Annotated in this window: 48 protein-coding genes (2 of these 48 only partly in view); 23 read left to right on the forward strand and 25 right to left on the reverse strand. The window is 60.5% G+C overall.

The features are described from left to right. Both HW554_RS08520 and HW554_RS08525 read right to left on the reverse strand, forming a co-directional pair. On the reverse strand, positions 1-1,458 hold the 5' portion of the coding sequence (locus tag HW554_RS08520) for a TonB-dependent receptor (RefSeq protein ID WP_176908158.1). 795 nt of this gene lie to the left of the window's left edge; the window shows 1,458 of its 2,253 coding nt (coding positions 1-1,458); it begins with the start codon at positions 1,456-1,458; its stop codon lies off the left edge, out of view. A gap of 93 nt (positions 1,459-1,551) precedes the next feature. After that, positions 1,552-1,992 carry an HYC_CC_PP family protein gene (locus HW554_RS08525; RefSeq protein WP_176908159.1) on the reverse strand — a complete coding sequence of 147 codons (441 nt, stop codon included), beginning with the start codon at positions 1,990-1,992 and terminating at the stop codon, positions 1,552-1,554. 195 nt (positions 1,993-2,187) lie between these two features. On the opposite strand from HW554_RS08525, the gene rsmH reads away from it, so the two are divergent. The 12 genes from rsmH to ftsZ all read left to right on the forward strand — a co-directional run bounded on the left by rsmH (position 2,188) and on the right by ftsZ (position 18,551). Beyond that, entirely contained in the window at positions 2,188-3,117 is a 930-nt protein-coding gene (gene rsmH, locus HW554_RS08530) for a 16S rRNA (cytosine(1402)-N(4))-methyltransferase RsmH (protein ID WP_176908209.1), read from the forward strand. Between the two features lie 4 nt (positions 3,118-3,121). Further along, positions 3,122-3,862 carry an FtsL-like putative cell division protein gene (locus HW554_RS08535; protein ID WP_176908160.1) on the forward strand — a complete coding sequence of 247 codons (741 nt, stop codon included), beginning with the start codon at positions 3,122-3,124 and terminating at the stop codon, positions 3,860-3,862. Next, entirely contained in the window at positions 3,846-6,002 is a 2,157-nt protein-coding gene (locus tag HW554_RS08540; RefSeq protein WP_176908161.1) for a penicillin-binding protein, read from the forward strand. Before HW554_RS08535 ends, HW554_RS08540 begins: the two co-directional genes overlap by 17 nt. Before the next feature lie 161 nt (positions 6,003-6,163). After that, complete coding sequence (locus tag HW554_RS08545) at positions 6,164-7,630, forward strand: UDP-N-acetylmuramoyl-L-alanyl-D-glutamate--2,6-diaminopimelate ligase (RefSeq protein ID WP_176908162.1); 1,467 nt, start codon at positions 6,164-6,166, stop codon at positions 7,628-7,630. A gap of 184 nt (positions 7,631-7,814) precedes the next feature. Beyond that, on the forward strand, positions 7,815-9,035 hold the full coding sequence (gene mraY, locus HW554_RS08550) for a phospho-N-acetylmuramoyl-pentapeptide-transferase (RefSeq protein WP_176908163.1): 1,221 nt from the start codon (positions 7,815-7,817) through the stop codon (positions 9,033-9,035). Between the two features lie 61 nt (positions 9,036-9,096). Continuing rightward, the gene (gene murD, locus HW554_RS08555) at positions 9,097-10,461 is read left to right on the forward strand and encodes a UDP-N-acetylmuramoyl-L-alanine--D-glutamate ligase (protein WP_176908164.1); all 1,365 of its coding nucleotides are present in this window, start codon (positions 9,097-9,099) and stop codon (positions 10,459-10,461) included. A gap of 117 nt (positions 10,462-10,578) precedes the next feature. After that, positions 10,579-11,742: an FtsW/RodA/SpoVE family cell cycle protein gene (locus HW554_RS08560; protein WP_176908165.1), complete on the forward strand. Its 1,164-nt coding sequence runs from the start codon at positions 10,579-10,581 to the stop codon at positions 11,740-11,742. A 104-nt stretch (positions 11,743-11,846) separates the two neighbouring features. After that, positions 11,847-12,938, forward strand: coding sequence for an undecaprenyldiphospho-muramoylpentapeptide beta-N-acetylglucosaminyltransferase (gene murG / locus HW554_RS08565; RefSeq protein ID WP_176908166.1), 1,092 nt, complete (start codon positions 11,847-11,849; stop codon positions 12,936-12,938). Between the two features lie 112 nt (positions 12,939-13,050). Then, positions 13,051-14,637 carry a UDP-N-acetylmuramate--L-alanine ligase gene (locus tag HW554_RS08570; protein ID WP_176908167.1) on the forward strand — a complete coding sequence of 529 codons (1,587 nt, stop codon included), beginning with the start codon at positions 13,051-13,053 and terminating at the stop codon, positions 14,635-14,637. A 98-nt stretch (positions 14,638-14,735) separates the two neighbouring features. Continuing rightward, the gene (locus tag HW554_RS08575; protein WP_176908168.1) at positions 14,736-15,494 is read left to right on the forward strand and encodes a cell division protein FtsQ/DivIB; all 759 of its coding nucleotides are present in this window, start codon (positions 14,736-14,738) and stop codon (positions 15,492-15,494) included. Between the two features lie 84 nt (positions 15,495-15,578). After that, positions 15,579-16,961 (forward strand): cell division protein FtsA, encoded by a 1,383-nt coding sequence (gene ftsA, locus HW554_RS08580; RefSeq protein ID WP_176908169.1) that lies wholly within the window; start codon positions 15,579-15,581, stop codon positions 16,959-16,961. A 105-nt stretch (positions 16,962-17,066) separates the two neighbouring features. After that, on the forward strand, positions 17,067-18,551 hold the full coding sequence (gene ftsZ / locus HW554_RS08585; protein ID WP_176908170.1) for a cell division protein FtsZ: 1,485 nt from the start codon (positions 17,067-17,069) through the stop codon (positions 18,549-18,551). An 85-nt stretch (positions 18,552-18,636) separates the two neighbouring features. On the opposite strand, the gene HW554_RS08590 is transcribed toward ftsZ, so the two are convergent. The 5 genes from HW554_RS08590 to HW554_RS08610 all read right to left on the reverse strand — a co-directional run bounded on the left by HW554_RS08590 (position 18,637) and on the right by HW554_RS08610 (position 23,085). After that, positions 18,637-18,801 (reverse strand): hypothetical protein, encoded by a 165-nt coding sequence (locus tag HW554_RS08590; RefSeq protein ID WP_176908171.1) that lies wholly within the window; start codon positions 18,799-18,801, stop codon positions 18,637-18,639. Between the two features lie 131 nt (positions 18,802-18,932). Continuing rightward, positions 18,933-19,460 carry an NADPH-dependent FMN reductase gene (locus tag HW554_RS08595; protein ID WP_176908172.1) on the reverse strand — a complete coding sequence of 176 codons (528 nt, stop codon included), beginning with the start codon at positions 19,458-19,460 and terminating at the stop codon, positions 18,933-18,935. A 106-nt stretch (positions 19,461-19,566) separates the two neighbouring features. Next, entirely contained in the window at positions 19,567-20,322 is a 756-nt protein-coding gene (locus HW554_RS08600) for a succinate dehydrogenase/fumarate reductase iron-sulfur subunit (protein WP_176908173.1), read from the reverse strand. A 135-nt stretch (positions 20,323-20,457) separates the two neighbouring features. Further along, positions 20,458-22,392 (reverse strand): fumarate reductase/succinate dehydrogenase flavoprotein subunit, encoded by a 1,935-nt coding sequence (locus HW554_RS08605; RefSeq protein ID WP_176908174.1) that lies wholly within the window; start codon positions 22,390-22,392, stop codon positions 20,458-20,460. 18 nt (positions 22,393-22,410) lie between these two features. After that, a complete protein-coding gene (locus HW554_RS08610; RefSeq protein ID WP_176908175.1) occupies positions 22,411-23,085 on the reverse strand; it encodes a succinate dehydrogenase cytochrome b subunit in 675 nt (224 codons plus the stop codon). 239 nt (positions 23,086-23,324) lie between these two features. Between HW554_RS08610 and HW554_RS08615 the strand changes: the two genes are divergently transcribed. Together HW554_RS08615 and fabD are read left to right on the forward strand one after the other, a co-directional pair. Then, positions 23,325-26,171, forward strand: a complete 2,847-nt coding sequence (locus tag HW554_RS08615) for a T9SS type B sorting domain-containing protein (RefSeq protein WP_176908176.1) — start codon at positions 23,325-23,327, stop codon at positions 26,169-26,171. Between the two features lie 198 nt (positions 26,172-26,369). Beyond that, positions 26,370-27,257, forward strand: coding sequence for an ACP S-malonyltransferase (fabD, locus tag HW554_RS08620; protein ID WP_176908177.1), 888 nt, complete (start codon positions 26,370-26,372; stop codon positions 27,255-27,257). 85 nt (positions 27,258-27,342) lie between these two features. Here the strand turns inward: fabD and folK are convergent, their stop codons facing one another. From folK to HW554_RS08635, 3 genes are read right to left on the reverse strand one after another with little or no spacing between them, the layout of a single operon-like run. Next, positions 27,343-27,837: a 2-amino-4-hydroxy-6-hydroxymethyldihydropteridine diphosphokinase gene (gene folK, locus HW554_RS08625; RefSeq protein ID WP_176908178.1), complete on the reverse strand. Its 495-nt coding sequence runs from the start codon at positions 27,835-27,837 to the stop codon at positions 27,343-27,345. 4 nt (positions 27,838-27,841) lie between these two features. Further along, complete coding sequence (locus HW554_RS08630) at positions 27,842-28,435, reverse strand: hypothetical protein (protein WP_176908179.1); 594 nt, start codon at positions 28,433-28,435, stop codon at positions 27,842-27,844. Between the two features lie 11 nt (positions 28,436-28,446). Beyond that, positions 28,447-29,319, reverse strand: a complete 873-nt coding sequence (locus tag HW554_RS08635) for an alpha/beta hydrolase family protein (RefSeq protein WP_176908180.1) — start codon at positions 29,317-29,319, stop codon at positions 28,447-28,449. A gap of 167 nt (positions 29,320-29,486) precedes the next feature. Here HW554_RS08635 and HW554_RS08640 point away from each other — a divergent pair, with 167 nt between their 5' ends. Next, positions 29,487-30,467 (forward strand): polyprenyl synthetase family protein, encoded by a 981-nt coding sequence (locus HW554_RS08640; RefSeq protein ID WP_176908181.1) that lies wholly within the window; start codon positions 29,487-29,489, stop codon positions 30,465-30,467. A 95-nt stretch (positions 30,468-30,562) separates the two neighbouring features. Here HW554_RS08640 and HW554_RS08645 read toward each other — a convergent pair whose 3' ends face one another. The 3 genes from HW554_RS08645 to HW554_RS08655 form a co-directional block, all read right to left on the reverse strand. After that, entirely contained in the window at positions 30,563-30,859 is a 297-nt protein-coding gene (locus HW554_RS08645) for a hypothetical protein (RefSeq protein WP_176908182.1), read from the reverse strand. A gap of 173 nt (positions 30,860-31,032) precedes the next feature. After that, complete coding sequence (locus HW554_RS08650) at positions 31,033-31,899, reverse strand: universal stress protein (protein ID WP_176908183.1); 867 nt, start codon at positions 31,897-31,899, stop codon at positions 31,033-31,035. 113 nt (positions 31,900-32,012) lie between these two features. Beyond that, on the reverse strand, positions 32,013-33,311 hold the full coding sequence (locus HW554_RS08655) for a peroxiredoxin family protein (RefSeq protein WP_176908184.1): 1,299 nt from the start codon (positions 33,309-33,311) through the stop codon (positions 32,013-32,015). A 233-nt stretch (positions 33,312-33,544) separates the two neighbouring features. Here HW554_RS08655 and HW554_RS08660 point away from each other — a divergent pair, with 233 nt between their 5' ends. Continuing rightward, positions 33,545-35,842, forward strand: a complete 2,298-nt coding sequence (locus HW554_RS08660; protein ID WP_176908185.1) for an aconitate hydratase — start codon at positions 33,545-33,547, stop codon at positions 35,840-35,842. Between the two features lie 69 nt (positions 35,843-35,911). On the opposite strand, the gene HW554_RS08665 is transcribed toward HW554_RS08660, so the two are convergent. Then, a complete protein-coding gene (locus HW554_RS08665) occupies positions 35,912-36,925 on the reverse strand; it encodes an IS701 family transposase (RefSeq protein ID WP_218134653.1) in 1,014 nt (337 codons plus the stop codon). Between the two features lie 125 nt (positions 36,926-37,050). Here HW554_RS08665 and HW554_RS08670 point away from each other — a divergent pair, with 125 nt between their 5' ends. The 6 genes from HW554_RS08670 (at position 37,051) to HW554_RS08695 (ending at position 44,206) form a co-directional block, all read left to right on the forward strand. After that, the gene (locus tag HW554_RS08670) at positions 37,051-37,536 is read left to right on the forward strand and encodes a hypothetical protein (protein WP_176908186.1); all 486 of its coding nucleotides are present in this window, start codon (positions 37,051-37,053) and stop codon (positions 37,534-37,536) included. A gap of 322 nt (positions 37,537-37,858) precedes the next feature. After that, positions 37,859-39,163, forward strand: coding sequence for a YncE family protein (locus HW554_RS08675; protein ID WP_176908187.1), 1,305 nt, complete (start codon positions 37,859-37,861; stop codon positions 39,161-39,163). Between the two features lie 263 nt (positions 39,164-39,426). Further along, positions 39,427-39,567: a hypothetical protein gene (locus tag HW554_RS08680; protein WP_176908188.1), complete on the forward strand. Its 141-nt coding sequence runs from the start codon at positions 39,427-39,429 to the stop codon at positions 39,565-39,567. Between the two features lie 402 nt (positions 39,568-39,969). Further along, positions 39,970-40,479, forward strand: coding sequence for an exosortase K (xrtK, locus tag HW554_RS08685; protein WP_176908189.1), 510 nt, complete (start codon positions 39,970-39,972; stop codon positions 40,477-40,479). Between the two features lie 85 nt (positions 40,480-40,564). After that, positions 40,565-43,459: an MSEP-CTERM sorting domain-containing protein gene (locus HW554_RS08690; RefSeq protein WP_176908190.1), complete on the forward strand. Its 2,895-nt coding sequence runs from the start codon at positions 40,565-40,567 to the stop codon at positions 43,457-43,459. Positions 43,460-43,510: 51 nt separating this feature from the next. Beyond that, the gene (locus HW554_RS08695) at positions 43,511-44,206 is read left to right on the forward strand and encodes a TIGR02117 family protein (RefSeq protein ID WP_176908191.1); all 696 of its coding nucleotides are present in this window, start codon (positions 43,511-43,513) and stop codon (positions 44,204-44,206) included. Positions 44,207-44,314: 108 nt separating this feature from the next. Here the strand turns inward: HW554_RS08695 and HW554_RS08700 are convergent, their stop codons facing one another. Beyond that, positions 44,315-44,524, reverse strand: a complete 210-nt coding sequence (locus HW554_RS08700; RefSeq protein ID WP_176908192.1) for a hypothetical protein — start codon at positions 44,522-44,524, stop codon at positions 44,315-44,317. A gap of 320 nt (positions 44,525-44,844) precedes the next feature. Continuing rightward, positions 44,845-47,700: a S8 family peptidase gene (locus HW554_RS08705; RefSeq protein WP_176908193.1), complete on the reverse strand. Its 2,856-nt coding sequence runs from the start codon at positions 47,698-47,700 to the stop codon at positions 44,845-44,847. 293 nt (positions 47,701-47,993) lie between these two features. Here HW554_RS08705 and paaN point away from each other — a divergent pair, with 293 nt between their 5' ends. Next, on the forward strand, positions 47,994-49,673 hold the full coding sequence (gene paaN, locus HW554_RS08710; protein WP_176908194.1) for a phenylacetic acid degradation protein PaaN: 1,680 nt from the start codon (positions 47,994-47,996) through the stop codon (positions 49,671-49,673). Between the two features lie 136 nt (positions 49,674-49,809). On the opposite strand, the gene HW554_RS08715 is transcribed toward paaN, so the two are convergent. The 9 genes from HW554_RS08715 to HW554_RS08755 form a co-directional block, all read right to left on the reverse strand. Then, a complete protein-coding gene (locus HW554_RS08715) occupies positions 49,810-50,064 on the reverse strand; it encodes a hypothetical protein (protein WP_176908195.1) in 255 nt (84 codons plus the stop codon). Between the two features lie 148 nt (positions 50,065-50,212). Continuing rightward, entirely contained in the window at positions 50,213-50,962 is a 750-nt protein-coding gene (locus tag HW554_RS08720; RefSeq protein WP_176908196.1) for a LytR/AlgR family response regulator transcription factor, read from the reverse strand. Positions 50,963-51,085: 123 nt separating this feature from the next. Continuing rightward, complete coding sequence (locus HW554_RS08725; protein WP_176908197.1) at positions 51,086-52,225, reverse strand: sensor histidine kinase; 1,140 nt, start codon at positions 52,223-52,225, stop codon at positions 51,086-51,088. A gap of 11 nt (positions 52,226-52,236) precedes the next feature. Continuing rightward, complete coding sequence (locus HW554_RS08730; RefSeq protein ID WP_176908198.1) at positions 52,237-52,839, reverse strand: DUF7010 family protein; 603 nt, start codon at positions 52,837-52,839, stop codon at positions 52,237-52,239. A gap of 49 nt (positions 52,840-52,888) precedes the next feature. Then, on the reverse strand, positions 52,889-53,827 hold the full coding sequence (locus HW554_RS08735) for an alpha/beta fold hydrolase (RefSeq protein WP_176908199.1): 939 nt from the start codon (positions 53,825-53,827) through the stop codon (positions 52,889-52,891). 135 nt (positions 53,828-53,962) lie between these two features. Further along, positions 53,963-54,292 carry a hypothetical protein gene (locus tag HW554_RS08740; protein ID WP_176908200.1) on the reverse strand — a complete coding sequence of 110 codons (330 nt, stop codon included), beginning with the start codon at positions 54,290-54,292 and terminating at the stop codon, positions 53,963-53,965. Between the two features lie 89 nt (positions 54,293-54,381). Then, positions 54,382-54,933, reverse strand: coding sequence for a hypothetical protein (locus HW554_RS08745; RefSeq protein WP_176908201.1), 552 nt, complete (start codon positions 54,931-54,933; stop codon positions 54,382-54,384). Between the two features lie 91 nt (positions 54,934-55,024). After that, on the reverse strand, positions 55,025-55,732 hold the full coding sequence (locus HW554_RS08750) for a hypothetical protein (protein WP_176908202.1): 708 nt from the start codon (positions 55,730-55,732) through the stop codon (positions 55,025-55,027). A 201-nt stretch (positions 55,733-55,933) separates the two neighbouring features. Continuing rightward, a protein-coding gene (locus HW554_RS08755; RefSeq protein ID WP_176908203.1) for a cadherin-like domain-containing protein crosses the window boundary here: on the reverse strand, positions 55,934-57,671 show its 3' portion. The gene runs 2,228 nt beyond the window's last position; 1,738 of the gene's 3,966 nt are visible here — the last part of the coding sequence; its start codon lies off the right edge, out of view; its stop codon occupies positions 55,934-55,936.

The raw sequence follows: 57,671 nt of genomic DNA on the forward strand, positions 1-57,671 counted from the left end.
GCGGGGCGTAAGCAGCCAGCCGTACAGGTTGTGCCGGTCGAGGCGCAGGCCCCCGACCACCGTCAGGTTGCTGGCATTCTGGTAGGTGTACTCGCCAAACGCGCCCGGCACCTGCTCGCGGCGGTTGCGCGCCAGCAGTGCCGTGCTGGTTGTGCTCGGGTTGTAGGTTTCGCGGTAGTCATCGTACTGGAAGCTCAGGCCGGTGCGGTAGGTGTGGGCCGTGGTACCGATGATGCTCTGAAACAGCAGCGTAGCCAGGCCCGTGCGCTGGCTGCCGTCGTAGTCGCGGCGGCCATAACGGGAGGTGAAATCGTGGTCGGTGCCGCTCAGCAGCAGCCCCAGGCTCTGGTAGGGGCGGCCGGCCCAGGCGTAGCTGGCTTTGGCGTAGCCGGTGTAGCGGTTGGTTTCCTGCGTGATGCCGTAGTAGGGGCCGGGCGTGTTTTCGCGGAAGCCCAGCTGCCCGCCCTGGCGGGTTTCGCGAAGCGCCCCCAGACCGGCCTCCAGCACCACGCCGTCGCCCGAGTTATACTTCCACTTATTGAACGCGTTGAACTGGGTGGCCCGGGGCAAATCCAAAAAGCCGTCGTCGTTGCGGTCGATGCGGCCGCCCATATGGTCGGTGTGCAGCAGCAGGGCCGTACTAAGCTTGGGCGTGAGCCGGTGGGCCAAGTTCAGGTTCAGGTCGAATTTGCCCATGTCGTTAACGTAGGCGTTGAAGTGCAGGCGGTCGGTTTTAGCGGGGTCCTTGAGGTGAATGTTCACCTGGCCGGCAATGCTTTCGTAGCCGTTTACCACCGAGCCCATGCCCTTGATAATGTCGATGCCTTCAATCCAGGGGCCGGCAAGGTAGCCCAGGCGGTAGGGCGTGGCCAGCCCGCGTAGGGCCGGCAGGTTTTCCAGCGTCAGCAGCGTGTAGGCTCCATCGAGGCCCAGCAACTGAATCTGCTTGGCGCCCGAGGCCGCGTCGGTGGTCGATACTTCGACCGAGGCATTGGTTTCGAAGCTCTCGGCCAAGTTGCAGCAGGCCGATTTGGTGAGGTCGCGACTGGTGATGACCTGGGTGTTGGTAGGCGTGAGGCCCGAGTAAGCGAGGGCGCGGGCTTCTACCTTCACCTCGCCTAGCTCGGCAGAGCGGCGCAGCGGCACGCGCAGGTAGCGTGTGCCCTCGGCCCGCACGGTATCGGCCAGGTAACCCAGAAAGTTGATGATGAGCCGGTTGTCGGTGCCAGCGGGGCGCACCAGCGAGAAGGCGCCCTGGGCGTCGGTGGTGGCGGCCCCGGCGGGGTTGCTCAGCCAGCGGACGACTGCGCCGGGCACGGGCGAGTTGTTGGTGGCGTCGAGCACCTGCCCACGTACTGGGGCCACAGAAGGGTCGGGCGTTTGGGCCTGCGCGGCAGTGGCGGCCAGCACGAGGCCGGCTACCGCCAGCGCCCGGCTGTACCGGATAGAGGAATGCATAAGAAGCAGATGTTTAGCGTTTTCCGAGGTAAGCACCGGCCCAATCGGGCCCGGCGAAGCGGGCTGCCCAAACGGCAGCCTCCGGAAAAAACGCTAAACGACCAGCTCGCCCACCCGCGTGAGCAGCGCCCGCCCGCCCAGCGGCGGCGACGAATCGGCCGCGTACCAGCGCGGGGCCGGCTGATGCAGGCTGGCAGCCTTAAAGGCCGGGAACGGGGCAGCGGGCCAAGCCGGCAGCAAAGCCGGCACCGATACTTTCGCCCAGTTCAACTGAGCCGAAGCGGCATCGAGCTTGTGAAAATCAGCCCCAAACTCGCAGCACGACTTCAACAGGTGGCCTGCTTCGGCCTCGTGGGGCTCAGCGGCTACTTGAACTGGCGCACAGCCGTGGCTGGCCGGCTGGAAAATAACGTCGGTGCTGCTTTGGCCGCTTTGCAGGCACAGATGCTGCTGCACCGCCAGGCCCACCGAGGAGGTGAGCACCAGCAGGGCCAGCCAGACACTGAAGAGCCGATGGAGCAGTGGACGTTTCATAAGCAGCAGCCACAAAGATACGGAATACCACGCGGGGGCTGCGTGCGGAATTGCGAGGGGCGTGTTCAGTATTAGGGGTTTTAGAAAGCTGTGCCCCAAGAAAAACCGGTTTGCGGCCCCAGGCAGTTGGCGTTGCCCGTTGGATGCGTACTTTTGATTTTCGCCGATTTCAACGCGGAACCCGAATTACCTGCCGTGAACGACTACGCCAACGATACCGCCTACCACCGCCCGGTGATGCTGCGCGAGTGCCTCGAAGCCCTCGATTTGCAGCCCGGAGGCCGCTATGTGGATGTGACCTTCGGCGGCGGCGGCCACTCGGCCCGCATGCTGGAGCGCCTGCAAAGCCCCGGCCACCTCTACAGCTTCGACCAGGACGCCGACGCCGAGGCCGAAGCCGCCCAGCTTGCTCGCCCCGAGTTTACGTTCATCCGCGCCAACTTCCGCCACCTGTTTCAGGAGCTCGACCAGCGCGGCGTGCTGCCCGTCGATGGCCTGCTGGCCGATCTGGGGGTGTCGTCGCACCAGTTCGATACGCCGGAGCGCGGCTTCAGCACTCGTTTCGACGGGCCGCTGGACATGCGCATGGACCCTGACGGCCCCGACGCCTCGGCCGCCGACCTCATCAACGAGTACTCGGAGGCAGAGCTGCACCGAATTTTTGGCATGTACGGCGAGGTAACCAATGCCCGCACGCTGGCCGCCACCGTGGTTTCGGCGCGGCGCGGGCAGTCCATCACCACCATTGCGGCCCTCAAGAAAGCCATTGCGCCCTGCACGCCGCGGGGCAAGGAAAATAAGTACCTGGCCCAGGTTTTCCAGGCCCTGCGCATCGAGGCCAACGACGAAATGGCCGCCTTGCGCGAGATGCTGGAGCAAACCGTCCGGGTACTGCGCCCCGGCGGCCGGCTGGTGGTTATGAGCTACCACTCGCTCGAAGACCGACTGGTGAAGAATTTCCTGGCGAAAGGTAAATTCTTCGGCGAGGCCGATAAAGACCTATTCGGCCGCACCGATTTGCCCTTTGAGGTCGTTACCCGCAAGCCCATCGAGGCCACGGCCGATGAGGTTGCCCTCAACAGCCGCGCAAGAAGTGCGAAGCTGCGCATCGCAATCAAAAAGTAAAAAGATGTCCTCCAATACCGTTCGTCCTGCCAGCAACCCGCCCCGCGCCAACGTGCCCCGCGCCGTGGAGCCGGCACCGGTGCGCCCGCCGGAAGTGGCCGAACCAGAGCCGGAAGCCGCCCCCGAGCCGGCCCCCCGGCCAGTGCGGGCGGCCCGGCCGGCGGCCCCGAAGCGCAGCACCTGGAGCGTGTTTACGCTGCTGGAGCGGGCTACGCCCATGGACGGGCTGTTTCGGGAGGGTCTGCCGGTGCGGCTGCTGCCGCATTTGCTGTTCATCATGTTTCTGGTGCTGCTCTACATCGGCAACACGCACTATGCCACCCGCATGAACCGCAGCATTCAGAAGATGAAGACTGAAACTGAAGACCTGCGGGCCGATTATACCACGCTTAAGTCTGACTACATGGAGGCCAGCAAGCAAAGCGAAGTGGCCCGGCGCGTGGCTGCCTACGGGCTGGCCGAAAGCTCCTCGCCGCCTTTTCGTATTGCCGTGCCCGCCGGTGGCCTCGATGAGGCCAAGCTGGACATGATGCCTGGACTCACGGCCGACTCGGTGGCCGCCATGACAGCCCGCGCCCGCGTCGACTCGCTGCGCCGGGTGGTGGGCCCCGCCCTGGGCAGCGATTCGGTGGTGGAAGTAGGCGCGCCGCCCGTTCCTATTGGTACCGACCTCAACGGCGAGCCGGCTCCGGCCGCCGCTTCATCTAACCGAGCTGCAACCCGTCGCGATGAAAGGAAACGTTAAAAAAAGCATTGTTACCCGCGTACGGCTGGCCTTCCTGGGGGTCTGTCTGTTTTCGGCGGCCATTGTGTGGCGCATCACCCACGTGCAGTTTACCGAAGGTGCCAAATGGAGCGCCCTGGAGCAGGAACGGCGGGTGATTTACCAGCCGGTATTTGCCACCCGCGGCAATATTTACTCTGATAATGAGAGTATTATGGCTACCTCGCTGCCCTTTTACCGGGTGGCCTGGGACCCTAGTGTGGTGAATGATGCGCTGTTCAACCAGAAGGTAGATTCGCTGGCCGGGCTGCTGGCGGGCTTTTTTGGCGACCGAAGCAAGCAGGAGTACTACCGCAAGCTCAAGAACGCCCACGACCCCAAGAAGGGCGTGCGCTATATTCGCCTCAACTCGCGGCAAATCAATTATCAGGAGAAAAAGGAGCTGGCTTCGTGGCCCATTTTCCGGGAGGGAAAAAACCGGGGCGGGGTCATTTTTGAGAAGATTGACAAGCGCTTCCGGCCTTTTGGTGGGCTGGCTCAGCGCACGATTGGCTTCCTGAACGAGGACAAGAACGGGGCGGGCCTGGAGTTCACCTTCAACCGCCACCTGGCCGGCCGCGACGGCGAGGCCCTGTTCGAGCGCCTGCCCGGTGGCAACAAGCCCATTTACGATGGTACCGAGGTAAAGCCCCAACCAGGCTACGACGTGAAGACGACGCTCGATATCAACCTCCAGGACATGGCCGAAAGTGCCCTCTACAAGTCGCTGGTGCAGAATAACGCTCAGTACGGCACCGTCATTCTGATGGAAGTGGCCACCGGCCATATTAAAGCCGTAGCCAACCTGGGCCGGGTGGCCGACGGCGTGTACCGCGAAAATTACAACTACGCCATTGCCGATCAGGGCCGCACCGAGCCGGGCTCGACCTTCAAGCTGGCCTCGATGATGGCCGTATTTGAGGAAAACCCCGAATTGCAGCTAACCGACACGATTAACACCGGCCGCTCGGGGGCTATGCGCATCGGCGGGGCCGTGAAAACCGACTCGCACCCGTATGGTCGGATTTCCATCCAGCAGGTATTCGAGAAATCGTCGAACATCGGTGTGGCGCTGCTGACTGACCGCACCTTCAATAAGAACCCTGAGAAGTACACCGACCACCTGAAAAGCTTCGGGCTCGATAAGCCGCTGGGCTTCCAGATGGCCGGCGAGGCACGGCCTTATATTAAAGATCCAAACGACCGCAGCTGGAGCCGGACCTCGTTGAGTACCATGAGCATCGGCTATGAGCTGAAACTGGCCCCGCTCCAGACGCTGGCCTTTTACAACGCCGTGGCCAACGGCGGGGTGAAGGTGCAGCCGATGATTGTAAGCGAAATCAAGCAGGCCGACAAGGTGATTGAGCGGTTTGAGACGGTGGTGCTTAACCCCAAAATATGTTCCGAGGAAACCCTGCAGAAGGTACGCACCATGATGGAAGGCGTGGTGGAGCACGGCACGGCCCGCGGTATCCGCACCAGCGACTACCTGATTGCGGGTAAAACCGGCACGGCCTGGAAGTTCAAGAACGGCGCGTACACCCGCACCTATTCCACCAGCTTCTGCGGCTACTTCCCGGCCGACAAGCCCAAGTACAGCTGTATTGTAGTGGTCGATTCGCCCAAGAACGGCCGTATTTATGGCGGCGATGTGGCCGCACCCGTGTTTCGCGAGCTGGCCGATAAGGCCATGGCCCGCGACGCGGCTTCGGAGCGGCCGCTACTGGCCCGCGCCCCGGTGCGCCGCTCGCCGGTGCCGTTGGTGAAGGCCGGCCTGCAGGACGAGCTGACGATGATGTTCAGCCAGCTGGGGGTGCGCCACCAGGCCACGGCCCCCACCGAAGACTGGGTGCGCACCGCCCGCCCCGACTCGCAGGCCGCCGACGTGCAACTGCTGCCGCTGCCACTGCGCCCCGGCCGCGTGCCCAACGTAGAGGGCCTGACGCTGCGTGATGCGCTGTTTCTGCTCGAAAACCGCGGCCTGCGGGTGCGTACCAGCGGCTCGGGCCGCGTAACCAGCCAGTCGGTAGCGGCCGGTACGCCCGCCAAGCGTGGCACCACTGTGCAGCTTACTTTGGAGCCGATTGGCATGCAGCCCCGGCCGCTGGCAGTGATGCAGTAGGAAGCACGTAGCGGAGGAGGAACGTCATTCAGAGCGGAGCGAAGAATCTCGCGTGCTGACGTAACCGTGCCCATTAAATACAAGTGTTCACTCCTGCAATGTCAACACGCGAGATTCTTCGCTCCGCTCTGAATGACGTTCTTTCATCATCATTCTAAATCTTGAAAAATCTTCCCCAACTCCTGACCGCCATAACTGTGCGGGCCCAGCACGGCCCAACGGATGTTTCCATCAATTCCCTTACCCTGGACTCGCGGCAGGCAGGGCCGGGAACGGTATTTTTCGCGTTGCGCGGCACAGCGGCCGACGGCCATCAGTTCATTGCCAAAGCCGTGGAGCAGGGCGCGGCTGTGGTGGTGTGCGAGGAGTTGCCGGCTGCGCTGAACCCGGCCACCAGCTACGTTCAGGTAACCGATTCGGCGGAAGCCATGGCCCTGATGGCGGCCGAGTTTTATGGGCACCCGTCGCGGCAGCTGCAGCTGGTGGGCATTACGGGCACCAACGGCAAAACCACCTGCGCCACCATGCTGCACAAGCTGTTCCGCGAGCTGGGCTACCACTGTGGGCTGCTGAGCACGGTGCAGAACCAGATTGACGAGCAAGTAATTCTGAGCACCCATACCACGCCCGATGCTATCCGCCTGAACGAGCTGCTGGCCCAGATGCTGCGCGCCGGCTGCACCCACGTGTTTATCGAGGTCAGCTCGCACGCCGTGGTGCAGCACCGCGTTACGGGCCTGCACTTTGCGGGCGGTGTGTTCACCAACCTCAGCCACGACCACCTCGATTACCACGGCACCTTCGATGCCTATTTGAAGGCCAAAAAGGGCTTCTTTGACATGTTGCCGAAGTCGGGTTTTGCGCTCAGCAACGCCGATGACAAGCGTGGGGCCGTAATGCTGCAGAACGTGGCCGGCCGCCGTGAGCTGTACTCGCTCCGCGGCCACGGCGAGTTCCGGGCGCGGCTGCTGGAAAACGCGGTGCACGGCCTCCACCTCGAAATTGAGGGCCGTGAGGTGCAGTTCCGGCTCATTGGGGTGTTCAACGCCTACAACCTGCTGGCCATTTACGGTACGGCCGTGCTGCTGGGCGAAGACCCCACGGAGGTGCTCACAGTGCTGTCGGGCCTGACGTCGGCACCGGGCCGCTTCGAGCCGGTGGTATCAGGGAAGGCACGCATTACGGGCATCGTGGATTACGCCCACACGCCCGACGCGCTGGAAAACGTGCTCCAGACCCTGGCCGATATCCGCCAGCCCAGTCAGCAGATAATTACTGTAGTGGGCTGCGGCGGCAACCGCGACGAAGCCAAACGCCCCGAAATGGCCCGCCTGGCCGCCGTACTCTCCGAGCGCGCCGTACTGACTTCGGACAATCCCCGCTTCGAAGACCCCAACGATATCCTGACCCAGATGCAGGCCGGCGTACCAGTTACCGCGCTGGGCAAAGTTCTTACCATTGCCGACCGGCGCGAGGCCATTAAAACGGCTGTAGCCCTGGCTCAGCCCGGCGACATTGTGCTGGTAGCCGGCAAAGGCCACGAAACCTACCAGGAAATCAAGGGCATCAAAAACGACTTCGATGACAAGCAGGTGCTGAAGGAGATGTTTGAGCTGCTGGGGAAGTAGCGTTTAGCAGTTGTGGACTAATAATAAAAGAACGGTGTCATGCTGAGCGAAGGCGCCGCCGCCTTCGCTCAGCATGACGGGGCTTTTTTCACCCCTCCTAACTCAAAAACTCACTACTAACCGCTAATCCCTCCCCGCTAAAATCTACCTTTGCGCTTCAACCCGCCCGCCGAACACCGCGCCCATGCTGTATTACCTGTTCAATTATCTATATAAAGTACACCACATTCCGGGTACCGGCGTGATGCAGTACAGCTCGTTTCGGGCGGCGCTGGCCATTGTTTCGTCGCTGATTATTGCGCAGTACTTCGGGGCGCCGCTGATTCGGCTGCTGCAGCGCCAGCAGATTGGCGAAACCATCCGCGACTTGGGGTTGCAGGGGCAGGCCGAGAAGAAGGGCACCCCCACCATGGGCGGCCTGATTATTCTGCTGGCCATTCTGGTGCCGGTGCTGCTGTTTGCCAAGCTCGACAACATCTACATCATCCTGATGCTGCTCAGCACGGTTTGGCTGGGTTTGATTGGCTTCGTCGACGACTATATTAAAGTAGTAAAGAAGAACAAGGACGGGCTGGCCGGGCGCTTCAAGATTCTGGGCCAGGTGGGCCTGGGCCTCACGGTGGGCTGGGTGCTGTTCTTCAGCAACGACGTAACCGTGCGCCAGTACGTGCTGGCCGACGGCTCGTTTTCGGCCGTCGATGCCAGCACCATGTACCAAGACGTGAAGCTGATGATTACCACCGTGCCGTTTATCAAGAACAACGAGCTTAACTACGGCGACCTGTTCGCCACGGCTGGCGACTTTTTCAACGAGTACTACGCCTTCTTCTACATTCCCATCGTCATCCTTATCATCACCGCTGTCAGTAACGGAGCCAATCTCACCGATGGCCTCGACGGGCTGGCAGCGGGTACATCGGCCATTATTGGTACCACGCTGGCCGTTTTTGCCTTCGTGAGCGGCAACGCTTTGCTGGCCGATTACCTTGATATCATGTTTATCCCGAATTCGGGCGAGCTGGTTATCTTCTGCGCCGCTTTCGTAGGGGCCTGCGTAGGCTTTCTGTGGTACAATAGCTACCCGGCCCAGGTATTTATGGGCGACACCGGCTCGCTGGCTATCGGCGGCATTATTGCCGTGCTGGCTCTCATTGTGCGCAAAGAACTGCTCATTCCGGTGCTCTGCGGGGTGTTCCTGATTGAAAGTCTCTCGGTGATGGCGCAGGTAAGCTACTTCAAATACACCCGTCGCAAGTACGGCGAGGGCCGGCGGCTGCTGCGCATGTCGCCGTTACACCACCACTACCAGAAGCTGGGCTACCACGAGTCCAAAATCGTGTCGCGCTTCTGGATTGTGAGTATTATGCTGGCCGTGCTGACTTTGGTGACTTTGAAATTGCGCTAACGGAGGTTTCACGCAGTGTTCGTTCACTGCGAGACACTGCGTGAAACCCAAAAGAACAACTATGCACTACGTAATTCTGGGAGCCGGCGAGAGTGGGGTAGGGGCGGCGCTGCTGGCCCAGGCCAAGGGGCATACCGTGTTCGTGTCCGACCAAAGCCCGATTCAGCCCAAATACCAGCAGAAGCTGCGCAACGCCAATATCCGGTTCGAGGAAGGCAGGCACACGCTGGAAGAAATTCTGACGGCTGATGAGGTAGTAAAAAGCCCTGGCATCCCGGAAAAAGCGGCCGTCATTCAGTCGTTACGGAAGAAGGGCACGCCCATTATTTCTGAAATTGAGCTGGCCGGGCGTTATACCCGCGCCAGATGCATCGCCATTACGGGCACCAACGGCAAAACCACCACCACGCTGCTCACCTACCATCTGCTGAAGGAAGGCGGCCTGAACGTGGGGCTGGCCGGCAACGTGGGCTACTCGCTGGCCGAGCAGGTTATTGCCGACGAACATGATTACTACGTGCTGGAGCTGAGCTCCTTTCAGCTCGACGACACGTACGACTTCCAGCCCTGGGTTTCGGTGCTGCTCAACATCACCCCCGACCACCTCGACCGCTACGACTACTCGCTCGAACAGTACGCCAAGGCCAAGCTGCGCATCACTCAAAACCAGGACAGCAGCAACTTCTTCATCTACAACGCCGACGACGAAACCATCCAGCGCTACTTCCCCAGCGCGTTGCGGCCAATGCGCCAGCTGCCCTTCAGCCTGCACCAGCGCCCCGATTTCCAACTGGCGGGCTATTACCTGCAGGAGGAAGTAGTTTGCGTGGATTTGCAGCCCGGGCTTTACAGTGAGGCCGAGGAAATCAGCACGGCTACTTCGGCCCTCATTGGCCAGCACAACCGCCAGAACGCGCTGGCCGCCATTCTGTGCGCCCGGCTGGCCGGCCTGGATGCCCCCCGGATTGAGGCCGCCCTGGCCACGTTCCGCAACGCCGACCACCGCCTGCAGCTGGTAGGTGAGGTGGGTGGCGTCCGCTTCATCAACGACAGTAAGGCTACCAACGTGGAAGCTGCCTGGTACGCCCTCGACGGCATAAAGGCCCCGATTGTGTGGATTGGGGGGGGCACCGACAAGGGCAACGACTACAGCAGCCTGCAGCCACTGGCCGAAAACCGCGTAAAAGCCCTAATTTGCCTGGGCCTCGACAACGAAAAGCTCCGCGCCAGCTTCGGTAGCGTGGTACCGCACCTCGAAGAAACCCAAAGCATGGCTGCTGCCGTGCAGCGGGCCGCCACCCTCGCCGCCCCCGGCGACGTGGTGCTACTCTCGCCCGCCTGCGCCAGCTTCGACCTGTTCCAGAACTACGAAGACCGTGGCCGGCAATTTGCTGCCGCCGTGGCTTCGCTGGAAGCCGGAGAATAACTATTGAAAGAACGTCATGCTGAGCATTCTGCTTGATGCGCAGAATGCTCAGCATGACGCGTTCGTTGTCCCAATCGAACAAAAAAACAGTGTAATCAGCTCTAATCGTAAAAATCAGTGGTAAACAACTGGCTCCGCAAAAACCTCAAGGGCGACCCTATTCTGTGGGGTATCGTGCTGCTGTTTTCGCTGATTTCTATTGCCGTAGTGTACTCGGCGACGGGCACGCTGGCCTATAAGAGCCGCGGCGGCAACACCGAGTACTTCCTCTTCAAGCATACCAGCCTCATTGTGCTGGGTTTGCTGTTTATGTGGCTGGCGCACCGCATCGATTACCGCCACTACTCGCGCCTCTCGCTGTACGCGCTGCTGGCTTCGGTGCCACTGCTCGTCTTCACCTTCGTGATGGGCTCGACACTCAACGAAGCCTCGCGCTGGCTCACTATCCCGGTCATCAATCAAACCTTCCAGCCCTCCGATTTGGCCAAGCTGGCCCTCATTACGCATCTGGCCTCCATGCTCAGCCGCCGCCAGCAAAACGTGGGCGACTTCAAGACCACGTTGCTGCCGGTAATGATTTGGGTGGGTGTGATTTGCGGGCTTATCATCCTGTCCAACGCCTCCACGGCGTTGCTGCTGTTTGCCACCTGCATGCTGCTGATGTTTATTGGGCGGGTGCCGCTCAAGCAGATGGCCGTTATGGCGGCCATCGGCATTCTGATTGGCGGCGTGGGCCTGGTAGCCGGGCAGCGCTGGAAAACGGTGCAGTCGCGCATCGAGAGCTTCACCGACAAGAGTAAGCCGGTACCGTTTCAGCTAGAGCACGCCTACATTGCCGAGGCCACCGGCGGCCTGTTTGGCAAGGGGCCCGGCAAAAGCACCGAGCGCAACATCATGCCCCATCCGTACTCCGACTTCATCTACGCCATCATCATCGAAGAATACGGCCTGTTCGGGGGCGTAATCGTGCTGTTCCTCTACCTGGCCTTTCTTTATCGAGGGCTTAAAACGGTCATGAACAGCTACGGTGCCTTCGGGGGCCTGCTCTCGGCGGGCCTCACGTTTAGCTTAGTGTTGCAGGCCATGGTGAATATGGGCGTGGCCGTGGGCCTGGGCCCGATTACTGGTCTGCCGCTACCGCTGCTGAGCATGGGTGGCACCTCGCTCATCTTCACTGGTATCAGCATCGGCATTATCCTGGCCGTAAGCCGTGGCGAGCGGGAAATCCGCCCCATGAGCGACCAGCCCGCCGGTACGGCGCGCATTCCGAAAGTGGCTTAGCTTTGAGCCCTTAGCTGATGGCTGTTGGCTATTAGCTTCCGTTCAGAACGCAGTTGTCAGTCAAAAGCTAACAGCTCTCAGCTGCTAGCTAACAGCTAAAAATCATGAAACTTATCATCAGCGGCGGCGGCACCGGGGGGCACATTTTTCCGGCCGTGGCCATTGCCAACGAAGTACGCCGCCGGTTTCCGGCCGCCGAAATCCTGTTTGTGGGTGCCAATGGCCGTATGGAGATGACGCGGGTACCCGAGGCCGGCTACGACATCATCGGCCTCGACATTGCCGGTTTGCAGCGCAGCCTGACGCCCAAAAACCTGCTGTTCCCGATTAAGGTGATGCGGGCCGTGCGCAAAGCAGGCAAAATCATCGAGAAATTCCGGCCCGATGCGGTGGTGGGCGTAGGCGGCTACGCCTCTGCGCCGGTGCTGCTGGCAGCCACCTCGCGGGGCATTCCGGCCCTTATTCAGGAGCAGAACTCCTACGCCGGCCTCGTAAATAAGCTGCTGGCCAAGCGTGTGCAGCGTATCTGCGTGGCCTACGAGGGCATGGGCAAGTTCTTCCCCAACGACCGGCTGACATTGACCGGCAACCCCGTGCGCACCGAAATTGCCGCCGGTCAGCGCGCCGAGGCCCTGGCCTTCTTCGGGCTCGATGCCGCCCGCCCGGTGTTACTGGTTATTGGGGGGAGTCTGGGCGCGCGTACGCTCAACCAGGCCACTGCCGCAGCGCTACCCCGCCTGCAGGAGGCCGGCGTGCAGCTACTCTGGCAAACCGGCAAACTCTACTTTCCCGAGGCCGAAAAGCAGGCTGCCCCGTTTGCTGCCGCCGGTTTGCAGGCCCTGGAGTTCATCCGCCGCATGGATCTGGCCTACGCCGCCGCCGATGTAGTGGTGAGCCGGGCCGGGGCGCTGTCGGTATCGGAGTTGTGCCTGACGGGCAAGCCGAGCATCCTGGTGCCCTCGCCCAACGTGGCCGAAGACCACCAGACCAAAAACGCGCTGGCCCTTACAACCAAAGATGCTGCCCTGCTCGTGCACGACACTGAGGCCGCTGCCACACTTTACGACGAAGCCCTGGCGCTACTCCGCAACCCGAAGCACCAGCAGCAGCTAAGCGCCAACATCCTGCAGCTAGCCCGCCCCCAAGCCACGGCCACGATTGTGGACGAGCTGCTGAAACTGATTCCGAACGCGTAGGGGCGGGGCTTGTACCCGCCCGCCATTGAACGTTTGTCGTTGCAGTTGCGCGCACAGCGGGCGGCGACAAGCCCCCATCTACGACCACCATTCAAGCTCTGCACCCCTAAAAATGAAAACCAACGTCTTCTTCCTGGGTATCGGTGGCATCGGCATGTCGGCACTGGCGCGCTGGTTCCGGGCCAACGGGCACGTGGTGAGCGGCTACGACAAAACCCGCACGCCCCTGACTGACGCCCTGACGGCCGAGGGCATCACGATTCACTATGATGACGCGGTGGAGAGCATTCCGCTGGCCGTGCGTGAAAACCCTGCCGACACGCTGGTTGTGCTCACGCCCGCCATCCCAAAGGACCACCGCGAATGGGCCTGGCTACGAGAGCAGGGCTACGATATCCGCAAGCGTAGCCAGGTGCTTGGTGTGCTCACCGAAGGCCGCCCGACCATTGCGGTAGCCGGCACCCACGGCAAAACTACCACCAGCAGCATGGTAGCTCACTTGCTGCACCACGCCGGTGTGCCCTGCGCCGCTTTCTTAGGCGGAATCAGCGTAAACCTGGGCTCAAACTTACTGCTGCCGGAGTCAATTAAAAATAAAGGAGTAGGAATTAAAAATTCCGCAGCGGAAGTAAATACCACTGCGGATAATCAACCGCAAAAAGTAAATAACGAACAACCAAAAACGAGCAACAAGTACGACCCGGCATCTGACAATTCACAGCTAGCAACTAATGTCCCCGTCGTCGTTGAAGCCGATGAATACGACCGGAGCTTTCTGACGCTGTTTCCGACGGTGGCCATCGTGACGAGCACCGATGCCGACCACCTCGATATTTATGGGGACGCCGAGACGTTGCTGGAGTCGTTCCGGCAGTTTGTGGGGCAGATTCAGCCGGGCGGCACGCTCATCATCAACCACACGGCCGATGCCAGCGTGGCCGCCGCCGCCCCGGCCGGCGTGCGGGTGCTGCGCTACGGCCTGAACCCCGAACAGGGCCCTGAGTTGTACGCCGCCAATATCACCGCCGAGGGCCACCTGTTCCGCTTCGACATGCACGGCCCAGCCGAACCAGAAGCGGAACTAGAACAAAAAAAGCTAACAGCTCAAATAAAAAATCTGGAGCTGGCTGTGCCGGGTTTTCATAATGTGGAGAATATGCTGGCCGCCGCCTGCGTGGCTCGTCTTTACGGCCTTTCCGACGAGCAATTGCGGGCCGCTGTAGCCGCTTACCGGGGCGTGAAGCGTCGTTTCGAGTTCATCGTGACGGCCGGCACGCCTGCGCAGCCCAAGGTATATGTAGACGATTACGCCCACCATCCGCGCGAAATCGAGGCCTTCTTACAGTCTCTGCGGGCCCTGTACCCGGGGCGGCGGCTGCGGGTGGTTTTCCAGCCCCACCTCTACAGCCGCACCCGCGACTTTGCCCCCGGATTCGCTGAGAGTCTGAGCCTTGCCGACGAAGTGGTACTGCTCGACATCTACCCAGCGCGCGAGCAGCCACTGCCGGGCGTTACGTCGGAGTTGATTTTATCCCAAATCACGGCGCCGGTAAAATCTCTGCAAACCAAGGACGAAATTTTGCAAAATGCCGAAACCAATCCGAATTTTGACGTATTAGCCACTGTAGGCGCCGGCGACATCGACCAGTTAGTGCCTCAATTAAAGAATATTTTGAATATTCGCTGGCTGAATAGCTGAGTTGCCCGGCCGGCCGCTTGCCGGCAACCGGAAACGGCTCCTGCAGCAAGCCCCGCCCCGCTATTCATTTTTCCCCTGACCCCAGTACCAACCCCCGAATGAAGCGCGACGCTAAGAACCTGCTGATTGCCACCGTATGCCTGCTGCTGCTGCTGGGGCTGGGGGCATTTGCGGCCGTGCGGCAGGCCAACCGCAAGGTTGGGGGCGTTATTGTATCGGTCAGCAACGAGTTCAATAACTTTTTCATCGGCCAGCGCGAAGTAACCGGCCTGCTGACCCGCCAGGGACGCGATCGGCTAGAGGGCTCTGCGCCCTCCGACATCGACCTGAAAGCTCTCGAAGCGCGCCTCAAGGCCCACAGCTTCGTGAAGGAGGCCCAGGTGTACCGCGACCTGGCCGGCAACCTGCACGCCGACGTGCGCCAGAGCCGCCCCATTGCCCGCCTCGTACACGCCGACTCGCGCCAGGACAGCTACCTCGATGCCGATGGGCGTAAGCTGCCGCTTTCTTCGCTGTTCACGGCCCGGGTCGTGCCCATCTCACGAACTGGCGGCGTGCCGCTGGCCGCCTCCTTCTTTCAGGACAGCAGCGGCATACGCTACCTCGAATTCCTGCGTTACATCGACGAAAAACCGTTCTGGCGCGCACAGGTCGCCGAAATATTCGTGGCACCTAATGGAAAGATTTCATTTACCCAACAGGTGGGTGATCAGCGGGTCGAATTTGGCTTTCCTGATAATATTTCGGAAAAATTCGCGAAACTGATGGTATTTTACCGTCAAATTCCGCCGGTGCTTGGCTGGGACACGTACCACCGCGTCAACGTCGAATTCAAGGATCAGATCATCTGTGAATAAAATTATCCGTCTAAAACGCTACCTTAAAGCGGATTAAACGCCCTTTTACTGCCTGCACCTGCCAACCCCTCGCCCATCCTTCCCATGCAACACGATAAAATTGTAGTCGGCCTCGACATCGGTACCACCAAAATATGTGCTTTGGTTGGCCGCAAAAATGAATTCGGTAAGCTCGAAATTCTTGGTTTGGGCAAGGCCGTGTCGGAAGGCGTGGTACGGGGAATTGTGTCGAATATCGACAAGACGGTGGACGCCATTAAGAAGGCCATCAAGCAGGCAGAGGAGCAGTCGGGCATCAACATTGGCGTGGTGAACGTGGGCATTGCGGGCCAGCACATCAAGAGCCTGCAGCACAACGGCAGCATCACCCGCGCCTCGGCCGAAACCGAAATAACCCAGGCCGACGTGGAGCGCCTCACCAGCGACATGTATCGCCTGGTGACGCCGCCCGGCTCGCAGATCATCCACGTAATGCCCCAGGACTATAAGGTGGATTACGAGGAGGGCATTCTGGACCCGGTGGGCATGTCGGGTGTGCGGCTGGAGGGCAATTTCCACATCATCACGGCGCAAAGCACGGCCATCAACAACGTGTACAAGTGCGTTACGAAGGCCGGGCTGGAAATTGATAACCTGATCCTCGAGCCGCTGGCATCGAGCATGTCGGTGCTGAGCGACGAGGAGAAGGAGGCCGGTGTGGCGCTGGTTGACATTGGCGGCGGCACGACCGATCTGGCCATTTTCAAGGATGGTATCATCCGTCATGCGGCCGTATTGCCATTCGGCGGCAACATCATCACCACCGACATCAAGCAGGGCTGCCAGGTGATGCAGAACCAAGCCGAGCAGCTCAAGGTGAAATTTGGCAAGGCTATTGCCGAAGAAGCCTCGGAGTACGAAATCGTGAGCATCCCTGGCCTGCGCGACCGGGCACCCAAGGAAATCAGCCTGAAAAACCTGGCCTACATTATTGAGGCCCGGATGGAGGAAATTGTGGAGCTGGTGTACGCCGAAATCCAGCGCTTGGGCTTCCAAGACAAGCTGGCGGCCGGCATCGTGATGACCGGCGGCGGCTCGCAGCTCCAGAACCTGGTGCAGCTGGCCGAGTACGTAACCGGCCTCGACACGCGCATTGGCTACCCCAATGAGCACTTGGGTAAAAGCAAGATTGAAGCGGTAAAGTCGCCCATGTACGCCACCACGGTGGGCCTGGTGCTGGCTGGCTACCGCTCGCTCGACGACCGCCTGGCCCAGCGCGGCTACGAGGAGCCCGAGCAGGAGCAGAATTACTACGTGCCCACGCCCGAAGTGCGCCCGGCTACTACTGCTCCGCAGACTCCAGCAGCTCCGGCCACTCCGGCGGCCGAAAAGGCTACCAAAAAGCCGGGCGCCGGTGATTTCTTTCAACGAATTCTTAATCGCACAAAAGACCTGCTGATTAATGATTTCGATGACAAACAGTATTAATGTCAATTGAAAATTAAGAGTTAAAAATCAAGAATTGCTGCTCTGCCAAGACCGTCAATTCTTGATTTTTAATTTTTGACTTTTAATTCCTAATTGACCCTACGCATGAATTATACCTTCGACATACAGCCGCAATCGACCTCCATCATCAAAGTGATTGGTGTGGGCGGTGGTGGCTCCAATGCGGTCAAACACATGTATGCTCAGGGCATAAAAGACGTGGAGTTTGTAATCTGCAATACCGACAAGCAGGCCCTGGCATCGTCGCCCGTACCTAACCGCATGCAAATTGGCATCGACCTGACCGAAGGGCTAGGGGCGGGGGCAAACCCCGAGAGGGGCAAGCAGGCCGCCATCGAGAGCCGCGAGCAGATTCGCGAGTTGCTGAGCAACGGTACCCGCATGGTATTCATTACGGCAGGCATGGGCGGTGGCACCGGTACCGGGGCTGCGCCCGTAATTGCCAAGGTGGCTAAGGAGCTGGGCATTCTCACGGTAGGCATCGTAACGGCCCCGTTCATGTTTGAGGGCCGTAAAAAGCGCCAGCAGGCCGAGCAGGGCATCAAAGAGCTAAGCGAAGACTGCGACACAGTGTTGGTAATTCTCAACGACAAGATCCGCGAGATGTACGGCAACCTGCCCCTGAGCGCGGCCTTTGCCAAAGCAGATACTGTACTGACGACGGCTGCCAAGTCGATTGCCGAGATTATCACGGTAACCTCGGACGTGAACGTGGACTTTGAAGACGTGAAAACGGTGATGAAGGACTCGGGCGCAGCCGTAATGGGCAGCAGCGTAACGGAAGGCGAGAACCGCGCTGCCCGGGCCGCTGAGGAGGCCTTGGCCTCGCCGCTGCTCAACAACACCGATATTCACGGCGCCCAGCGTATTCTGCTCAGCATCATGTCGGGCGACCAGGCCGAGCTGGAGATGGACGAGCTGACCGAAATCACGGAGTACATCCAGGACAAGGCCGGCCAGAATGCCGAGGTTATTTTTGGTCACGGCATCGACCCTTCGCTGGGTCAGAGCATTCGCGTAACCGTAATTGCCACCGGTTTCGCCCGCGACGCCCACAACATTACGGCCGTAGTACCCCGCGACGATGCCCGTGCCGACCCTACGACCGGACCAGACCGGCAGGACGAGGAGCCCGCTACGGCCGCGCCGCTTGTGCCTACGTTTAGCAGCCCCGCGCCCATCGAGCCCCCGGTCGTAATCCGCGACCTTGATACTTCGCCCCCGCAACACAGCACCGCGCCGGTATCGGCCCCATCTATGCCGGCTCCTGAGCCGCAGTTGCAGCACCAGTACCCGCCGCAGCAGCCTGTGGCTACTATGCAGCAAAGCGTACCCCGTCCTTCCCTGGAAGCCCGTGCCGAGGACCGCCGCCAACGCCTGCAGGCCCTGAGCAACGGCCTGACCAATGACGCGCTGAAAGATCAGCTGGAAACCCCGGCCTATCTGCGCCGTCAGGTGAAGCTGGAAAACGTGGTGCCTTCTTCGGAGCAGAACGTGAGCCGCTTCAACCTCTCCGACGACAACGAGCTGCTGGGCGACAACCGCTTCCTGCACGACAACGTGGATTAGCTGACAGTTTTACCCGCTAACCCATAAAGCAACAGGCCGCCCCGACGAATTCGTCGGGGCGGCCTGTTGCTTTATGGGTTAGCTTTTATCGTAACGAATCGGGGCTCATAGGCTGGGTCGAGTCGCTCGGAAACTTACCCGGGTGCATCATTTCGCGCTCGGGGGCAAGCTGGCTGCTTTTACCCCGCCGTGGCGTGAGCGTACAGGAACTCAGGAGAGCGAAACCAGCGAGCAGCAGGATATATTTCATCGGCAGAAAACAGTTAATCGAAACAGCCCTTACGCAGATAACCGGCTTTCGGCCATCTGCTGGTCCGCTAACGAAACCGTTTCTGCCATATTGTTCCTGTTACTGGCCGCTGATGCCTACTGCAGGACTGCCTAAAACCGGAGCAAGTGGGGTATTTGTTCGCGGAGCAACATCTCGTAGAAGGGTTCCGTCAGTTCACCGTCATCGTTTAGGTGCTTGTCAATAAAAGGTAGGCGCACGCGCTGGGGTAGCACGGCCGTTCCCAGGTACATGAGTACATCGGTGAGATGGTTGAGGGCTAATAAGCCGCCCTGCCCACCGCTGCTCAGCCCCACCAGCGCCGCCTTTTTGTTACTTAACGCCGAAGGGTAGGGGAGGCCATCGATAAAAGCCTTCAGCACACCTGGAAACGAGCAGTTATACTCGGGAACGATAAATACCAGCTTGTCGGCGGCACTGGCCTGCTCAGCGAGGCGGTTGAAGCCGTCGTGGCTGCCAGCGTTGGCATAGAGGGCCGAAAACGTGAAATCGGCCGGGAGCTCCAGCAAATCCAGAATGGAGGCCTCCACGTCATGCTCAGCCAACAGGCAGGCGTACAAATCGGCTAAGCGGCGGGCGCGGGAATCGGGGCGGTTGGTGCCAACAACAATTGTGAGCATTCGGGTAGTTGGAAAGGAGACGAAAGGCAATAGTAGGTAACGAAAAAGGCGAAACGGAAGCCCGCTTCGCCTTTTCAGGGAATCCTGACAGAGTAACCGCTGAACCTTATGCCAGGTTATTAGAAGTGGCCTTGGCCAACAGGAATTCCTGGTTGAGAATGGCAATGTTTTCAAGCGAGATACCCACCGGGCACTCAGCAGCGCAGGAGCCGATGTTGGTGCAGGCACCAAAACCTTCCTTGTCCATCTGGGCCACCATATTCTCGACGCGGGTTTTGCGCTCGATATGTCCCTGGGGAAGCAAGGCCAGCTGGCTTACCTTGGCCGATACGAACAGCATAGCCGAAGCATTTTTGCAGGCTGCCACGCAAGCGCCGCAACCGATGCACGTAGCGGCCTCGAAAGCACGGTCAGCAATGTTCTTCGGAATCGGAATCTCGTTGGCATCGGGTGTGCCACCGGTATTGATGCTCACGTAACCACCCGCCTGAATGATGCGGTCGAAGGCCGAGCGGTCAACGCTTAGGTCTTTGTTGATGGGGAATGCGGCCGCACGCCAAGGCTCGATAGTAATGGTGTCGCCATCGGAGAACTTGCGCATGTGCAGCTGGCAGGTAGTGGTGCCCTGCTCGGGGCCGTGAGCCCGGCCATTGATGAACAGGTTGCACGAGCCACAGATACCTTCGCGGCAGTCGTGGTCGAAAGCCACCGGCTCCTGGCCCTGGCGCAACAGGTCCTCGTTGAGCACGTCGAGCATTTCGAGGAACGACATGTCGGGCGAGATGTCCTTCACCTTGTAATCGACGATGCCACCCTCGCTCACACGATTTTTCTGCCGCCACACCTTCAGGGTGAGGTTCATTGGTTTGGCATTGGGGTTACTTCCGGCCATGTTTTTGGCTATTAGCTGTTAGCTGATAGCTGTTAGCTTGTCGGGCTGAAGGGGCTGTTGGCACGAAGCTAACAGCTAACAGCTAAAGGCTAACAGCTGAAAAAATTACTTGTAGCTGCGCTGGGTGAGCTTCACGTTCTCGAACGTCAACTCCTCTTTGTTCAGCTTTTCGGGCTGGTTGTCGCCCATGTACTCCCAAGCGGCAACATAAGCATAGTCGTCGTCGTTGCGCAGTGCCTCGCCTTCGGGGGTCTGGTACTCCTCGCGGAAGTGACCACCGCAGCTTTCGTTGCGGTCCAGGGCATCGTCTACCATCAACTCGCCTAGCTCCAGGAAGTCGGCCACGCGGCCGGCCTTCTCCAGGGCCTGGTTCATCTCCAATTCAGTGCCGGCCAGCTTTAGGTCGCTCCAGAACTCCTGGCGCAGCTTGGCAATTTCCTGCTTGGCGAAGCGCAGGCCTTCGGCATTGCGCGACATGCCGCAGTACTCCCACATCAGGTGGCCGAGCTTCTTATGGAAGTCGTCGGGAGTGCGGGTGCCATTGATACTCATCAGCTGCTGCATCCGCGACTGTACGGCGGCCGTAGCCTCGGCAAAAGCGGGGTCTTCGGTAGTTACGGGCTTGGGCGGCGTAGAAGCCAGGTAATCACCAATCGTGTAAGGAATCACGAAATAGCCGTCGGCCAGGCCCTGCATGAGGGCCGAAGCGCCGAGACGGTTGGCACCGTGGTCGGAGAAGTTACACTCGCCGGTGGCGTAGAGGCCCTTCACCGTGGTCTGCAGGTTGTAATCAACCCAGAGGCCACCCATGGTATAGTGAACCGCCGGGTAGATGCGCATGGGCCGCTCGTAGGGGTTCTCTCCGGTGATTTTGGCGTACATGTCGAACAGGTTGCCATACTTCTGGCTAACTGCTTCGGCCGAGGTCCGCTGGATAACGTCGGCAAAATCGAGGTACACGGCCAGGCCGGTGCTGCCTACGCCACGACCTTCGTCGCACATCATCTTGGCGTTGCGCGAAGCCACATCGCGGGGCACCAGGTTACCGAAAGCCGGGTACTTGCGCTCCAGGAAGTAGTCACGGTCGGCCTCCGCAATGTCGTTCACATTGATTTCGCCCTTGCGCAGGCGCTCAGCCGTTTCTTTGGTAGCTGGTACCCACACGCGGCCGTCATTACGCAACGACTCCGACATAAGCGTCAGCTTCGACTGGTAATCGCCCGATACGGGGATACAGGTAGGGTGAATCTGGGTGAAGCAGGGGTTGGCGAAGTACGCACCCTTTTTGTGGGCCCGCCACGCCGCGGTGGCGTTGCAGTACATGGCGTTGGTGCTCAGGAAGAACACGTTGCCATAGCCGCCGGTGGCCAGCACCACGGCGTGGGCCGCATGCTGCTCAATCTCACCGGTGAGCAGGTTGCGGGTGATAATACCGCGAGCCTGTCCGTCTACCGTCACCAGGTCCAGCATTTCGGAGCGGGTATACAGCTTCACTTTGCCATACGCCACCTGCCGCGACAAAGCCGAGTAAGCACCCAGCAGCAACTGCTGGCCAGTCTGGCCGCGGGCATAGAACGTGCGGCTTACCTGTGCACCACCGAACGAGCGGTTGGCCAATAGCCCCCCGTATTCGCGGGCGAAGGGTACACCCTGGGCTACGCACTGGTCGATAATATTGACTGACACCTGGGCCAGGCGATACACGTTGGCCTCACGGGAACGGTAGTCACCACCTTTCACAGTGTCGTAGAACAGGCGGTACACCGAGTCGCCGTCGTTCTGGTAGTTTTTGGCGGCATTGATACCACCCTGAGCGGCGATGGAGTGCGCCCGACGAGGGGAGTCGTGAAAAGTGAAAGCCTTTACGTTGTAGCCCAGCTCAGCCAGCGAAGCTGCCGCCGAAGCGCCGGCCAGACCAGTGCCTACTACGATAATATCGTACTTCCGCTTATTAGACGGGTTAACGAGCTTAACGTTGAACTTATGCTTTTCCCACTTCTCGGCTATGGGACCTTCGGGGAGTTTGGAATCCGGAAACATCGGCGGCGAGTTTAGGACTTATTTGAAGAAATAGAAGTAAATCGGCATGGCAGCAAAAGCGGCACAAACCACAATTGAGAAGCCGTAACCCAGAAACTTAACGGCCGGCGTGTACTTAGGGTGTACCAAACCTAGGGTCTGGAAAGCACTGCTGAAACCGTGGAGCAAGTGATAAAGCAGGGCGAACTGCGCTGCAACATACAGGGCCACGTAAAGCGGGTTTTGAAAGGAATCGACCACGAGTGCATAGGCATTTTCGTTGCCGTTTACGTCCCGCGGTACATCACCAAAGCGCAACGAGCCGAAAAAGTTATAGAGGTGTACGACAAGGAAGAACAGCACGATAGAACCCAGCAGCGCCATGCTGCGCGAGTGCCAGGAGCTGTTTTGCTCGACGTGGTTCGACACGTAGCCCTGGCTGCCACGGGCTGCCCGGTTCTTAAGGGCCAAGCTTATGCCCTCATAGATATGGAAACCGAATCCCAATACCAGCACAATTTCCATTGTGCGAATGATTGGGTTGTGGCCCATGAACTCGGAGTACGCGTTGAAGGCGACACCATTGTCGTTGTTGAAAAGCTGGAGATTACCGACAAGGTGTACAACCAGAAACGAACAGAGAAACAGGCCGGTAACGGCCATGATGATTTTGCGGCCAATGCTGCTGGTAAGGGTTTGGGAAATCCAACTCATAGAGAGCTACTAAAGTAGGGGGTGGGGAAGTCGATTGTTATGGCCAAAGTTAGGTGCCCAGCTAGTAGGAAACAATCTGAATAGGCGGGGCTGCCTGGCCGGAATCAAACCAAAGCCAACTCCGTTAGTATCTTGCTTCGGTCTAACAACCTCCATCGTCCGACTTTTGTTAGGTTTCCGCCGGGTTTTTCCGGACCTTACTTCCTGCGGTTTATCTGCCCGCTTAGTTGCCTGATTCTATGCGTATCGCTTTACTTATCCGTCCATTGCAGCGTTGGCTGGCGGCGCTGTTGCTGCTGCTGGCCTTCCTGACAGCTGCGCCGGCTGCCCACGCTACCCACTTGGCTGCCGGCGACATTCAGGCGCGCACCGACCCGAATAACCCCCGGCGCATCTTTTTTACCCTCTCGCTCTACGTGCGTGTTCCGGGCCCCGATATAGCCGAGGAGCCTACGGTTATCATCTTTTTTGGCGACGGCACCTCCCAGCAGGATATTCCATTCGTATCGCAGACCCGCGCAGCACCGGAGTATTTGCTCAACGTGTACAAGTTTGAGCACATCTATAACTCTACCGGGGCTTATACGGTGGGCTACGCCAGCGTAAACCGGCCGGTAGGGGTGCTTAATATGGCTAATTCGGCCAATGAAAGCTTCTATATCTCGACCACCGTTCTTATAAATGCATTCATTCAGAATACTTCGCCCCAGCTGCTGGCACCAGCCATCGACAAGGGTAGCGTAGGCCAGGTATTTCTGCACAACCCCGCCGCTTTTGATGCCGAGGGCGACTCGCTGGCGTACGAGCTACAGCCCAGCCGAAGGGCCGGCGACCCGCGGGTGGCGCTTGCTACCGGCAACCGGCTCAACCCCGTACCTACCACCAACTTCACTTTCCCCAACAACCTGCCGGGCGTTGATGCCCGCCAGGTGGCCTATAGCGGGCCGCCCGTCGGAGTGCCCGGCAACGGGGCCATCTTCAGTATCGATGCCTTCACTGGCCAGGTAGTGTGGAACGCGCCGGCCCAGGTGGGTACGTATAATGTGGCCTTCGTAGTGAAGGAGTACCGCCGCACACCCGGCCGGCCCACCCAGCCCACGCTGCTGAGCGAGACAATCCGCGACATGCAGATTATCGTGCGGCCGCCCAATAACCTGCGCCCCCTCATTAATGTGCCGCCCGATGTGTGCGTGGTGGCCAATACACCGGTGCCCGGCGGCATTATAACCGCCACCGACCCCGATGGCAATCCGGTGCTGCTGGAAGCTTTTACCGGCCTGTTGCCCACGCCTGCCTCGTTCCAGCAGAGTACGAAAGGGCCGCCCGTGGCCCGTGCCCTGTTCCAATGGACACCGGCCTGCTCTTTCATCCGCCGCCAGCCCTACCAAGTGCTGTTTAAGGCCACCGATGAGCCCGGGGGCAATATTTCGCCCCTCATTGACCAGCGTATCTGGAACATTACGGTGGTGGGGCCGGCTCCGCAGAACCTGCAGGCCACGCCGCAGGGCAACAACATGCGCCTCGACTGGGACAGCTACAGCTGCCAGAATCCGGGGGCGCAGATTCTGATTTTCCGTCGTGAAAACTGTTTTGCCTTTACGCCCACTACTTGCCAGACGGGGCTGCCCGCCGGCTCGGGCTATGTACAGATTGGCAGTGTGGGCGTGGGTTCACGGACCTTCCTCGACGACAATGGCGGAGCCGGCCTGACCCGGGGCAAAACCTATTCGTACCGCATTTATGTGCGGTTTGCCCAGCCCGGTGGGGGCGAAAGCCTGGCTTCCAACGAGGCCTGCGTGAAGGTAGAGGGCCGTTCGCCCCGCCTCACCAACGTAACCGTAGACCGCACCGACGTGGCGGCGGGCCAGATTACCGTTCGCTGGAACCAGCCGGCTCCGCTGTCCAAGTTCGCCACGCCCCGTGGCTACCGCCTCTACCGCGCCACCGGCCTCAACCCCGCCGCGGCCGATTTCCGCAAGGTGTACACCACCACCAACCTGCGCGATACCACTTTCATCAATACCGGCCTCAATACGGAAGCCAACGCCTATACGTACCGGCTCGACTTCTTCAGCAACTCGGCCTTGGCGGCCGACTCGGTGGAGCGCACGCAGCCGGCCTCGAGCGTACGGCTGACGGCTACGCCCAACCCGCTGGCCAGTACCATAGGCGTTAGTTGGGTGTACAATGTGCCATGGGACAACAGCAAGCGGCCCAGTACCGTGTATCGGCGCGAGCCGGGTGGCACGTTCCGGCCCGTGGGTAAAGCTACCAGCACCGCTACCGGCGGCACTTTCGTGGACGACGGCAGGGTGCTGCCGCTGGTAAAAAACCGCACGTACTGCTACTACGTGAAGACTAACGGCACCTACGATATTGCCCTGCCCGATTCGCTCATCAACTGGAGCCAGGAGCAGTGCGCCCCGCTGCGGGCCGTGCCCTGCACGCCCATACTCACGCTCGAGCCCACCAACTGCGACAGTCTGGCCAGCCGCCTGTTCGATTTGCCAACTACGCCTACCTCGGGCATGCGTTTTACCAACTCGCTGAGATGGACGCTGAGCAACCTGCCTACGCAGGACTGTAGCCGCGACATCGTGCAGTACATCATCTACTTCGCACCTACGGCGGCCGATGAGTTAATTGAGCTGGCCCGAGTGCCCGGCACCCAGACCACCTATGAGCATACCAATCTGGCTTCGGCCCAGGGTTGCTACGCCATTCAGGCCGTTGATGGGAATGGCGCTGTGAGTGCGCTGAGCAACAAGGAGTGCAAGGACAACTGCCTGCTGTTCCTGATGCCTAACATCTTCACCCCCAACGGCGACTCGAAAAACGATACGTTCCGGCCCAAGGTGTTCAGCCCGATTGAGCGCACAGTTGTTAAGATTTACAACCGCTGGGGCACCAAGGTGTACGAGGGCAGCCAGGACCCGCTCATCAACTGGAACGGGGGCGGCACGGGCGAAGGCAACTCCAACGGCAAAGTGTCGGATGGCATGTACTTCTATCAGGCCGAGGTAACGTTCAAGGATGCCAACCGCACCACCCGTACTTTCAAAGGCTGGGTGCAGATCAACCGCTAGCCATTGTGCAAAGCCAAAAAAGCCGGATTCCCAGCGGGGAATCCGGCTTTTTTATGCGCAAAATATAGGTGTGTGGGGTGCTTGTGGGGTATTTGCACCGAGCAGTCCGACATTTTTATGCAGCTTGCGGCTGTATTCTTACCGCCCGCCCCGGCGGCGCTTCCTGCCGGAAACCGTCGTGGGGCTTATTCTGACCACATGAAAGCAGTTATCTTCCCCGGCCAGGGCAGCCAGTTCAGCGGCATGGGCCGCGAGCTGTACGAGCAGCATCCCGAAGCCAAACGCCTGATGGACCAGGCCAACGAAATCCTGGGCTTTTCGCTTACCGACGCCATGTTTGCAGGTTCCGATGAGGAGCTGCGCCGCACCGACGTGACCCAGCCGGCCATTTTCCTGCACTCGGTGGCGCTGGCCGCAGTGCTGCCCGATTTCCGTCCGGATATGGTAGCCGGTCACTCGCTGGGCGAGTTTTCGGCGCTGGTAGCCGCTAAAGTGCTGCGCTTTGAAGATGCCCTGCAGCTGGTAGCCCAGCGGGCCCGTGCCATGCAGGCCGCCTGCCAGGAGCAGCCCGGCACAATGGCCGCCATCCTGGCCCTCGACGACGATACCACGGCCCGCATCTGCCAGGAAATTACGGCGGGCGGCGACATTGTGGTAGCCGCTAACTACAACTGCCCCGGCCAATTGGTGGTGTCGGGCTCACAGCGCGGCATCGAGCTGGCCTGCGAGCAACTGAAGTCCGCCGGGGCCAAGCGCGCCCTGCCGCTGCCCGTAGGCGGGGCCTTCCACTCGCCACTGATGCAGTCGGCCGAAGCGGCACTGGCCGAAGCCATTGCCAAAACGAGCTTCGCAGCCGGTATCTGCCCCGTGTACCAGAACGTGGACGCCGCCCCGCACACCGACCCCGACGAAATCCGCGAGAACCTCGTGCGCCAGCTCACGGCCCCCGTCCGCTGGACCCAGAGCGTGCAGCGCATGGTGCTGGACGGTGCCACTGAGTTTGTGGAGTGCGGCCCCGGCAAGGTCCTGCAGGGCCTCGTCAAGAAGATTGCGCCAGAGGTTTTGGCTGGCTCAGCAGTACTGTAATTCGTTTCGATGCTACCGGAAAGGTCCTGCCAGTCAAAGGCAGGACTTTTTTTATGAGCCGAATTTCCCGTCTCACCCACCAGAATCAACGAGGCTCGCCAGTTACCCGCGTAACCGCAAGCTCGTCGGAACACTCTGCCAACAACTCGGCTACCGTACAACCGAGCCCCGGATGCACCGCGTTAGCCGCAATTTCGGCCAGAGGCAGCAAGGCAAAGCGGCGCTCTGGTAGGCGCGGGTGCGGTAGCTGGAGCGTGGGTGTATCGAGTACTAAGTCATCATAAAGCAATATATCTACGTCGAGGGTGCGGGAACCCCAGCGCACCAGCCGCTGCCGGCCCGCATGCTGCTCGGCGGCCAGGCAGGCGGCCAGTAACTGGGCGGGGGAGAGGCTGGTCTGCACTTCCAGCGCCTGATTTAGGAAGGCCGGCTGCTCGGTCAGGCCCCAGGCGGCTGTTTCATAGAGGCCCGAGGCGGCCGTTATGGGGCCGGCCGTGCGGCCCAGCTCGGCCACGGCGGCCTGCAGCGTGGCGGTCCGGTCGCCGAGGTTGGAGCCCAGCAGCAGGTAGGCAATCGGCATAAGCTTAGGCGGAAACAGCAGGCAGGTAAAAGCGCCGGTATACCAGCCACGCTATCAGCCAGAGGCCTGCCAGAATGAGGAACAGGATGGAAACTATCCCGTTTGGTGCGCGCGCTACCGTTGCCGATAGCAACAGCCCACCTATAAACATAGCCGTGGCAGCAAAGCCCGGCCGCTCAAAAAAGTCGAGCCCGCGGTAGAAGCCCAGGTAAAGCAGGGCGATGGTGAAGATTTGCGGAAGGTCGTATATCCGTCCGTCGCCCACGCCGTCCAGGAAGTTGCCGGGCAGCGCCAGCGTCAGGAGCAGCAGCAGAAACAGGGGAATGCGGGAGATGGAAAAGGTTTTGGACTGAATCAGCAGGTCGGTTTTGCTGGTGTTGCCTACGGCCATTTCGCCGGGACTCTGCCAGCTAAAGCGTGCCCGGAAAACCTGATAGGCAATGCACGCAAGCAACACGGTTACCACCAAGCCCACCCCGATTTCGGCCGAAACAGGGCCCTGCCAGAAGGTGTAGAGCGTTGCTGCCACGCCCCCAACGGCCGCGCTAAAATAAAAATTAACGGCCAGCACGAACAGGCTGGTAAGGAGCTTTCTCATGCGGTTCAAGCCTAAAAGCGGCGCTTAAAAAACTCGGCCGTAGCCTCTGCAGCCTGCCGGGCCTGTTCGGGCAGTTCGGGCGAGGGCCAGGGATGGGTGCCGCCGAAGTTGTGGGTGGTGCCGGGCAGCACCAGTAGCTCAGTAGTGGGTTGCCACGCGTGTAGCTGTTGGGCGCGGGCCAGCGGCACGGTTTCGTCCTGGTCGCCGTGCAGGATAAGTACGGGGCGGTCGTGGAGGCGCTGGCGCAGGTTCTGCTCGATGTCGAGGCGGGCCTGGTGCTTGTAGTAATTCTCGACGAGCTGGTAGCCGAGTGGCAGCTGCTGCTTGGTGCGCGAGTTCTCCACATATACCACGCCCTGCTGCTGCCAGTCGGCCATCTGCTGCTCCGTCCAGCCCGGGTTTACATTGCTGATGGCGGCCCAGCTAGCCACGGCCTGTACGCGGGAGTCTTCGGCCGCTTTCAGCAGTACCAGCCCGCCGCCGCGGCTGTGGCCGATGAGAGCGAGGCGTGAGAGGTCCATTTCGGGAGCCGGAATTTCTGTGGCGCCCGGCTGGTGCAGGGCATCGAGCAGGGCCCCCAGGTCATCGAGCTCTATGCTGAAATTGTTGCGGCCAAACGCCTCCAGGTCCTCCAGGTCGCCGGTGCCGCCTACTACCACGCCGTTGTGCGAGAGATTAATCTTCACAAACACGAAGCCCCGGCGGGCAAACCAGTCGGCCAGCACATGGAAGTGCCCCCAGTCTTTAAACCCCTTGAAGCCGTGCACAAACACCACCACCGGCTTGGCTTGGCCGTCGGGCACGAAGCGCGCATCGGCCGCAAACGGGCGGTTGTGGCCGGGGCCGGATAGCAAAAAATCGACAGAAACAGGCTGATTGGGCATAAAACGAAGGTAATAAGACAGGACTAAACTGTTATGCCTGCACACCAGGAACCCGGGTAGACCTCCGGGGTTTGCATGCGCTATTCCGAATCAAGTTTCCCCCTGGGCGGCATAACAGGTGGCCCCTGCGCCTTTTCCCGTATCATTGCATTGCCCAATTACGCCGCATGACCATTTCGCTGGACCAGATACAGGCTCCGATTGCCTTGGAGATGGTGGAATTCGAAAAGAAATTCCGCCAGTCGATGCAGACCAAACAGCTGCTGCTCGACAAAATCATGGGCTACATAGTGAAGCGCAAGGGCAAGCAGATCCGGCCGATGTTCGTGTTTTTCACGGCCAAAATCTGCGGGGGCGACCCGCTGCCCGAAGCCACTTTCCGCGGCGCGGCCCTGATTGAACTGCTGCATACGGCCACGCTTGTGCACGACGACGTGGTGGACGAAAGCAACTACCGGCGCGGCTTTTTTTCCATCAATGCGCTCTGGAAAAACAAGATAGCCGTGCTCGTAGGCGACTACCTGTTGAGTAAGGGCCTGCTGCTGAGTCTGGAAAACGACGATTACGCCCTGCTCAAGATTGTGAGCAACGCGGTGAAGGAGCTTAGCGAAGGCGAACTGCTGCAGATTGAAAAGGCCCGCCGCCTCGACATCACCGAGGACGTGTACTTCGATATCATCCGCCAGAAAACGGCCTCGCTCATTGCCTCCTGCTGCGCCGTGGGCGCTTCCTCGGCCGGTGCCGACCTCGAAACGGTAGAGCGCGCCCGGCTGTTTGGCGAGAAGGTGGGCATGGCTTTCCAGATAAAGGACGACCTATTCGACTACGGCACGGCCGAAATCGGCAAGCCGCTGGGCATCGATATCAAGGAGAAAAAGATGACCCTTCCGCTGATCTACGCCCTGCAAAAAGCCGACTGGCTTACCAAGCGCCGCGTAATTTTCAACGTAAAAAACAACGACGGCCGCCGCGACCGGGTGCAGCAGGTGATAGAGTTCGTGAAGCAGTCGGGCGGGCTTGACTATGCCATTGGGGTGATGGAGCGCTACCGCGACGAGGCGGTGACCGTGCTACGTACCTTCCCCGAGTCGGCCTCGCGCACCTCACTCGAACAGCTCATCAACTACACCATCGAGCGCGAAAAGTAGCCGCCTCGCGTTCCGAAGCCTGTCAGTTGAACAGCAGAACAGCCACTCCCGCTGGAAGTAGCTGTTCTGCTGTTCAACTGACAGGCTTCGGGATACTAGTGCTGTACCTGGTAATACACTTGGTCGGCTTTCACTTCCGATACTTCGAAGCGTACGCCCTTGGGGTTGCTGGTGACGGTGATTTCGTGGGTCATTTCGCAGCTGGGGCACTTCAACTGTTCGGTTTCGTACTGGCCATCATCGGGCATGGTGGCGAAGTGCTCGGCGGCGGGCACCCCGATGGAAGCCGTGAAAACATCCTGGTGGCACTTGTTGCACTCGAATTTGAGGCCCACGGTATGGCCCTGAAGTTCATCGACGGGGGCGGGGGTGTTTTTTTGCTGAATCCACATAAGAAGAAATGAGTTTGGTGAACAATAGATGGCAGTAACGGCGAGGCCTGTGGGCCTCAGTAGGTGTACGCACAAAAGCCAACGCGGGGTTGGGCCGGTACTGGACCAGCCCAACCCCGCGTTGGCTCTTGTGCACTTACCTGGTAATGGGAAAGTATCCCTGGTATAACTCCCTACAGGTGGAATGTCAGTACCGGCTGGGCCGCCTCGGTTGCCACTTTCTCGGCAATGCTGGCCTGGAAAAAGCGGCTGAACGCCGAGCGGGCGTGGGTGGGCACTACAATAAGGCCGGCACCCAGCTTTCGGGCCGCATCCTCAATGCCGCCTTCAATGCTGCCAGCCTCCATGAGCACGGCCTCGGCGTGGGTCAGTTGATGGCGGGCGATAAAGTCGTCTATCTGCTGGCGGGCCGGACCTGCCGCCTCATCCGTTACACGCAGCAGGTGCAGGCGGGCATCCGGAAATAGCTGGCGTACCTGCTGCAGACCGGGCACTGCCTGGTCGGCTTCGGCCGAAAAATCGGAGGCAAATACAATGTCGCGCACGGCATCGAGGTTGGTGGCGTGCTTGATGGCCAACACCGGGCAGGGGGCCAGGCGTACCAGCTGCTCGGTATTCGACGAGGCAAAGAAGCGCTCCAGCGCTTCGTGCTGCTGGGTGCCAAGTACCACCAGGTCGATGTGGCGCTGCTCAATCACCTTCAGAATAGCCTCATCGACCTCAACCTGGTCCAGTACCTCATGCACGGGAACATCGGGGGCCATTTGGGCTGCTTCGGCCAGCAGCTGCTGCATCCGCTGATGGGTCACTTCCATCAGCCTGACGACAAAAATTCGGTCGATGCCGTAGGCGTTGGGCAGCTCGGCGCCGTTGGTAGGCCCGCCAAAAGCGCTGAAGTTGGCCGACCCCTGGGCGTCGGGGATGGGCAGCACGTGCAGCAGCGTTACGTTGCCGCCCACGCGCTGGGCCAGCTGCAGGGCGGCCCGTAAGGCGTGGTGCGCCTCGGCCGAAAAATCGGTGGGAACCAGAATGTTTTTCATGAGCCGGAAGGAAAAAAAGTGGAACAAAAAACGTCGCCCGGGCAACACCAAGCCGGAGCAGGACATTGCCCGGGCGACGCTATGCTATACGTAGCCCAACTATAAAAGCGCCGCTACTCGGCTAGCAGCTGGTCAATTGTTTTGTTGAATTCGGCGTTCTGCTGCTCGTAATACTTGCCGGTGCCGGGGCCCGAAAAACCAGTATGAATCTTCCGGACTTCGCCCTTCTTATCAATGAAAATGGTGGTCGGGAAGGCCAGCACTTTCTGGATCTGGGGCAGCGACTTGCTGGCCATATCCTTGTCGGCCACGCCGGCCACGGCCAGGTCGTAGCCCACATTCATGCGTTCCTTCATCTTAAGCAGCTTGCGGGCTGCTACCTCCTGGTCAGGCGTGCGCTCGTAGCCCAGGCCAATAATTTCGACGCCGCGCTCCATGTTCTTCTCGTACCAGGGGGCCAGGAAGTTGGTTTCGTCCATGCAGTTGGGGCACCACGAGCCCAGCAGCTGCACTACCAGCACCTTGCCGCGGTACTTTGGGTCGGAGGGCGAGATGCTGCCGCCTGCGAGGATGTTAGGAAACTTGAACTCCAGCTTCTTCTGGCCGGGCTTCATGCCGGTCAGGGCGTTGGCATCGGGCAACTTGGCGTCGGGGTCCTTCACTGCAGTCCAGGTTTCGTGTCCGGTGAGGCCGGAGTAGAAGTCGCCTTCTATGCGCGTGGCATTATCGGGGGTGGTGCTTCCGGGCTGCTTGCCCGTAAACAAAAAACCGTGGCTTCCGTCGAAAGTGCTTAGCATAAGCGTATTGCCATCTGCCTGCCCCGAAAGGTAGCGGTAGTCGCCGGTGCTGGTAAGAAACGTGCCCGTAACGCCCGCCGGCGTTTGCGTGAATACGCCCACGGCCGGATAGGTCTTGCCGGTATCATCTTTGAAACTGACTTTCCAGGTGCCGTCGAAGGAGGTTACCTTCTGATCGGCCATCACCGGAAATAGCGGTTGCGCGCCCAGCTCGGCCGTAAATGGTACGCGGTAAGGCTTGTTGGCGTCGTACTTCACCCAGGCCCCCGTCAGCTTGCCTTCGCCAGCGGCCCGTACCACCAGCGCGGCATCAAACACGCCCAGCCTGATGGTGGTTGAGTCGCCGGCCGTCGTTATTTCGTCGAGCTTGAGGCGCTCCTCGCCGTTGCGGAGCGTTACGGTGGGCTGGCCACCGGCGGTGGCTACATCGAACAGAAACGGTATTTCCTGGCCCTGGGCCGAGAGTACGCCGCGCCAGATACCGGCCGTGAGCGGCGAAGTAGCCGCGCCGGCCGCAGTGGTTTCGGCGGTTTTAGAATCAGACTGGCAGGCTGTAGCGGCCAGCGCGAGGGTGACCCCAGCTATGGCCTTGCGCAAAGAGAAGGCAACGGGCATGGTTGAAAAAGAGTAAAAGTGAAACAGGGGCTAAACTACGGCACCGCCCGCATAGTTTGGGTGGGCCCGCGCCGGCGGGTGGCCGCAGCCGCCAGTCGGGTTCTTTTGAGAGCTTCTAAATAGGCCCTTAGCCGAACCCGTTGGCACTTATTTGACTTGCCGGACCCCGGCGCTTAACTATATTTGCATGTCTGCCCCGGCAGGCTCGTTCTCTCCACTTTTTCAACCTGATTATGGCATTCGATTTAGAGATGATTAAGGCCGTGTACGCTGGCATGGGCACCCGCATCGAGGCGGCCCGGTCGGCGGTTGGCCGTCCGCTCACCCTGACGGAAAAAATTCTGTACGCCCACCTATACGGCGGTACTGTTTCGCAGGCGTATGAGCGGGGCGTTTCCTACGTCGATTTCGCGCCCGACCGCGTGGCCATGCAGGATGCCACTGCCCAGATGGCCCTGTTGCAGTTCATGCAGGCCGGTAAGGCTACGGCCGCCGTGCCCAGCACCGTGCATTGCGACCACCTCATCCAGGCCAAAGTAGGCGCCGACGCCGATTTGGCCACTGCCAACTCCGAGAACAAGGAGGTGTACGACTTCCTGGCTTCGGTTTCGAACAAGTACGGCCTCGGTTTCTGGAAGCCCGGCGCTGGTATCATTCACCAGGTAGTGCTCGAAAACTACGCCTTCCCCGGCGGCATGATGATTGGCACCGACTCGCACACGCCCAACGCGGGTGGCCTGGGCATGATTGCCATTGGTGTAGGCGGCGCCGATGCCGTGGACGTAATGGCCGGCATGGCCTGGGAGCTGAAGTTCCCTAAAGTAATTGGCGTGAAGCTGACTGGTAAGCTTTCGGGCTGGACATCGGCCAAGGACGTGATTCTAAAAGTAGCCGGTATCCTGACCGTGAAGGGTGGCACCGGTGCTATCGTAGAGTACTTCGGCGAAGGTGCCGAGAACCTCTCGGCTACCGGCAAAGGCACCATCTGCAACATGGGCGCCGAAATTGGCGCTACCACTTCGGTGTTCAGCTTCGATGAGAAAATGGCCGTGTACCTGCGCGGCACCGGCCGGGCCGAAGTGGCCGAGCTGGCCGCCGGCGTGCGCCAGCACCTGCGCGCCGACGACGAGGTGTACGCCAACCCCGAAAACTTCTACGACCAGCTCATCGAAATCGACCTGAACACGCTGGAGCCCTACGTGAACGGTCCGTTCACGCCGGATGCCGCCTGGCCGATTTCGGAGTTTGCCGCTGCCGTTAAGGAGCATGGCTGGCCCGCGAAGCTGGAAGTGGGCCTGATTGGCTCGTGCACCAACTCCAGCTACGAAGACATTACCCGCGCCGCCAGCATCGCCAAGCAGGCCGCCGATAAGGGCCTGACCGTGCAGGCCGAGTATACCGTAACCCCCGGCTCGGAGCTGGTGCGCTACACCGTGGAGCGCGACGGCCTGCTCGACACGTTTGCCCAGATGGGTGGCGTGGTGCTGGCCAACGCCTGCGGTCCGTGCATCGGCCAGTGGGCCCGCCACACCGACGACCCCAAGCGCCGCAACTCGATTATCACGAGCTTTAACCGCAACTTCGCCAAGCGCAACGACGGCAACCCCAACACCCACGCGTTTGTGGCTTCGCCCGAAATCGTGACGGCCTTCGCCATTGCCGGCGACCTGACCTTCAACCCGCTCACCGACTCGCTGACCACTAAAACCGGCGAGCAGGTGAAGTTTGACGAGCCTGTGGGTATCGAGATGCCGCCCCGCGGCTTCGCCGTGGAGGATGCCGGCTACCAGCAGCCCGCCGCCGATGGCTCGGGTGTGAACGTAATGGTGTCGTCTGAATCGGACCGCCTGCAGCTGTTGGAGCCTTTCAAGCCTTGGAACGGCACCGACCTGCTGGGTCTGCGCCTGCTCATTAAGGCCAAAGGCAAGTGCACCACCGACCACATTTCGATGGCCGGCCCATGGCTGAAGTACCGTGGCCACCTCGACAACATCTCCAACAACATGCTCATCGGGGCTATCAACGCCTTCAACGAGCAGCCCAATGCTGTCAAGGATGCCCTCACGCAGGGTACGCCATACTCGCCCGTACCTACGGTAGCCCGTAACTACAAGGCTCAGGGTATCGGCTCGGTGGTAGTTGGCGATGAGAACTACGGTGAAGGCAGCTCGCGCGAGCACGCCGCCATGGAGCCCCGCCACCTCGGCGTGCGCGCCGTGCTGGTGAAATCCTTCGCCCGGATCCACGAAACCAACCTCAAGAAGCAGGGTATGCTGGGTCTGACCTTCGACAACAAGGCCGATTACGACCTGATTGAGGAGGACGATACCATCGACATCCTCGGCCTGACCGAGTTTGCCCCCGGTAAGCCCCTGCAGGTGCGCCTGCACCACTCCGACGGCGACACGGACCTCATCACGGTGAACCACACCTACAACGAGGGCCAGATTGCCTGGTTTAAGGCCGGCTCGGCCCTGAACCTGATCCGGCAGATGCAGAGCGGCGACGCGCAGCTTTCGGAGCGCATCTAACTGATTACCCCCATGTGAAAACGGCCGCCTTCCCGTATAGGGGAGGCGGCCGTTTCTTTGAATTAGGACTTACGCACTTACGGGTAGCAGTGCGGGAATGAGCGGCTGAGCCAGTAGCTGGCGCAAGTAGGGCGCCCACTGCTGTTGGTGAGCCTGATAGATGGTTTGTGCCGTTTGGCGGGCAAATTGGCGCAACGACACCCACGCCAGATAGCAGCAGGCCAAGTGGTTGCGCTGGGCCTGCGCCCGGCGACACTGGCACTTCTCGGCCCCGGTAAGCTGTTTGAAGCTACGGTGAAACTCTTCCACCTGCCAGCGTACGCGCGTGGTGGCCTCGACCAGTTGCTGATTCAACGTGAAGGCAAAGTTGTTGGTCACGACCCATTCAATGTCGCCGTTCGAGGCGACCAGCTTGAATAAGCGCACCGCAAACGGCACCTTGTGTAAGCGCACTTCCAGGCCCGTGGTCCAGCCACCCGGCGGCGGGGCCACGTCGAGCAGGGCCTGAAAGCCCGTTTCTTTGCGCACACTCACTAACCGGTTGCTCTTCAGGGTCGTGAAAAACGTCCAACCGGCGCGGTGAATGAGTTTGAGATTGTCGCTGCCACTATACCAGGCATCAAACAGCAGGGTCCGGGCCTTGATTTTATCCTCGGCCAGGACGTGGGCGAACATGGCCCGGAAGTGCTCGTTTTTGCTCACCCCGTCGAGTTCGGGGGCATAGACCCGGTAGTCGAGGGGCAGAAAGTCGCCCGCCTCGCCGCTGCTATGCACCAGATTGACCAGGCAAATACCCGTAACCAGGCCGTGCTCATTGCCCGAGTACTGGTGCTTGGCCACTTCAATAAAGCGGCTGTAGCGTTTGTCCTGCACGCTGTCATCGAGCAGCAGAAAGGCGTCGGGCGAATCGATGAACAGGGGCTGCACTAGCTCCCGCAACTGACTGGATGAAAAGCAGCTGCGCCGCAGAAACCGATTCACCTGGTCATGGCTCACGTGCGACAGATGCTCCGCCAGATGGGTGCAGGTGTAATTGCGGGGCGTACTAAGCAGGTACTCGATGTAGGTAGCTTGCGTAACCATCGGACAAGGATTTGCTTCAAGATACCACCAAGTGCGTAAGTCCTATGAATATAGCGTGCAACTATTTCTTGCGAATAAAGCTCTGGTAGGTAGTCAACTTCCTTCCACCTTTCACTTTATTGCACATGAAATCAGTGCTTACCTTATTGGGCGGCCTGCTGCTGACGCTGGCTATGAGTAGCTGTGCTACCCGCGAGGGCGAAGTCGAAAATCTGCAACCCTGCCAGTCGGGGCCGGTAGCCGTTACCAGCCTGGATAAAGAGTACGGCTGCACGTCTAGTCGCTGGATAAATCTGAGCGCAGGACCGGCACCGGTTATTATCCGCAGTCAGGCACAGTTCGATCAGCAGGCTACGGGCGAGTGTCATCCGCAGATTGACTTTGCCAAATACGATTTGGTTATCGGGCAGCAGCTGCAGATGAATGGCGGGGCCAGCGCCAGTGCCACCTACGACTACCAGCTGAACTGCTCCGACGCGAGCCGGGTGCTCCGGGTACTACTGAAGCCCGGCGTTACGCTCGACCTCAGAACCTATACCTACCATGCGCTGGTGCCGAAGCTAGGGCCCGCCGAAACAGTGAAAGTAGAGGTGCAAGTGCTGCCTCAATAAGGTAAGTTGCGCAAGACGGCCGCCTCCCTGAACAGGAGAGGCGGCCGTCTTGCGTTCAGGCGCGTAGCGCCGATGCTGAACCTAAGGAGTTGGTCTGAATTGCTGGAAAGCGGGGACACGTAGCCTTCGCAGGAGTAATATCGGCTTCGGCTGACAAGTAACAGCGGCCGCTTCCGGATAGGGAGGCGGCCGTTTTGTATGCGGCCGGATGCCGGGTCGTGTTTTATTTCCGGCTTTGCGCCCAGGCTCAGCGCGTGCCGGCCCGTAGCCGCTATATTTACCGGTCAATCATTTGCCAGCTACTATTTAACGCCTACCACTTGTGAAAACCAGAAATATGCTGCCGCGCACGGCGAATCCGCTTGTATCCTTTCTGCTCGGCTTGCTGCTGCTCGCGGCCTGTAAAAAGGAGACGGAAGAGCCGGCCGCGCCCACGAGCTACCCGGACAAAATTGTGCTCCGCGAAGTGCAGGCGGCCGGCGACTCGGTGAATCTGACTTGGACTCAGCTGGACAACAGCGCCTTCGTCAGCTACACCATACAGCGCAAAACGGCCGATGAAACCCTGCCAACGGGTATTCACCAGCAGTTCACGCCCACTGCCGTGTCATACGTAGACATTACGGTGCCATACGTAGCCGCTGTTTCGTATCAGGTTGTGGCCCAGCTTAACAATGGGCAAAGCATTTACAGCAACATCGTCAGCTACGAACGGGCTAACATTAAGAGCCTGGCCATTGCGCCGTTTGATGTGCAATTTCAGCCGGCCGGCCGGCAGCTGTATTTCTTTGAGCAGAGTGGCAAAATCTATAAGTACGACTTGGCAACCGAGCGGATTGTGGCAACCGTGGCAACCAGTGCTACCATTGGCTACAGTGATTTTGCGATTTACGGCGGCCGCGAGGAGCTGTATGTGCCGCGCAACGACGGCTGGGTTTTTATCTATGATGCCGCCACGCTCACCAAGATAGACCAGCTTAGTGTGGGCTCTGCCGCTACCTGCGTGGTGGCCAACAACGGCCTTCTTTTCGTGTCGAACTCGGCCTGGACAAACCGGCCGCTGAAGGTGTATAACCGCGCTACTAAGCAGCTGGTAGCCGAAACGGGGGACTTCGACCGTACCCGCTTTAAGCGGATTCCGGGTTCCAATACGGAGCTGCTGGAAATCAGCCTCTATATTGGCCCCACCGACCAAGACTACTACAGCTTCAGCTCGGCCGGCGTGTTCCAGACGCACCGCAACGACACCTACCACGGCGACTACCCCCTGGACGCCACCATCTTCGAGTTCTTTCCCAACGCCGACCGGTATATCACGTCGTCTGCGGGGGCCATCTACCGGCGCGACATGACCTATGAAACCACGTTGCCGCGCGGCAACAAGGAGTTTACGACGTTCGGTTTCGATGCCGCGGCGCAACTGCTGTACGCCGGCACCCGCACCCGCAGCGTGGAAGTGTACACGATGAACGGCTACAACCACAGCCGCACTATTGCCACCAAAGCGTATCCGTTCCGGCTCTTCAAGGATCCGGCGGCGGCTGGGTTCATCTGTGTGAGTTCCGTGACGCCTACTGCGCAGTACGGTCCCATTTCTACCGGCATTACCATCGAGCAGGTCAGATAACTCCTAGGACCCGCTGCCAGGAACCGGACTCTTTGCTTAGGGTCCGGTTCCTTTTTGGCCTAAAATCGGGTACGAACTGCACGAAAGAGCCATTTTCGTGGTGTCATTCCGCCACCGGGCGCCTTCCAAGGCCTGACTGGCTGCTCAACAGTACCGGACGACCAGAGCGAAACCACCCGCCCGGGCCGACTTTCGCGGAGCTTCTGCACAAGGTAGTAGCAGAGCAGAATCACGAGGCCCATCAGGAATGGCAGCAACGCCAGATGCTTTCCGATAAGGTTGCCCCAGATGCGCACTTCATCGAACCCAAAAACTCGCTGCTCATTCAGTACGAGTTGGCCGAAATCCAGAACACGATGGCCGGATTGTGCGCCAGCTCGGCGGCTATGTGGCGGGAGCACTAGGTAATGATGCGGGCAATGGTCAGGGTCGGGAAAATCATGCTGATGCCCAGCAGCTTCCAGAGCATGCACCACCCGATGGCCTTGGGCAGCCAGAAAAGAATGTGCATGTTTTCCATACGGCGGTACGGGGCCGGAAATCTGGTAAATCTGCTCATCGTTGTTGGCAACGACTGGTGCGACTAGGGCAGCGGGAGCGGAAGTAGAGGCCGGTGAGTGGGCCGGGTCCGGGTTGGCCGTAGGGGAGACTGTGAGCACGAGGTGCTTAAAGTGGAGGCGAAAGATTGAGTCTGAGCGAGGCGCAGGCAATGCCCCAGAGCAGCATAGAGCTGCCTTTTTCAATAAATACTTTGAATCACAAAGTTCTTTGAATTATGTTTGTGTTGTTTGCAAATCCCCAATCCTATGTCTCGCATAGTTTACCTGCTTCCCTACCTGCTGCTGCTGGCGGCCTACCTCATCGCCAAGCTGTGCTACGCGGCTGCCGACACCGCCGATGTGCGCTGGCTGCTGGCCCCCAACAACGCGCTGGTTGAGGTGCTACTCAGCTCAGGCTCCGAGTTTGTGCCAGGCCGGGGCTATGTACATCCGGGCCTGGGTATTGTCATCGATAAATCGTGTGCGGGCGGCAACTTTGGGCTGCTCAGTGTGCTGGTGCTGACGACTACTTACCTGTGGCAGCGGGGGCCGCGTCCGGCCCTGGTGCTTCCGGCTCTGCTGCTGCTGAGCTACCCCCTGACGCTGTTCGTGAATGCGGCCCGCATTGCCGGGGCCGTGCGGCTGGGTCAGCTGCTGCCCCCGGCGCTGGCCCCCGGTTGGCTGCACGAGGCGCAGGGGGCGCTGGTATACCTGTTTTTCCTGGTAGCGGCCTACGTAGCCCTGCGGCAACTCCTGCCCAAAACGGCTAGCCATTAGCGCCCTGCCGATGTGGAGCGTGCTCAACATGCTGCCCGATAGTCAGCCAGATTCTCAAAACCCCAGTCATTCAAACCATACTTCTATGCGCTCCTTATTAAATCCGCGGTGGCTCTGGCTGCTCAATACGCTGCCGGTGGCGCTGCTGCTGCTCTTTTTTGGGGCCGAGTACAAGGTAATTCGCAGCCTGCTGGAGCCGGCGAGCCGGCTGGCCTGGCAGTGGCTGGGCGCGGTGCTGCTGGGGCTGGTGCTGGCCCACGCGGCCTACGCGGGGTGGCTGGCGGCGCGGCGGCGGCAATTACCGATTGGTTATGCGCTGGCGGCTTTGGGCCTTTACATTGGGCTGCTATACAGCTACGGAACGCAGGTCGACCGGCTCTTTCCTTTTAGCGTGCCCCGCTGGATGGTGCCCGCCGACCTGCCGCTTTATGCCGGCACTTTCCTGATGCCCACGCTGGCCCACGCTGCGGCCGTGCTGGTGTTGCGCCTCACGCCCGAAAACCGCGAATTTAAAGCTCTGCCCAACTTCGGGGCCGCGCTGGCCGTGCCGACGGTCGGGTACCTGTTTGCCCAACTGGTGCTGCCCCTGTGGCACTATGGCTCGGGTCCGGTAACCCAGCACGTGTTGGTAGTGCTGCTGATTACCGGCACGCTGCTGTTTCTGCTGGCGCTGAGCCGGGGCGTGTACATTCTGGCCCGGAGGCGGACGGCTAACAAAACCTTCCGCTGGGTTGGGCTGCTGCTGGTCGCCGGAGTGCTGCCATTGGTAGGCCTGGCCGTAAACAACGGCGAACTGGGCGTTTTGGGCCGGGGGCAGAGTGCAGTCGGCATATTCGGCGACTTCTCCGACCCCTGGTGGTACGGGCTGGCGGGGCTCAATGCGCTGCTGTTGCTTTGGTCCAACCCGGTCGGTTTCCGGTGGCGGCTGGTGCTTTTGCTGGGGCGGGCGGCATTATTTGGCTACACGCTGTATTTCTTTCTGGTGTTTTTGCCCTTCCTCCCGCTGTCGGTGGTGGCCGTGTTGCTGCTGGGGTCGGGCTTTTTGTTGCTGGCGCCGTTGGTGCTGTTTATCGTACACGTGCGGGTGCTGAGCGAAGACTACGCCGCATTACGGCTCTACTTCGGGCGGCGTGGGTTGCTGGCGGGGCTGCTGGCCGCTGGGTCTGTACTGCCGCTGGCCGTAGCCGGGCAGTACGCCTGGCACCGCGCCACGCTGCACCGGGCCCTCAATTACGTGTACCAGCCCGATTATTTCCGCCCAGTGGCCCCCGTTGATACTACTGTGCTGCGGGCCGTGCTGGGCACCGTGCGACACCATAAAAACACCCGCAGCGCGTCCATCACCGGTGCCCGGCTGCCCTACCTCTCCTCGTTCTACAATTGGGTGGTACTCGACAACCTGACCCTGCCGGAAAGTAAAATGGAGCTGCTGGAACAGGTGTTTCTAGCCGAAGAACCAGTCAACCAACCCCAGTCAGAAACGGAAACTGCCGATGAAATAGTGAAGGATGTAGCCCGGGATACCGGCAGCCCGCCCGCGGCCCCAACCGCGCCGCGCCTCACGCAACTGGCAGCCCGCAGCCGCTACGTTGCCCGCCAGCGCATCTGGGTCAGCTGGGTCGACCTCACCATCATCAATCCCGACTCCAACGCCAACTTCGCCGAATACACCACCCGACTGCCGTTGCCGGCGGGCTGCTTCGTGAGCAACTATTACCTCGATATGGCCGGCCGCCGCGAGTATGGTATTCTGGCCGAAAAGCGGGCCGCCACCTGGGTATACCGTCAGATCCGTGCCGAAAACCGCGACCCGGGCCTGCTGAGCTACCGGCACGGCAACGAGTTGGATTTGCGCGTTTTCCCGCTGGCCGCCGGCGAAGTACGCCGCACCGGCCTGGAGCTGCTGCATCCTGAACCGCTCACGCTGCAGCTCGATGGCCAGTCGGTGCAGCTTGGCGAAGCTCGCCCCGGTACCGCCCTGCCCCCCGAAACCGGACTGGCCGGCGGCGCAACTTACGTGAGTGCCGCCCAAAAAGCCGCGCTGCCCTTGGTCCGGCGGCAGCCGTACTACCACTTTCTGGTGGATAATTCGATCGGCCGGCAAGGCTCCTGGGCTGCCTATCGGCAAATGATGGTGGCGGTTGTCCGACCAGCCGGGCCAAGTGATGAAAGGTCTGAGTACAGCTTGGTAGGCAGCCGCACCACTCCCTTCAGGCGGCCGGAAGCAAGCAGAACCGCAAAAACCAATCTGCCCGTCGAGGGCGGCTTCTACCTCGACCGGGCCATCCGGCAGACGCTGGTCCGGGCCGCCGAAACGCCTGCGTCGCGCTACCCGGTGCTGGTGGTGGTGTCGGCCGATTTCCGGCGGGCCATCCTTCCGGCCAACTTCGCCGACCTGCGCCACACCTTTCCAGAATCGGCGTTTTTCTACGAGCTGCTGCCCGATGGCCGGCTCGTATCCCACTCGCTGCTGCACGACCCTGCCGCTCCGCTCGACACCCTAATGGCTCCCGACCCGGCCAGCCCCGTAGTAGCCTGGCCCAACCCTGAAAATGCCACCGCCTACCTGCCCGCCAATGGCCAGCCCGAACTGGTGCTGGACAGCTCGCCGGTTTCACCCCAGCAACTAACGGCCCTAGCTCCTCATAATTGGCACTCGGGCCTGGTGCTGCAGGCCAGCTGGCGCCACCAGCTGCACCACCCCGAAACAGGCGAAGCGGCCGGACGCCAACTGGTCGAGGCCAGTTTCCGCACGGGGCTGCTAACCCCGCTCACGGCATACCTGGCCCTCGAAAATGATGCTCAGAAAGCGGCCCTACGGCGCAAGCAGGCGGAAATGCTCAACGGCCACGCAGCCCTGGAAGCCGAGGAAGACCAGCGCATGTCGGAGCCCGGCGACTGGTTGCTGTTGCTACTGGGCGCGGCGCTGGCCGCACATGGCTGGTGGCGCCACCGCCGACCGGGGCCAGTAGCGGCATAACTGACTTTTTGAAGCGAGCCGCGTATAGGCAAACGTCTCACTTTCTCTCTCATGAAAAAAACAAACCCACTTTACCCAGTAGCCGCTGCTGTTGCCTACACCGGGGCCGGCATTATCGGGCTGGTTGCCCTGTATGTAGCTGCCTCATTGGTGCTGTCGGCCGTTCCGGTGGCCGGCGAGAAGGCCACGCCCGCTCCCAGCGAAGCCGTGGAGGTATACCTGCTCTCCAACGGCGTGCACACCGACCTGGTGCTGCCCGTGCGCAATGTCCAGCAGGACTGGACCCGGTCCATTGCTTACGCCGATACGCCCGCCAACGACACCAGCCAGGAGTTCGTGGGCTTCGGCTGGGGCGACCGGGGCTTCTACCTCGATACGCCTACCTGGGCCGAGCTCAAGCTCAGCACCGGCCTGGAAGCCATGTTCTGGATGGGTACCACGGCCATGCACACCACCTTCCACCACCGCCCCGAAGTAGGCCCCAAGTGTGTGCTGCTCACGCTCACGCCGGCCGAGTACGCCCGGCTTGTCCGCTTCATTGAAACCAAGTTCGATTTGGATGCCCAGGGCCGCCCCCAGCAGATTAAGGGCCATAGCTACGGCCAGAACGATGCTTTCTACGTCGCCAACGGCACCTACAACCTCTTCGATACCTGCAACAGCTGGACCAACCGCGGCCTGAAAACTGCCGGCCAGCGCGCCGCCCTCTGGACACCCTTCGACTTCGGTATGTTCTGGCACTACTAGATTTTCATGTGGACTGCTAGCCTTTGTGTAGGAAGGTCTGCTTCATTGCATAAAAAAGGCGCCGCACTTAACCGAGTGCGGCGCCTTTACGTTTTTTCAGCTAACAGTTCAGTTGAGCCAGACCTGGGCCACGAACTCGAAGCGGTGGCGGGCAAAGGAGCCGTAGGGGCGCTCGGCATAGAAGCCCAGCACCTGCCATTCGTCGCTGTAGGCATTGCGCCGTAGGTGGACAGGATAAACCTGCCCGCATGCCGGCCAGTCACCAATGTAGTCAGTCGGACGGTTACGGGCATTCACGCACCGCGCGTATTGCTGCACTGGAAGGGGGACGGGAAGCTTCGTTTTCGACATATGCAAATATAAGAATATTTGTTGATAAAGCTAAGTATTTTAGCCAAAAATTTCATAAATTTTCGGATGATGATCCTGCTCTAAGTGCCGATTATCCGTTCTTAAGCCGGTATGTAGCTCGCTGATTCTATATTTTTTTTAAATATATTTAAAAATTTATATTAGGAATAGATTGCTAATTAATTTGGGTGCAATTGGTGGATAAGTCAGTTTTCATACGCGCTGATAATCGACCCATGTCCCGCCTTTACAGCGTGCCGATACTATTACGCTGCCACCTGAGTTTGCTACGGACGCTTCAGTACCCGGTAAGTACCAACTCCGGCCGCCGTATCTATCCGTAGCAGGTACACTCCGGCCGGGTAGTCCGACAGGTCGAGGGCGGCGGTGGTTTGTCGGAAAGTGTATGCTGCCAGCTGTTGCCCGAGCACCGATAGTATCCGTACCGTAGCCAAGTCGCTAGTGGGCAGCTCCAGGCGCACAGCGCCCGAAGTAGGGTTGGGGTAAAGCCGGACGCCAGCCAGCATGCGGGGCTTCGATGCGGTAGGCACTTGCTGGTAACCGATAGCTGCAGCGTCGGCTGCAGCCTGCAGCTCGGCCAGCGAAGGCGCAGCCAGCACCGCGAAGGCCACCGTTACCGAGTCGGCGGGGGCCAGGTAGGGCAGGGCCGCGCCCACCACCTGGGCGGCATCGGAGCCGGTGGCCGGGCCAGCGGTGGCGTAGGTAGTGCCGCTGCTCAACGTCAGCCACTTCTCGGCCCGACTGAACCCGTCGTTTAGGCGCACAGGGCCGGCAGGAGTAGGTGAGCTGTTATCGAGGCTGAATACGCTGGGCTGGCCACCGGCCAAGTGCTGCACGCCGGCATATATAGTCTGGCCGGGCGTGTCGTGCACGTAACCCAGGCGGCGGGCCGCGTCCCAGCCGGTTCCGTTGCGGGTGGGGTCGTCGGGTAGGTCCCAATCCATAAACAGGCCCAGGTGTAGTGGCCGGAGCGTGTCGGTGGTAAGGTTGGTAAGCTGGTATTCGAGCAGCACGTAGTTGTGGTGCGGGGCTGCTGCCCGGGCGGTGGCCCGCTGGCGCAGGGCCACGCCCATAGCCAGTGGGCCAGTGGCAGATAGTTGCCCCTCGCGCAGTCGGCCCTCGGCTCGTTGGTTGGCTGCCCCGCTGGCGGCGGGCATATAATGCACCTGCCCTACGGCTTCAAAGTCGGCGTCTCTGCCGCGCTTGTCGTTGCGCACGTTGTTGGCCAGGCGTGTGGCCGAGGTAGCCAGCAGCAGCCCGCCTTCGGCCAGTAGCGGTGGGCTCTGGCGGTAGCTGATGCCTTCACCGAGGCTGGGGTTGGTGCCATCGTAGCCCAGGTTGCCGCGGCTGGTGAGTGTGAGGCGCAGGTTGTTGGCATCAAGCACCACATAATCGGCGTTCAGCAGCAGGGTTTCATACTGGTATTCGGTGTAGCCGCTGCCTTCGTGGTGCAGACGGTAGCGCAGTACTGCCTTGGTGTTGAGTGGCACGCCCGTAGCCGCCACGGCCAGCCGGAACGGTGCGGCGTCATTATCGGCCCTGGCCAGGCTGGCCAACGGGCCGGTGCTGAACTCGCCCTGACGAACCGTAACGTAAGGAGAAAGCGAAGTGAGCGTTACTGTAAGGCCCGGCAGTTCGCGTAGCAGGTTCTGTACCCGAACCGTGAGGCGCAGCGTGTCGGCAGGTGCATAGTAGTTGCGGGCCGGAGCGGCCGTGCGGGCCACCACCCGAGCCGAGTACGGCTGTTCCGTTACGGCCCGAAACACGTTCAGGCGGCCCGAGCCCAGCCGGCCGGCGTAGGCCACGTTGCCGGGCAGGTTATCGATAAAATCGGTGGTGCGCCGCAGCTGGGCCGCCACCTGGGCTGCATTGTAGCCCGGAAACCGGCTGCGTACCAGCGCCGCCGCCCCTGCCACCTGGGGTGAGGCAAACGACGAGCCGCCCGTGTTGGTGTAATCGGTATCGGTAACGCCGAACGTGGTAATAATCTGTTCCCCGGGGGCCGATAAATCAATTCGGTAGCTGAAGGTGCCGGCCAGGCTTCGCTCGTCGGTGCGGGTCGTCTGGGCCACCGACACCACATGCTCGTAGCTGGCCGGGTAAAAGTCCAGGTCGCGGGGCGTGTTGCCGGCGGCGGCTACTACCAGCACATCGTGGTTGAGGGCCGCGTAGCTGATAATTTCCTGCTCGAAGCGCGAAGGTGCGCCCACGCCACCCCAGGAAAGGTTGATAACCCGGCAGCCATGGTCGGCGGCGTATACAATGGCCTCGTAGCCCCCAAACGAGCCCAGGGGCGTGGAGGGGTAGATTTTCAGGGGCATAAACCGCGAGTGGTAACCCACGCCGGCAATGCCGCGGCCGTTATTGGTGGCCCCAGCCGCTACGCCGGTCACCATCACACCGTGGGCCAGGTCGGTGTTGTTGCGGGTGCGCTCGGGGTCGTTGTCGTGGTCGGCAAAATCCCAGCCGTAGTAGTTGTCTATGTAGCCGTCGCCATCATTGTCAATACCGTCGATGGGGTCGAGGCGGTTGAGCTGGTTCTTACCCCCAATGTCCTCGTGGGTGAAGCGAGTTCCGGCATCCACGATACCGATGACGATGCTGGTGTCGCCCTTGGTAACGTCCCAGGCCTGATAGGCGCGGATATTTTTAAGGTGATACTGCCCGTCGGCGCGGGTCGAGTCGGCCAGCGGGTCGTTGGGCTGCTGCAGGGGCTGGTAGTCGTAGAGCGGTTCGGCATACTCCACCAGGCCGGTTTTAAGCAGCCGTTGCTGCATCTGCGTCGGCGAGGTATCGGCAGGCAGCGTCAGCTCATAGAGCAGCCCTAAGTCCACAGCTCCGGTCTGGGCGCGGGCGGCAGTGGGCGCGGCGGCCTTTGGGAACTTGGGCCGGGCCGTTGCGCCGAAGGCCTGGAAGGCAGTAGTGAGGGACGCCGGCAGCGCGGCCGGACCCGGCCGGCGCGGCTGGGTGGCGTCAGCAGAAGCCGCTTTCAAGCGGAAAACCAGCACGCCCGGCCGCACCGTGCGGGTAGGTGTAGCCGTCGCGGCCGATTGGGCCACGGTCGCGACGGTACTGCCCAGCAGCAGCGCGGCGCAGCAAAACCAACGTAGAGTTATAAGCATAGAACCAGAGAGATAGGGTAGAAGCGCGCGGTGGTTGGGTACTCAGGCTAACGAAACTGCAGCCCCCGTGGATTGGTTCGGGCGGGTTCGGGGCCGATTCCGTAAATTTAGCCACTCCAAAGCAGCCGGCCCCTACTTTTAGCCGAAGCCCCGGCCCCGCTGGGCCAGCGGCGAGGCCCGGCGGACCAGCGGGGCCGGGGCCGCTGGCAGGAAGCCATTTGCTGCGGCCCGCGGTTTACGTTACGGCCATTAGCGCGGCGCATAATTCTACTTTCCCACCCTTACTTTTCTACATGAGCACCAGCACCACCGACACCACCCAGAAGCACCAGGCGACCCTCGACGCGGCCGTGGAGGCCCTGCACGGCCGCACGTTCTTTGCCGCCTTCCCCGAAAATCCCTCGCCCGAAATCTATGGTGCCGACGCCGACAAGGAAGGCCGCGCCAGCTTCAAAGCCCACCGCGACCAGCGCTTCACCGAGCTGCAGCAGGGCGAATCCGCCGGCTGGGCCGGCCAGGAAGAGTCGCCCTACGAGCAGGCTTCGCTGGGCATCGAATACCCGTACTATAAGCCCGAAACGCTGGTGCAGAACGCCCAGGAGGTGTTCGGGCAGTGGCGCAAGCTGAAGCCGGCCGACCGCGCCGCGCTGCTGACGGAGACGCTGGAGGGCATGAAGGACCGGTTCTTCGAAATTGCCTATGCCACCATGCACACCACCGGCCAGGCTTACATGATGTCGTTTCAGGCCAGCGGCCCGCACGCTGCCGACCGCGCCCTGGAAGCCATTGCCGCCGGCTACGAAGAGCAGACCCGTTTCCCGGAGGAAACCCGCTGGGAAAAGCCCATGGGCAAGTACAACATCACGCTGCACAAAACCTGGCGCGCCGTGCCCAAAGGCGTGGCCCTGGTAATCGGCTGCTCCACGTTCCCGACCTGGAACACGGTGCCCGGCATGTACGCCTCGCTGGTAACCGGCAATCCGGTCATCATCAAGCCCCACCCCAAGGCCGTGCTGCCCATCGCCATTGTGGTGGCCGAAGTGCAGAAGGTGCTGGTGGCCCACGGCCTCGACCCGCGCATCTGCCAACTGGCCGTGGATGCCAACGACCACCTGATTGCCAAGGAGCTGGCCGAAAACCCCGCTGTCAAGCTCATCGACTACACCGGCGGCTCGGCCTTTGGCGAGTACATTGAGGGGCTGAAAGGTAAGACGGTGTTCACCGAGAAAACCGGCGTCAACTCCATCATCCTCGACTCCTGCGACGACCTCGACAAGGTGGCCCAGAACCTGGCCTTCTCGGTGAGCCTGTACTCCGGCCAGATGTGTACCGCGCCCCAGAACTTCTTCATTCCGGAAGGTGGCGTGAAAGTCGCCGGCGAGCTGGTGCCCTACGAAGATGTGGTGCAGAAGCTGGCTGCCGCGGTAACCAGCCTGGCCCAGAACCCCAAGGCCGGCCCGCACGTGCTGGGGGCCATTCAGAGCGCCACTACCCAGGAGCGCGTGCGCGACCTGGCCCTGGAAGGCAGCCGCTCGGTGCTGGCCCATGGCACCGTCGATAACCCTGTTTTCCAGAACGCGCGCACCTGTTCCACGAGCATTCACGAAGTAGAGTCAAGCCGCGTCGAGCAGTTCAGCCAAGAGTTGTTCGGCCCGATTATGCTCGTCATCAAAACCCGCGACACCCAGGAAAGCATCCGTCTGGCGGCTGACCTGGCCCGCGAGCATGGGGCTATTTCGTGCGGTGCCTACACCACCGATTCGGCCGTTAAGGAGCAGATTATGGACGAGATGAGCCTGGCTGGCACGCCCGTCAGCTTCAACCTGACCGGCGGCATTTACGTGAATCAGAACGCGGGCTTCTCCGACTTCCACGTAACGGGTGGCAACCCGGCCGGCAACGCCAGCTTCACCAACCCCGAGTTCGTCATCAAGCGCTTTACCTGGGTCGGCTTCCGTGAGCCGATTGCCTAAGCTCTGAGCTGCGGGCTTCCGTTTAACAAACCTGAACCGCTTGCACAAAACAAGGCCCCGTGCTCAACCGAGCGCGGGGCCTTGTTCGTTTTTTTGCTAACAGCTAACAGCTAACAGCTAACAGCTAAAAACGAAGCTACTGTCGGGGCTTCTTGTATTTGTACTTCTTGGGCGCGTCCACCATTCGGAATTTCTGGGGGTCGTTTGCTTTCAAATCGATGCCCAGGCCGATAGGACTGCGGTTTTTGAAGGAGCGCGAATTGTCGTTGGAGCGCTTGACGGAGGTGGTATTGAAGCGGGTTGGACGCTCCATCATTTTATCTTCGCTGGAACAGGAGGCGGAGCCTACCAGCAGTAAGCCCAGTGCAAAGTTGAGTAGCAGAATTTTCATGGTGGGTGGTGCAGAGTGACAATTGATAACCGGCGCATCTACAACAGTTTGCTGCAGTTGCTCAGTTACTTGTTTGGCCTTTGTACCTCATCCCGCCTCAAAAGGATACAGTTGTCGCCGAATAATACCAGAAGTTCTTTTGCAAGGCTTAAAGGCTCAGCAATTCGCGGAAGCGTGCCGACTGCTGGCGAGATACCTCCACCTCAGGCCCGCCCCGCAACCTGATTTTGAGCGTATTGCTGAACCAGGGCTCGATGCTTTCCACCCATTTCAGGTTGATGATCTGCTGGCGGTTGGCCCGGAAGAATGTGCGCGCATCCAGCCGCTGCTCCAGGTGCTGCAACGTGCGCGGAATAAGCGGCCGGTGCGTATCGAAGTAGATTTGGGTGTAGCCGGCGCTGATTTCGAACAGGCGCACCTCGCTCAGGCGCACAAACCAGCACTGCTCGCCGTCGCGCACAAACACCTGGTCGTTTTCGGTGAGCGGGGTGGTAGCCGCCTCGGTCGGGGCTTCGGGGGCCGCAGTAGCGGCCGGATCGGGCAGCGCGGCGGCTCTGGCCCGCGCTTTGGCCAGCGCTGCGGCCAGCCGCTCGGTTTGCACCGGTTTAAGCAGGTAGTCGAGCGCGTTTACCTCGAACGCCTGCAACGCGTACTCGTCGTAGGCCGTGGTGAAGATGACCTGGGGCGCGGCTTCCAGCGAAGCCAGCAGCTCGAAGCCGGTTTCGCCGGGCATGTGAATGTCGAGCAGCAGCAGATCGGGCCGAACGGTGGCCAGCAGCTCGCGGGCCTCAGCGGCGTGGCGCGCCTCGCCCACCACGGTTATATCGGGGAAAACACCCAGCAGGTGCCGCAGTTCGGTGCGGGCCAGCCGCGAATCATCGACGATAACAACTTCCATAAATCACTGATTAGCGCTGATTGTATTGATTTCGCTGATTTTCGGCAGGAATAAAGCGAATAAAGAACGTCATGCTGAGCGGAACCGAAGCATCTCTACCGCAATGCGAATCCTGATAGGTTTTCACCGGCGCGGTAGAGATGCTTCGGCTCTGGCTCCACCTTCGCTCAGCATGACTGGTGTTTTATCAACTCCACTTTGCACCGGCAGCTGCAGATGGGCCACCACGGTATTGGGGCAGTGTGGGTCGTTGGCCAGGTGCAGGTGGGCGGCGGGGCCGAAGAGCAGGACCAGCCGCTCGCGGGCGTTGCGCAGGCCTACGCCCTCGTGGCCGGGCGTGGGGGCGAAGCAGCCGGTGTTACGCACGCGCAGGTGCAGCGTGTTGGAGTCGTTGAGCTGGGCCGTGAGTTGGATGGTGCCGCCTTCGGGCCGGGGCGCGAGGCCGTGCTTGATGGCGTTTTCGATTAGCAGCTGCACCGTCATGGGCGGAATGAGCACGGGCAGCGCGGCCGGGTCCACGTCGAGCGAGTAGCTCAGGCGCTCTTCGAGCTGGATGGCTTCCAGCTGCAGGTAGTGCTCCACGATTTCCAGCTCGCGGGCCAGCGGCACCTGTTCGGTGCTGTTGAGCTGGATGGAATAGCGCAGCAAATCGGAGAGGTGCGTAATCATGGCGCGGGCGCGGGCCGGGTCCTCCATCACCAGGGCCCGGATGTTGTTGAGGCCGTTGAACATGAAGTGCGGGTTTATCTGGGCCTTGAGCGTGCGCATTTCGGCCTCCCGCACGGCCGCTGTCAGTCGCCACTTATCCACCTCGGCCTGCCGCGAGCGGCTGAGGTAGTGCCAGCCGAAATAAAAGCCTTCCCAGAGCCAGAGCAGTAGATTGACGTTGAGCGCGTAACCGATAAACTGCCCCCAGCCGTAGGGCTGCCCGGTGGGTGCCGGCCGCACCACCCAGTAAATCAGAGCCCAGATGATAACCTGGCTTAGTACCGACAGCAGCAAGTTGGCCACCAGCAGCCGCCCCAGCAGCGCCAGTGGCGCCAGCTGCGCCCAGCCCAGGGCCCTGATGTGGTAGCGCAATGCGTGGGTCAGGCCCAGCAGGGTCAGTGCAATGACCAGGCTGATCAGGAATATATCGACTGAAAACCGGCTCAGAATGGAGAAGCCCACCACATTGAACGTAGCATAAAGCGCCCAGCCCACGGCCTGGCAATACCAGTAGGAGCGGGTGGGCGCCGGCACGGCGGCGTAGGCAGATAGCATAGATCGAAGCATCAGGCCTTAGCTGAAATGGCGTTGGGACCGGCTATAGCCGCGTACACCTGCCGGTGGCGGCGGTACGAAACGAACAGCAGGCCGGCCAGCACTAGCAGCGCCCCCGTCAGAAACAGCGGAATCAGGTACAGCTCGGCCGGGTTCTTTATCCGGAGGCCCAGCGCAGTGCAGCCCACCGCAATTACCCCGGCCATAAAGGCGTAGGCTTTGGTATCGTAGAACCAGGCGTAGGGAAAGAAATGGGCCCCAGTGATGACGCCGTACACCATAATAAAGTGCTGCGGGTAGCGGCTGAACACGAACAGCAGAATGGGAAAGTAGAACAGCTGCGCGAAATTCAGCCACAACCCCAGCGGCTGCAGCGGGTTGTGCGGCAGCACCCAGGTAGTGCCCCACGCCTTCGACAGCAGCCCGGCCAGCGGCAGCACCAGCGCCCCCACAAAAAATGTGATGAAACCCAGCCGGGCCGGTGCGTAGGGCAGCGTCCAGACGAAGGCAATACCGGCCCAGACGAGGCAGGCGGCCCCGATGAAGTCGAGCCCGTTTTTCGCCCGGACCGACAGCTCCAGCTTCAAGGCCGAAAAGTCTTGTGCAGTTACCATCAGCAGCGTTTTATAGAGACAAATGGAAGGTGCCGGAGAAAGATAGCAACTACCGGCGGGCCACCGCCGACTGCTTCAGGAAGGCGTCGGTCTGCTGAAGAAACCAGGCCGTATCGTCCCACATCAAAAAGTGGCGGCCGGCCTCCGACATTTCCACGCGGTGCTGGGGTAAGGCGGCGTACTGGCGCTCGAAAATGGCCTTGGTGCTTTCCTTCGTCGAGCCGTAATCTTTGTAGGCGGCCCAGGCCCCGAGCACCAGCACCGGCTGCTTGATGCGACCCAGCTCGGTGCGCAAATCGGTGGTGTAGAGGTCGTACATAGCCTGACCAACGGTGGCGGGGTCGGAGGCTAGGCTCCAGCGGGTGGCCTGGCTGATGCGGGCGGTGTCAGTCATCATGGTGGCCGACATCTGGCGGGCCATGGCGACGGGCATTTTGCCGGTCATCTGCTGGCGCATGCTGATGGCCATCGGCCGGGCCATGGCCACGGTCATATCGGGGTTCTGCATGGCGGCCAGAAACGGCAGCGAATCCACAATCACCAGCGGCCCCAGGGCCTCGGGGCGGGTGGTGCTCAGCCACAGGGCCATAAAGCCGCCCAGGCTGTGGCCCACCACCACGGGTTTGTTCAACTTTTGAGTCTGGATGTAGGTCAGCAGCTGGTCGCGCACGTTGCGCAGCAGCGAATCGGTGCTGGCCGGGGCCGCTACGCCCCCAAAACCAGCCAGGCTGACGATGTGGCACTGGTACTGCTTCTGATACCGGGCCACCGTCTCATCCCAGACCGCGCCGGGGCAGGTCAGGCCCGGAATCAGCAGCATGGGTGCCCCCTTGCCCACCACCCGCACCGAGAAGTTGGGATGCGCGGCCGGGTTGTCGGCTGCTGCGGTAGTAGTGGGGGCCGAAACCGGGGCAGCAGTGACGGGCAGGGCGGTGGCGGCCAGCAACAGGGCGGCGGCGAAGGGGCGGAGGGCGGCGGTCAGTTTCATAAGGAGAAGGGGTAGTGGGTTGGAGTAGCTGATTCAAACCTACTACACTCCCGGCACCTCTGAAACTACTTTCCCGCGAACGGTAAACCAGCCTGCCGAATGGCGGGCCGGGCCTCCCGAATGGCAACGGCGCTTTTACAGTAGCTCGCGCAAATCCTGCCGCAGGTTCTCCACGCCGCGCCGAATTTCCTCCCATACGCCCGTTTCGGAACCAGCCGGGGCTGCCGCCGCATCGGTAGGCGAGGCGGCCGTGGCCTGGTCGAGCTTTTCGAGCAGGCGGGCGCGCTTGGCTTCTAGGGCCTCGGCGTGCTGCTGATAGGTAGCCGTAGAGCCGGCCACGGTGGCGTGGGCGCGCCGGTGCAGGGTCTGGATTTTCGTGTCCAGCTCATCAAGGGCCTGCTGCAAATGGGCGGCGCTCAGGTGGGCCGGCACGCGGATATGGTCGGGGTCGGGAACGGTAGCCATGGGCAGGGAATAAGGGGAGGTGAAATCAGACCGCGCCCGGAAGGGCCGGCCACCACTAAAGAAACGACCTTTTTTGGCCGAAGTTACTTTCAGGCCTCACCCCACACCAGCGGCACGCCCAGCTCGCGGGCCAGCGGAGCGGCGGCCGAAGCGTAAAGCAGCCCCAGCAGCTCGTTTACGGCCGGCGCATATTCGATGCGGTAGTCCTCGTGCATTTTGCCGATGGATTTGAGCACCTCGTGGGTGCGGCGCACCAGGTGCTGGAGCAGCGGCTGGGTAGGGCCGTGCAGGCGGGCCGTGGCCTGGGGCTGCTCGCGTAGCACGTTGGTCAGCAGCCGCAGCGTCAGCTCAATTTCGCCGTGCGTATCGGCCGTTATTTTGGCGTGGTAAGCCAGCCGCTGCTGCAGCTGCCGGACAATGTGCAGCAGGTCGTTGGGCGTCTGGTGGAAGCCACGCACCGGGTCATCTACCTGCCGTTGCAGCGCCTCGCGGCGGGTTTCCAGCGCGTCGTCGCCCTCCAGCAGCCGGAACCTCAGCTGCTCAGTCAGCACGGCATCTTTGGCCACGAGTTTTGTGAGCAGTTGGTCTTTTTCTTTGGCAGGCAGCGCCAGCAGCGCACGGCGCAGGTCGGGGGATAGCATATTAGGTTGTGCTGTTAGACTTTTTTGAGCTATCAGCCTATAGCTGTAAGCTAATAGCTTTTGTTGAGTTGACAGATAACCAGCAGCCAACTCAATGAGCCTCCCAGCCCCACCCCAGCCGGTAGGCGGACGCGGCCCCGAGCAGCAGCAACAGAAGCACGGAGTTGCGCCAGTCAGAGTTCCAGAGTTGTAGTTGGGCCTCTAGCCAGGAAGGGGATTCGCGGTCATTATTGATCTCTACCACGCTGGCACACATTATAAGATTGAGAGGTGAAGGAGGCAGAAGCTTTTTTATCGGCTTCGACTTAGTAGTGAACGTGTAGAAAGCGGTCGGCTCGTGCCGGAGGTCAACCCAGTATTTTTTCATGCTATACACATTGCACCAATCCAACAGCTGTACCAAACTGGAGTAGCTAGCCCGCCGACTAAAATGCACTTGAAGGCCCCGGTCGTGGTTGGGGTCGACTTGCAAGTGATGAAAAACAGCTTGTGCGTTGCGTAAGGCGAAATAGTCTTCAAATAAGTTACCCGTTACCGCGAAGATTTGCCAAGGACGAAAGGCTGCTATTGTAGCTGGTGACGAGTAAGGGAGGTTGTAATCGCCTGTACGATATTCAGCAGGCAGGTCAAGTTTGGGGTCCAGTGGCAGAAAATTTACCTCCATCACATGCTGCAGCCCTACCCCCCGCACCTGCGGCACGGCCATGCAGCCCAGCCACAGCAGCCAAGCCAGCGCCAGTAAGCCCGGGGGTAGCAGCAAGGGGCGGCGGTGGCGGCGGGGCAGGGGCAGCAGGAGCATCGCAATTGAAAATTGTGTGGACTAAGATACCGAGCCGGCAGCAAATACGAAGACTCTCATCGGCTACTCAGCGCACAAGCAAAACGCCCGCCCTTTCCAGTCTGGAAAAGGCAGGCGTTCTACATAAATGGCCCTGAAAAGTGGGCTGACCCCGGTCGAGAGCTACCGGTTAAGGACTCACAATTAACCGCTTCAGCAACCCTATTGCTTCACCAGACGCTTGCTGAACTGACGGCCACCTTCGCCGCGTACGAGTACGATGTAGGTGCCGCTAGGTGCTGTGCGTAGGTCGAGCGTGGGCTGGCTGCCGCCGCGCGCTGTGGTGGCCAGCACCACCCGGCCTACGGCGTCGAGTACCTGCACCTGGTAGCTGCCCTCGGGCAGCTGGCGCAGGTCGAGTTCGGTGGTAGCCGTGGTGGGGTTGGGGGCCAGCGAAATGCTGGCGATGCGGCTGAAACGGACTGTTTTCACGTCCGAGTAGCTGCTGGTACCGTCCAGATCAACTTGCCGCAGCCGGTAGTATACCAGCCCGGTAGCTTTAGCGGCCACGCCCGCGTCGGTGCGGGTGTAGCTGGTAGTGCTGCTGCTGTTGCCCTGGCCGGCTACCCGCGCAACCGAGGCGAAGCTGCGGCCATCGAAGCTGCGTTCTACTTCGAAATGGCTGTTGTTCAATTCGGTAGCGGTGCGCCAGGTCAGGCGGGCGTCGGTGTCGCGCACAGCCTGGGCCTCAAAGGCAACCAGCGTTACGGGCAACGGACGATCCTGCACCGGAATGGAGAAGGTAGCCGTATTGCTGCTGCCGGCTCCGCTGTTGTCGGTGGCCGTGTAGGTGAAGGTGGCTGTGCCCACAAAACCGGCACTCGGGTCGAAAGTGAGCTGATCGGCGTTGCTGAGCATGATAACCTGACCGGGAATAACGGCCGTGCCATTGAGCAGCAGTACGCCCGTGCTGGCATCGGGCAGCGTCCGGATAGTGAACGAGGCTACCGGCGAGGCACCCGGGGCCGTCGAAGCACTTACGGGCGAAATACTGGTGGCAGGCGACTGGTTGCTCAGGCCCCGGTTCAGCACGTCGTTGGCCGTCAGACCCACGGTGCAGGTGCCGAAGTACAGATCGTCGAGGCCAAAGTCGTTGCCGGAAAAATCTTTGTTCACATCGCGCACCTCAAACACGGCCGTCGTATTGCTACCCGAAAACCAGAGGTCGGCAATCTGCTGGTAGCTTGTAGTGGTGCCTAGCGTCGTGACGTTGGAAGTGGACTTGCCGTTGATAACGAATCCCAGCTGGGCCGGGCTACCGGGGTTAACGCTGTTGGCGAAAGCCGAGAAGCTGTAGTACGTGTTGGGCTGCACGGTTATCGTCTGCCGGTACACAATCGAAAGGTTCTGCGAGCCATTCACAATCATGAAGTTGTCGCCGGCCCCCAAACGGCCTGTGCCTGCGAAACTGGGGTGGTAATTGGCTGCATCAGTTCCTACACTATATAAAGCTTCGGGAATCAGCTCATTATTAACTCCGGCAACGTCGGCCACATAGCCATAATCAGAACTAAAAGCCGTATTACCCTGAGTGAAGCTGGGATTCACCAACAGGTTGGTGCCCGTGCCAATGCCGCAGACCTGGTTGCTGTTGTATACGTTCAGGCTTACAGTAGAGGTATTCGAGAATTCCGGCGTGCTGCCCGGTACCCGCACCCGGTAGGTGAATGCGTCGGGGCCTATGTAGCCGCTGGCAGGTGTGTAGGTGTAGCTGCCGTTGGCATTGAGCGTGAGCGTACCATTGCTCACTCCTGCAACTAACTGAACCACAAAGCCGCTGTTGGCCAGGTTGGCCGGGTTATCATCGTTGAGGATAACGTTGCCCGTTTTCGGGCTATTGGCCGGTACCTCGTTGCTATCGTCGCCGGTTACGAAGAGGTTGCCCGCCTGCACCGTCACG

This window comes from Hymenobacter lapidiphilus (assembly GCF_013377885.1).
Lineage (GTDB): Bacteria > Bacteroidota > Bacteroidia > Cytophagales > Hymenobacteraceae > Hymenobacter > Hymenobacter lapidiphilus.

What these genes read in the sequence shown, in the direction of transcription:
- HW554_RS08525 (WP_176908159.1), bottom strand. Translation starts at nt 1,992, where the DNA reads ATGAAACGTCCACTGCTCCATCGGCTCTTCAGTGTCTGGCTGGCCCTG.
- HW554_RS08535 (WP_176908160.1), top strand. Translation starts at nt 3,122, where the DNA reads ATGTCCTCCAATACCGTTCGTCCTGCCAGCAACCCGCCCCGCGCCAAC.
- HW554_RS08540 (WP_176908161.1), top strand. Translation starts at nt 3,846, where the DNA reads ATGAAAGGAAACGTTAAAAAAAGCATTGTTACCCGCGTACGGCTGGCC.
- mraY (WP_176908163.1), top strand. Translation starts at nt 7,815, where the DNA reads ATGCTGTATTACCTGTTCAATTATCTATATAAAGTACACCACATTCCG.
- murD (WP_176908164.1), top strand. Translation starts at nt 9,097, where the DNA reads ATGCACTACGTAATTCTGGGAGCCGGCGAGAGTGGGGTAGGGGCGGCG.
- murG (WP_176908166.1), top strand. Translation starts at nt 11,847, where the DNA reads ATGAAACTTATCATCAGCGGCGGCGGCACCGGGGGGCACATTTTTCCG.
- HW554_RS08570 (WP_176908167.1), top strand. Translation starts at nt 13,051, where the DNA reads ATGAAAACCAACGTCTTCTTCCTGGGTATCGGTGGCATCGGCATGTCG.
- HW554_RS08575 (WP_176908168.1), top strand. Translation starts at nt 14,736, where the DNA reads ATGAAGCGCGACGCTAAGAACCTGCTGATTGCCACCGTATGCCTGCTG.
- ftsA (WP_176908169.1), top strand. Translation starts at nt 15,579, where the DNA reads ATGCAACACGATAAAATTGTAGTCGGCCTCGACATCGGTACCACCAAA.
- ftsZ (WP_176908170.1), top strand. Translation starts at nt 17,067, where the DNA reads ATGAATTATACCTTCGACATACAGCCGCAATCGACCTCCATCATCAAA.
- HW554_RS08590 (WP_176908171.1), bottom strand. Translation starts at nt 18,801, where the DNA reads ATGAAATATATCCTGCTGCTCGCTGGTTTCGCTCTCCTGAGTTCCTGT.
- HW554_RS08595 (WP_176908172.1), bottom strand. Translation starts at nt 19,460, where the DNA reads ATGCTCACAATTGTTGTTGGCACCAACCGCCCCGATTCCCGCGCCCGC.
- HW554_RS08600 (WP_176908173.1), bottom strand. Translation starts at nt 20,322, where the DNA reads ATGAACCTCACCCTGAAGGTGTGGCGGCAGAAAAATCGTGTGAGCGAG.
- HW554_RS08605 (WP_176908174.1), bottom strand. Translation starts at nt 22,392, where the DNA reads ATGTTTCCGGATTCCAAACTCCCCGAAGGTCCCATAGCCGAGAAGTGG.
- HW554_RS08610 (WP_176908175.1), bottom strand. Translation starts at nt 23,085, where the DNA reads ATGAGTTGGATTTCCCAAACCCTTACCAGCAGCATTGGCCGCAAAATC.
- HW554_RS08615 (WP_176908176.1), top strand. Translation starts at nt 23,325, where the DNA reads ATGCGTATCGCTTTACTTATCCGTCCATTGCAGCGTTGGCTGGCGGCG.
- fabD (WP_176908177.1), top strand. Translation starts at nt 26,370, where the DNA reads ATGAAAGCAGTTATCTTCCCCGGCCAGGGCAGCCAGTTCAGCGGCATG.
- folK (WP_176908178.1), bottom strand. Translation starts at nt 27,837, where the DNA reads ATGCCGATTGCCTACCTGCTGCTGGGCTCCAACCTCGGCGACCGGACC.
- HW554_RS08630 (WP_176908179.1), bottom strand. Translation starts at nt 28,435, where the DNA reads ATGAGAAAGCTCCTTACCAGCCTGTTCGTGCTGGCCGTTAATTTTTAT.
- HW554_RS08635 (WP_176908180.1), bottom strand. Translation starts at nt 29,319, where the DNA reads ATGCCCAATCAGCCTGTTTCTGTCGATTTTTTGCTATCCGGCCCCGGC.
- HW554_RS08640 (WP_176908181.1), top strand. Translation starts at nt 29,487, where the DNA reads ATGACCATTTCGCTGGACCAGATACAGGCTCCGATTGCCTTGGAGATG.
- HW554_RS08645 (WP_176908182.1), bottom strand. Translation starts at nt 30,859, where the DNA reads ATGTGGATTCAGCAAAAAAACACCCCCGCCCCCGTCGATGAACTTCAG.
- HW554_RS08650 (WP_176908183.1), bottom strand. Translation starts at nt 31,899, where the DNA reads ATGAAAAACATTCTGGTTCCCACCGATTTTTCGGCCGAGGCGCACCAC.
- HW554_RS08655 (WP_176908184.1), bottom strand. Translation starts at nt 33,311, where the DNA reads ATGCCCGTTGCCTTCTCTTTGCGCAAGGCCATAGCTGGGGTCACCCTC.
- HW554_RS08660 (WP_176908185.1), top strand. Translation starts at nt 33,545, where the DNA reads ATGGCATTCGATTTAGAGATGATTAAGGCCGTGTACGCTGGCATGGGC.
- HW554_RS08665 (WP_218134653.1), bottom strand. Translation starts at nt 36,925, where the DNA reads ATGGTTACGCAAGCTACCTACATCGAGTACCTGCTTAGTACGCCCCGC.
- HW554_RS08670 (WP_176908186.1), top strand. Translation starts at nt 37,051, where the DNA reads ATGAAATCAGTGCTTACCTTATTGGGCGGCCTGCTGCTGACGCTGGCT.
- HW554_RS08680 (WP_176908188.1), top strand. Translation starts at nt 39,427, where the DNA reads ATGCTTTCCGATAAGGTTGCCCCAGATGCGCACTTCATCGAACCCAAA.
- xrtK (WP_176908189.1), top strand. Translation starts at nt 39,970, where the DNA reads ATGTCTCGCATAGTTTACCTGCTTCCCTACCTGCTGCTGCTGGCGGCC.
- HW554_RS08690 (WP_176908190.1), top strand. Translation starts at nt 40,565, where the DNA reads ATGCGCTCCTTATTAAATCCGCGGTGGCTCTGGCTGCTCAATACGCTG.
- HW554_RS08695 (WP_176908191.1), top strand. Translation starts at nt 43,511, where the DNA reads ATGAAAAAAACAAACCCACTTTACCCAGTAGCCGCTGCTGTTGCCTAC.
- HW554_RS08705 (WP_176908193.1), bottom strand. Translation starts at nt 47,700, where the DNA reads ATGCTTATAACTCTACGTTGGTTTTGCTGCGCCGCGCTGCTGCTGGGC.
- paaN (WP_176908194.1), top strand. Translation starts at nt 47,994, where the DNA reads ATGAGCACCAGCACCACCGACACCACCCAGAAGCACCAGGCGACCCTC.
- HW554_RS08715 (WP_176908195.1), bottom strand. Translation starts at nt 50,064, where the DNA reads ATGAAAATTCTGCTACTCAACTTTGCACTGGGCTTACTGCTGGTAGGC.
- HW554_RS08720 (WP_176908196.1), bottom strand. Translation starts at nt 50,962, where the DNA reads ATGGAAGTTGTTATCGTCGATGATTCGCGGCTGGCCCGCACCGAACTG.
- HW554_RS08725 (WP_176908197.1), bottom strand. Translation starts at nt 52,225, where the DNA reads ATGCTATCTGCCTACGCCGCCGTGCCGGCGCCCACCCGCTCCTACTGG.
- HW554_RS08730 (WP_176908198.1), bottom strand. Translation starts at nt 52,839, where the DNA reads ATGGTAACTGCACAAGACTTTTCGGCCTTGAAGCTGGAGCTGTCGGTC.
- HW554_RS08735 (WP_176908199.1), bottom strand. Translation starts at nt 53,827, where the DNA reads ATGAAACTGACCGCCGCCCTCCGCCCCTTCGCCGCCGCCCTGTTGCTG.
- HW554_RS08740 (WP_176908200.1), bottom strand. Translation starts at nt 54,292, where the DNA reads ATGGCTACCGTTCCCGACCCCGACCATATCCGCGTGCCGGCCCACCTG.
- HW554_RS08745 (WP_176908201.1), bottom strand. Translation starts at nt 54,933, where the DNA reads ATGCTATCCCCCGACCTGCGCCGTGCGCTGCTGGCGCTGCCTGCCAAA.
- HW554_RS08750 (WP_176908202.1), bottom strand. Translation starts at nt 55,732, where the DNA reads ATGCTCCTGCTGCCCCTGCCCCGCCGCCACCGCCGCCCCTTGCTGCTA.